Source organism: Gallaecimonas xiamenensis 3-C-1 (genome assembly GCF_000299915.1).
GTDB classification, from domain to species: Bacteria; Pseudomonadota; Gammaproteobacteria; order Enterobacterales; family Gallaecimonadaceae; genus Gallaecimonas; species Gallaecimonas xiamenensis.
On record NZ_AMRI01000034.1, the window covers coordinates 1 to 40,418 of the forward strand.

A 40,418-nucleotide genomic window follows, 5' to 3' on the forward strand; every position below is an offset into this window, starting at 1 on the left:
GAAACCATCACATGCTCCAGGCGACAAAAGCGGTCCATATCCAGTGGCTGCCGCAGCTGGGGGTGGTCTTGGCGCCCGGCCAGCACATAGTGTTCGGTAAAAAGGGTGCTGCTCTTCAAGCCTGGAGGAGCGCCATCGGCGGTATGAAAGGCCAGTTCCAGCTCGCCACTCTCCATGCTGGCCGCCAGAGTACTGGGTTTGACCTGGCTAACGGCGATGCGGCACTGAGGCGCCTGGCGCAAAATGGAGGGTAGGGCCCGGCGCAAAATGGTGGCTTCGCCGTAGTCGGCGGCGGCGAGGCGCCAAGTGCCTTTGGCGTTGGCCGGGTCAAATTCCCTGGCCGGCTGTACAGCTTGCTGCAAGGCAGTTAACGCATCGGCCAAGGGCAGCTGAAGCTGTTCGGCCAGTACCGTCGGCGTCATCCCTCTTGGGCCCGGCAGCAGCAAAGGGTCACCGAACATCTCCCGCAGTTTTTTCAGCTGCACGCTGACAGACGGCTGCGAGAGATGCAGGCGCTGGGCGGCGCGGGTAACGCTGCGCTCTTTAAGCAGCACATCCAGCGTCATCAGCAGGTTAAGGTCTAGACCCTGGAAATTAATCATGGCTATGGCTTGTATAGTGGCAATTCATTTTCACTATACCCGAGCCTTGCTCATCATGGCGGTTGTTACGTTGAGGAGTTCGCCATGAAGGTCTTAGTGATTTATGCCCACCCTGAAGCGTCGTCCCTGAACGGGGCGCTGCGTGACCATGCATTGCAGCACCTGCGTAAGGCAGGGCATGAGGTGCAGCTTTCCGATCTGTATGCCATGAACTGGAAGGCGACGCTGGACGCCGCCGATTTCCCGGAGCGGGACCCAAGCCAGCCTTTCCACGCCTCCCTGGACTCCAAGCTGGCTTACGCCAATGGCAGTCAAAGTGCCGATATCGCGGCCGAGCAGGCCAAGCTGGAATGGGCGGATACGGTGATCTTCCAGTTTCCGCTGTGGTGGTTCTCGGTGCCGGCGATCTTGAAGGGTTGGTTCGACAGGGTCTACGCCTACGGCTTTGCCTATGGGGTAGGCGAGCATTCCGACCATCATTGGGGTGACCGTTATGGTGAAGGTAAGTTTGCCGGTAAAAGGGCCATGCTGCTGGTCACAACGGGTGGCTGGGCCAGCCACTATAGCGCTCGGGGCATCAATGGGCCCATCGACGATATTCTGTTCCCCATCCAGCACGGTTTGCTGTTCTACCCGGGGTTTTCGGTATTGGAACCAATGGTTGTCTATCGCACCAGCAAGGTGGATGAGGCGCGCTACGGTGAGCTATGCAATGAACTGGAGGTGCGTCTCGATACCCTGCAAAGCGCGCCGGTCATACCCTACCGGCGCCAAAACCACGGCGACTATGCCATTCCGGCCTTGGAGCTCAAAGACCATATCAAAGGCGGTGAAGGCGGCTTTGCCATCCACCTGGCCGACTAGGTTTCACGTGAAACAAAAAAGGCGCCTTGCGGCGCCTTTTCTTTTTAGGCTTTCGCCTTATTGCAGCACGGAGATGTCCGCCACCTGCAGGAACAGGCCACGCAGGCGACCCAGCAGGGCCAGGCGGTTCTGCTTCAGGGCGGCATCCTCGGCCATCACCATCACGCCGTCGAAGAAGGCGTCCACCGGCTCACGCAGGGCGGCCAGGGCGGTCAGGGCAGGGGTGTAGTCACCGGCCGCAAAGAGCGGCGCCAATTCTTCTTCCAGGCGGCTTACCTCGGCGAACAGAGCCACTTCGGCGGCTTCCACCAGGCGCTCTTTGACAACCGCTGTAGGCAGCTCGCCGTCCACCTTGGACAGGATATTACCCACCCGCTTGTTGGCGGCGGCCAGGGCCTCGGCGGCGTCCAGGGCACGGAAGGCGGACACCGCTTTCACGCGCTGGTCAAAGTCCACCGGCTTGGTGGGGCGGCGGGCCAGTACGGCGTTGATCACGTCGCCGCCAAAGCCTTCGTCCTGGTACCAGGCCTTGAAGCGGCCCAGCAGGAATTCCAGCACGTCTTCTTCCACCTTGGCGTTGCTGACTTTGCTACCCAGCAGGGCCTTGGCTTCGCGGATAAGGTCAGTGAGATCCAGCTTGAGGCCGTTTTCCTTGATGATGCGCAGGGCACCCAGGGCGGCGCGGCGCAGGGCGAAGGGGTCCTTGTCGCCTTTGGGGGCTTGGCCAATGCCAAAAATGCCCACCAGGGTGTCCAGCTTGTCGGCCAGAGCCACGGCGCAGGACACCGGGGCAGAGGGCAGGGCGTCACCGGCAAAGCGGGGCAGGTACTGGTCTTCCAGGGCCTGGGCTACCGCTTCGGGCTCACCGTCCAGGCGCGCATAGTGCATGCCCATGGTGCCCTGGGTGTCGGTGAACTCCATCACCATCTGGGTCATCAGGTCGCACTTGGACAGCAGACCGGCGCGCTGGGCATCGCTTACATTGGCACCCAGTTCGGCAGCGATAAAGCCGGCCAGGGCGCTGATGCGTTCAACCTTGTCGCGAAGGGTGCCGAGCTCCTTTTGGAACAGCACGGTCGCCAGGCTGTCCAGGCGGTCGGAGAGCTTGTGCTTACGGTCGGTCTTGAAGAAGAACTCGGCGTCGGCCAAACGGGGGCGCACCACCTTCTCGTTACCGGCGATGATCTGCTGCGGGTCCTTGGACTCGATGTTGGTCACGAAGATGAACTTGTTGAGCAGCTTGCCGTCGTTGCCGTAGACCGGGAAATACTTCTGGTCACCCTTCATGGTGTAGACCAGGGCCTCCGGGGGCACGGTCAGGAACTTCTCTTCAAAGCTTGCCACCAGCACCACCGGCCATTCCACCAGGGAGGCCACTTCTTCCAGTAGGCTATCTTCCAGATCCGCCTTGCCACCCAGCTCCTGGGCCTTGGCTTCGGCGGCGGCCTTGATCTTGGCCTTGCGGCTTGCAAAGTCGGCCAGCACCTTGCCTTTGCTTTCAAGGTCACTGAGGTAGTGGTCGGCATGGGCCAGCTCGAATTGGCGTTCGCCCATAAAACGGTGGCCACGGACGGTGCGGCCAATAGTGATGTCCAGCACGGCGCCGTTAATCAGCTCATCGCCGTACAGAGCGGTGATGGTGTGTACCGGGCGGATAAACTGGGTGCGCTTGGCGCCCCAACGCATGGGCTTGGGAATGGGCAGCTTTTTCAGGGCGCTTTCCACCATGGCGGGCACCAGGGCTTGCACCGGCTGGCCTTTGACCTGAGCCTTGTGCAGCAGCCATTCGCCCTTGTCGGTGACCATGCGGCCAGCGTCCTTGATGTCGATACCGCAGCCGGCGGCCCAGCCCAGGGCGGCCTTGGTGGCGTTACCTTCGGCGTCGAAGGCGGCCTGCACGGCGGGGCCGCGCTTTTCCACTTCCTTGTCGGGCTGCTGGGCAGCCAGGGCCTTGACGGTCAGGGCCAGGCGGCGAGGGGCGGCGTGCCATTGAATAGCATCAAAGGCCAGCTCGGCTTCGGTCAGCTCGGCGCCCAGGTTGGCGGCAAAGGCTTCGGCCAGGGTACGCAGGGCCTTGGGTGGCAGCTCTTCGGTACCGATTTCTACCAGTAGGTTCTGGGGCATTATTTTGCCTCCTTGCACATGGGGAAGCCCAGCGCCTCACGGGCGGCATAAAAGGCTTCGGCGCAGGCCTTGGACAGGGCGCGGACCCGCAGAATGTAACGCTGACGCTCGGTGACCGAAATGGCGTGGCGGGCGTCCAGCAGGTTGAAGGCGTGGGAGGCTTTCATCACTTGCTCATAGGCCGGCAGCGGCAGGGGCTTTTCCAGGGCCAGCAGGGTTTGGCACTGGCGCTCGCACTCGTCAAACACCTGGAACAGGAAGTCGACATTGGCGTGTTCGAAGTTGTAGGTGGACTGTTCCACTTCATTCTGGTGGAAGACGTCACCGTAGGTGATCTTGCCCAGAGGGCCGTCGGTCCACACCAGGTCGTAGACCGAATCCACGCCTTGGATATACATGGCCAGACGCTCAAGGCCATAGGTGATCTCGCCGGTAACCGGGCTGCATTCTAGGCCGCCCACCTGCTGGAAGTAGGTGAACTGGGTCACTTCCATGCCGTTGAGCCACACTTCCCAGCCCAGGCCCCAGGCACCCAGGGTGGGGGACTCCCAGTTGTCTTCCACGAAGCGAATATCGTGCACCAGGGTGTCGATACCCAGAGCTTCCAGTGAGCCCAGGTACAGCTCTTGGATGTTGTCCGGAGACGGCTTGAGCATCACCTGGAACTGGTAATAGTGCTGCAGGCGGTTGGGGTTTTCACCGTAGCGGCCGTCGGTAGGACGGCGGGACGGCTGCACATAGGCGCTGGAGATAGGCTCCGGGCCAACGGCGCGCAGGAAGGTCATAGGGTGGAAGGTGCCGGCACCCACTTCCATGTCTAAAGGCTGGATCACGGCGCAGCCTTGGCGGGCCCAGTAATCCTGCAAGGCGAGGATCAGCCCTTGAAAGGTCTTGAGATCGTAATTTTGCATGTTCTTGGCGTCTTCGCTGATTTCGCGGCAGAAAGAGCGCCAGTATACCGCGATCTGCGTACAAATTTGGAGCACAAAGCCCGCCGTATTTCAGCTCTCGGTCGACCTTGCCGTTTAACAAGGTAAGAGGCCCCGCTTTGATGTTATCCTTCGGCCTCGCGGCGCCATGACGGTGCCCACCCGGCACACCTTGCGGGCTTAATCAAAGCTCGGACGATAGGTGTGAGTACTCACTTCCCTGCGAATATTTGTACTGCTGTATCGCATGAAGCGACAAAGGACGTTGCCCAAGAAAGGCCCCGCTTTCCCCTCGCCTTTGACCCGGCCCAGCCCCTTGGCTGGCAGGCCGGCGCGTCCCCTTTTCCCCAGCCCTTGCTTGGCGTGCAGCCCTCGGCTTGCTGCCTACTGCTGCTCTCTAACAACCTAAACATATGAATAAACTCGATAAATACCGCCTGATCCCCTTGAGCCCCGAGGACCCGGCCAGCCTGGCAAGTGCCCTGGCCCAATACCGCCAGCTGCTGGACGACAATCTGGCCTTTCGCCAGGAACTGATGCCGCTGTTCGACGTGGAGTTTGTGGCCGAGGGGCCCGGCCGGCAGCGTCGCCTGCAGCCCAGTGATGCCGGTGCCAAGCAATCATTGCTGGACCATGCCCTGATGGTGGTGAGGGGCATCGCCCCGGCCCAGGTAGCAGAAGGGGACGCGCCCTACATCAGCGAAGCCATCGTCTTTGCCGCCGCCCTTGGCCACCCAAGCTTGCAAGAGGCCCTGGTGGAGACGGCCAAGGCCATGGTGGCCCATGCCAGGCGCCGCAATGATTCGGCGGACCTGTACCTGGACGACGAGCACTTGTTCGGCCTGGAAGCGCTGTTTATGTTGGCCTTGGTGTATCCCGAGACGGCCTGGCTGCTGGCCAGCTTTTACGTCACCCATTGGGACACCGAACATGAAGCCAGCCACCGCACCTTGCTACCGCTGCTGTTACAAGGCAATGGCTGGACCCCGGCCATGCAGCGGGCCTATCTCTACTGCGACAACCCCCAGACCCGCCGTGCCTTCCAACAGCTTGACTCGGTGCCGGACTTGGCCGACCACCTGCTGGCCCACCCGGAGCAATACCCCGGCTTTTGCGACGAGCTCATGGCAAGGCTGCAGGCCCAGCCGCTGCTGAGTGACCCCAGTGCAGGCAGCTACAGCGACCTGGCCCCGGTGCTGGGCTTTTTCCATACCCTGAGGGACACCTGGCCGGTCCAGGCCGACCCATATGACCAGGAGGCCTGGCGCGACCAAGTCAACCAGCTGCCCTTTATGGGCCAGAGTCTGGAAGAGGGGGCCTTTGGCCTTTACCAGCGACTCAAGGCCCGCAGTAACAGGCCCTTGGTGGTCGATGCCCCGGCCTACGACGAGCAAAACGAGGATGCCCCAGGCCAGGCCCACTTCACCCCGGCCCTGCACTTTTTCAGCGGTCTTGAACAGGGCCAACAACTCAGGGCCTATATCCTGGGGCAGCTGCACGGCCAAGGGGCTGAGCAGCTGTTGGCCAAGCTGGCGCCGGTGCCAGTGGCCGAGGCCGCCCACAGCGACCTGTTCCTGATGGCCCTCTATCACTGGCTGGAGCCGCCTTTTGGCAACGACCAGCTGGTGGCAGTCTTTCCCCACTACTTTTGGGACCTGCTGGAGGATTGCCCCGGCGGCCATGACCAGGCGCTACGGCTGCTGGATCTGTTCTGGCGTTTGCTGGGGCGGCCGCAGTTTCCCTATGCCTTGGCAGACGGCCTGGCCAACCAGCTGGAGCTGCTGAGCCTGGCGGATTTTTACCAGCGTTACGAACAGGCACCGGCCGAGGCCGACCAGCAGCTGGAGGCCTTCTGCGAGGATTTTGAAGAGCTGGGGGAGGGAGACTGGGAACGGATCTCCGCTTTGGACCAGCAAAGCCGGGCCACCCAGGCCCTGCTGGCAGCTGAGCAATGGCCTCAGGAAAAGGGCGCCTATGTCTACGGCGCCTGGTGCGCCGCCCGGCTGGATATCGCCGAAGGCAGCGCGGAACGCATCAGTGCCTGGCTGGACCATCACCTGATGGCGCACCTTTGCGAGGGCCTGGCCGACCAGGGCCTGGAGGCCGTGGTGCAGTACCTGACCGAGGCCAACCCCGGGGACTTTGACCCGGCCCGCCACGGCGCCATGGTGTCGCACCTTCAAAGCCTGGGGCCCTTGTCCCAGCAGGCGTTTGCCCAGCTTTGCCTAGGCTGGCCGGCGGACCTGGGTATCAAGCAACTGTTCTGGCTGCAAAGGGCCCACTGGATGATGCGGGTGCCCAAACGCCTGGCGCTGCTGGTGCACCGGCTCTGGGCGCTGCTGGTGGAGCTGGCGCCCCAGGTACTGATAGGGGCGGTGGCCAAGGACTGCTGCGGCGAAGACGAGACGGCGCCGGGGCAGGAGCAAAACCTGTACCGGATGCTGGGCAAACTGGGGCTGGGTGAGCTGGAACTGCAAGCGTTCGCCCTGTGCCACGACCGGAAAATGGCCTGTGAGCAGGTTGCCGACCCCCTCTATTGGCGCCGTTACCTGGCGGGGTTGGCGCAGCTGGGACAGGGCCTGGCTGGGGGCGGCCCAGCATTGCTGGCCGACGAAACAGGCCTGGCCCTGGTCGCCGCCCTGCGCCGCCGCCAGGACGGCAGCCACCTGCAATTACTGGCCGATCTGCGGTGCTGTTACCCACAGCGGCCGCTACCGGATTGGCATACCGCAGAATTTCGCCAGGCGCTGGGTAGCTACCTGGCTCGCCATTGCCTGCCGCAGCAAGTCCCGAACCTTGGGCAAATCGAATCCCAAGTGCTGGCCTATTTGGACGGCCAGCAGCCCTTGGCGCCGGTGCAGCAGCTACTGGCAGAGGCCCTTAAGGCCAAGCTGGAGGCCGGCTTCGACCCCTTCCTCTTTATCCTGCTGGAGGATGCCAAGAGCGAACGTCTGCTGACCCTGCTGCTTAACCACGATAGTGGGTCGGCCAAGCATTTTCTCCATCGCGCTCGCTTGGAGCGCTGTTATGTCCACCAGCTGCTGCTATCGGGCGCCGTGGCCATGGCCGAACGCTGGCAGCACCCGGCCATAGGCCATGCTCGCCACGGTGACCCGGCTCTGGGCTGGGCCCTGCTGGAAAAGTCAGCCCTGTGGGCCTTAGCCATGCTGCAACGGCTGTCAGTGCCGGCGGGCTTGGCCATCGCCCTGGCCCTCGATTACCCCTTGACGGATCACCTGCGCGGCCAGGCCCAAAAGGGCCCGCTGCCCAACCTGGTGCCCTTCCTTGGCACCGAACAGCGCCTGGCCCTGGTGCAGCTGCTGGGCAACTGCCCCGGCATCCGCAGCCTGGCCGACGACCCCTCCATCGAAGTACGCAGCCGGGTGCAACGGCTGCTGGAAAAGGACCCTTCATGAACGCAAACAACCTGATCCTGCACAGGCCCAAGTACCAGGACAGCCCCCATCTGCAACTGCTCAGGCCCCTGGCCGATGGCCGCCAGGAGCTGCTTTGGCACCGGGACATGCCCGCCGGCGGCCGGGAGCTGGTGCTGGCCGCCTTTTATGACGACAGCCACTTTGTGGCCGCCGAAGAATCTGGCCGTATCTACCAGGGCAACCTGGCCGGGGAACTGACCCTGGTGGCCGAGCTGCCGGTCAAGGGTATTTGGGGTGGCGCCTGGCTGGACCTGGCGCGCCAGCGTTTCTGGTATGCCGCCGAACTGGACCTGGACGGCAGCGACAGTTGTTGCCTGCGGGGTTGGTCCTTGGCGGATTGGCAGGTCATTGCCGATATCACCCTGCCCGATTACACCCCCACCCAAACCCTGACCGGCCGCAGTGACGGTGCCTTGTTGTTCTATCGCCACCGCGCCAACAAGGAGCATGGCTTTTACTGCGTCGACCCGGTTAGCGGCCAATGCCGGTATCAGCCCCTGGCCAGCAAGGCCATGCCGGACCTGATGTACCCCATGAACAAGATTGACCTCTGTCCGGTCCGTGACCTGGCGCTGCTGCCGGCGGTGGACCAGCTGCCCATAGAGGGCCGCTGGTCCAGGGTTAGCCTTGGTTTTCAGGTGCAACTGGTGGACCTCAATAGCTTCGAGGTGCGCTGGCATCAGACCCTGCGCCAGTTCCCCCTGGCCGAGCTGGACGACGGCGATGACCTGTTGGCCTTGGCCAAAGGCAAGGACCGGGACGCCGAAGACGCCCTGGAATACTTTGTGGAGAAACTCAATGGCCTCCGCTTTTGCCCGGGGGAAGACGCCTTCTGGGTGCACTGGGCGGACGGGCGGCTGCAAAAGGCCAGCCTGGACCCGGCCCTGGGGACCCTGGCCCGTTATCGCCTGGTGGAGCAGGCCGAGGCCCTGGCTGGCCGCCCCCATCCGCTGGCTGCATTCGGCTTCAAGAACTACGACTACCCCCTGCTGGAAATGAACGGCTGCCTGCCCTTTATCGACTTCAAGGGTGTTGGTGTAGCGGTGCTGGACAGCCCCCTGGCAGAGCCACAGGACGGCTGGTTGCCTATTCCCCGCAGCCCCTGCGCCGCCCCCGAGCAGCTGGCCAGCAAAGCCGGGCTGGCAAGCCTGGCACAGAGCGCCAAGGTGATTATCGACCTGGACTACCTGGTGCTGGCCGAATGCCGCCTGGCGGCAGCCGAGCAGCTGCGGGACCTGGCTCGGGACCTGGGCAGCCATATCAAGGGCCGGCGGCTGGAACTGCGCTTTTGCGACAAGGACGACCGCCAGCGCAATGAGGCCGAGTTCGTGCAAATGGCCATTGCCGACCCCGGCGTCGCCGAAGTACTGGCCGAAGCGGTGGACCTGTTCAGCGGCCACCCCGAGGCGCCCTTTGTGCGCAGTGGCGACAGCAAGGCGGCCCTGTCCGACACAGTGCTGGCCCTGGCTGGCCTGGGTAGCCGATACCTGCCGGTGATCGCCCGCTACCTCAACGCCATCGATGCCGAGCACTGCGCGCAGTTTCACGTGGAACATACCTTGGTGTTGCTGCACCAGCAGCACCAAGAGGGTGCCTTGCCTGGCGCCGCCTACCACGACTTTATCCGGGCCTTACCCTGGCCCTTCAATGGAGAAGAATGATGCCCGGTAACTGGATACTCAAGAACATCAAGCTCGACTACCTGGGCCAACATCAGGTGCAGGTGATTGACCCGGCGGGCCCGACCTTGCTGTGGCAATGCGAGCTGCCGGATACCGGCGACGGCGAGCTGGCCCTGCTGGCCCCCTTGGACGGGCAGCGCTTTGTGGCCCTGCACAGCTCGGGCCGGGTCTTTACCGGCCAGGTGGCACAGCGGCAGCTGGCCGAGTTGGCCAACCTGGGGGTCTCCGGGGATCTGGGGGCCTGGCTGGACCAGGCCAAAGGCCTGTTGTGGGTGGCGGCCCGCCATCGCCTGCAAGGGGCCAGGCACAAACAACTGCTGGCCCTGAACCTGGACTCCGGTGAGCTGGCCATGGCCTTTGACCTGCCGGCATTCGACCTGGATCTCAATACCCTGCAACCCTTGAGTGCCGGCCGCTTCGGCTTTTACGGCCGCAACGACAAGGGCGGCTATAAATTTCGCCAGCATTGGCTGGGCACCTTGGATAGCCGCAGCGGCCAATGGCAACAGCAACTGCTGGACAGTAAACCCACCCCGGAAGAGGTCAGCATCCGCCGCCAGCGTTTTATCGACCAGGGCAGGGCGCTGATGGTGTTGCCGGGGGCCGACGGCATTCAGGCCCAAGGCGAGGGTTTTGAATATCCTTTGTCCCTGTTGAACCTGGATCAGCCCGAGGGCAGCTGGACCCGGCCGGTACGGCTACTGAGCGCCGCTGCCATGGACAACGACATGGGCGATATCGAGGCATTGGCCCGCATTGCCGGCGGCCAGATCAGTTCCAGCGACAACGGCGACTGGATGACCTTCCTGGTGTGCCTGACAGCGGTGGGTTTCTGCCCCGACCAAGACGCAGCCTGGTTGGGGTGGCAGGACGGTGCCTTGCAGAAGGTGTCCCTGGCCGGTGAGCGCCTCTCGCCGCTCTTTTACCTGCAAGAAGACGGCGATAGGCGCCAGCCCGAACGTATGTGCACCAAGGCCATCTCCCATATCCAGGTGCTGGCCGGTGAGGGCCTGGTGCTGGGTGTGGGTGAGCACGACGATTTCAGCTACTGGCAGGCCCAACCGCAAGACAGTGCGGCTCCCGCCACCCTGGCCGAGGCCGAGCAAAATCGCCAGCCCCTGGCCTGCAGTGCGTACCAGCCCCCGGCCTTGGCCGTACCGCCAGCCTTGGCGGCCCTGCCCAGCGCCAGCGGCTGCGTCACCATCAGTACCAGTGACCTGGAATCCGACGCCGGCTGCCTGGGCGCCCTTCGTCAGCTCAAGGAGCTGATGGGGCCTTTGCAGCAACAGCTGCAACAGGCACCGGCCAAGGCAGGGATGCTTGGCAAGCTGCTGGGCAAGAAGGCGCCCGCCACAGCGGTACGGCCACTGTACCTTGCCTTTTGTGACAGCCTGGGCCGTTGCCAGAGCGACTATCAATTCCTGGCCACCGCCCTGCACACCGAGGGTGGCCCGGCGCTGATGGCCGAGATCTTGGCGGCCTTTAGCCGCTGGCCCTTTGCCAGCCAGCTCTGCGGTGGCAAAGGCGAGCCGCCCTTTGCCGAACTGGCCTTCTATTTAAGCGAGCACCATGTCCAGCATCTGCCGGTTTTGGCCGCATATTTTAATGGCATAGGGGGTGGTGAAGGGGTTCATCCTTACCACATCAACCGCACCCTGGCGGTGTTAAACGACGCCTATGCCGGCACCCCCGAGCTGGCCGCCTTTCTGGCCGCCGTCCCCTGGCCCTACAACGACCCGAGCTTCACCCTGGCGGAGCGGGACGAATATGACGAATGGGATGACGACGAAGACGATGATGACTGGGACGACGCTCGATAACTCGTTGCCAAGCCAGCAAAATAAGGAGAGATAAAGATGGATCTATTCCCAGGCCCAGCGGACAAGGGCGCAGACTGGCTGGTAGCCGCCGACTACGAAAAAGGCACCCCGATTTTGCACCTGCTGCGCCCGCGCAGCGAGGTGGAGGGCGGCGGCAGCGAACTGCTCTGGTACTGCGAGCTAGAACGCTGCCAAGGCTCCGTCAGCCTCTGTGGCTGGGCGGGGCAGGCCGCCGTCTTTGCCGACCAGTACGGTTGCTTTTACCTGGTGGATTTTGAAAGCCGCCAGGTGCGCTTGCTCAAGCAATTCCAGTTGGGCTTCATGGACGCCAAAGGGGTAGTGAGCAGCGACGGCAAGGCCTTGCTGGTGCTCTTTGAGAAGGGCCGGTGCCATTACCTGCAGCGTATTGGCCTGGACGGTGAGCTAACGCCGGCCGTGGAACTGGATCTTTATGATGATGACGCCTTCGGTGGCGGCTTCGACTACCGGGATGAAGACGAACCCTACTTCAGTATCTCCCTGCAGCATCGCCTTTATCCCGGCCCAGGCAACAGCCTGATCCTGCACGGACTCGACGACGACTACGACGACGAAACCGAACAGGACTTTTGGTTCCAGTACCTGCTGCGCCTGGACCTGGTAGAGGGTCAGCCGCGCTTTCGGGTCTTTCCCCTGGCCACGCCCCCTGCCGACTGGGACCCGGAACCCGGCGTTATTGCCGTCAGCCCGGCCCGCAGCCTGGCGGCGGTACCGGTATTGGGGGAGGCGGCCTTGGGTATCGAATGGGTGTCGCTGGATGATGGCCAGCGTTCGGCCCCGGTCTGGGTGCGCCCCCTGGATGAAAACGGCCTGGAAAGCCTCAGCACCAGCCTGTTCAGCACCGAGGAAGAGGCCCTGTGGTTAGGCTGGGGATACGATGGTGTCAGGCGCCTGGCCTTCGATGGCCGCCTGACCTCGCCGCTCCTGCAGGCCAAAGGTCAGTTGATTGGCGCCGGGGCGCAGCTGACCTTCGACTGCGCTTATGCCTTTGCCCGTACCAAGCTGCCGGCCTGCACCGCTTCGGCCTTGGATGAGGTCCAGCCCTTGGCCCTCGAACCCCAGGACTGGCGCCATAACTGGCAGCTGACCCAGGCCCAGCGAATGGCCCTGTCTGGCCTTGGCCAGAATCTTATCCGGGTTGAAAGCCTGGCAGAACCGGCCCAGCAACGAGCGGCATTGCAGCAGTTGGTTGCTTTGACCGCCGACTGCCGGGCCGTCAGCCGGGGCAAGACGTTGCTTTTCCTCTTTGCAGATCAAGACCAGCAATGGGGCGAGGAAGCGTTTTTCAAAGCAGCGGCCAAGCAACCCGGCGCCTTGGCGCTGATGGCCCAGGTGCTGGAACACTTCATTGCCACCCCAGGCAGCGATGGCTTGGAAGGGCTGTACGGCCAGCCGCCCCTGGCCGACTGCGCCTTGCAACTGGGCCTGCAGGATGCCGCCTACCTGCCCCTTGTCTGCCGCTACCTCGAAGCCTTGGACAACGACCATGACGGCTTCTTTGTCGGCCAGGGGGACGGGCTCTACCAGTTGCAGGTGCGCCACCAGGGGCACCCGGCCTGGGCTGTCTTTGACGCGTCCCACCCTTACAACGAGGCGGACGATGAATAAGGGGCGGCGTTACCTGACCTTTGGCGCCCTGATGGTAGCAGCCGCCCAGTTGGCCGGTTGCTACGCCTACCACGGCCCCAACTACCGGCCCCCGGCCGGTGACCGCAAGGACTGGGTCTATGTGGAAAAAGTGGCAACGCTGCGCACCCAGGCCGAACTCAACCAATACCAGCTGCAGCTGACCCGCAAGCATTGGCTGGGGGATCCGGACCGGCCCTCGGCCCAGCCTTCCACCCTGGGCCTGTTTCGCCAGGGCCAGGCCGGCGGCCAGACCTTCTCCGATCGCGACTGGTACGGCTATTGGCGCTTTGACCCAGTCGGTTGTGTGCTGCGCCTTTATGACGACAAGGGTCGTCTGGTCAGCACCCTGGCCGGCCAGGCCAAAGGGGAGGGCACCTTGGCCTACGTGGTTACCGACAGCAAGCAAAGCGGCCTGGCCCGGCAAACCTTTTTCACCCAGGACCAGGGGCTGCGCTGCCTCCCTAGTCCCGCATCCAAGGAACACCCATGAATTTTTTTGCAACGCCAGACCCGGACCGGCTGGTTTACATAGACCCTGAAGAGGGCGCTCCCCGGGTGCACCATCTGGGCATTCGCCCCCAGGACCAGGGGGGCGATACCGAACTGTTATGGGCCACCGCCCTCAACGAGGCTCAAGGCATCACCCAGGTGGTGGGCTTTTTCAATGGCGTGGACCACAAGGGCCGCTGCGCCACCCTGCTCTGCAATGACGGTGGCCTCTATCTGCTGGACTTCGACAACCAGGCCCAGGAGTTGGTGCACCATTACCGGCTCGATTACTGCCGGGCCCAGATCCTGGCCGACGGCGCCACCCTGGCGGTGCTCTGGGAAGACCAGAACGCCCATTGCCACAAGGTGGACCGCTGGCAATGGGGCGACGACCAGCAGCTCTACCGGACAGGGCGCTTCCAGGTCGAAACCCCCGAGGGCTACAGCATTCGTTTTCACGATCCGCTGCTGGCCGGCCCCGGTACCAGCCTGGTGCTGCATTGTTCTCGGGAAAACCGTAACAGCGGCCGCACCTGCCAGTCCCTGCTGCGCTTCGCCTTGCCTCAAGACCGTGACGGCGGTGTCGTCAAGGCCAAGGGCCTGGCCCAAGGGCCCGATGCCCTGGGATGGCGGGAAGCGCCCCAACGGTTGGCCCTGGACCCGGCCCTTGGGCTGCTGGCCTTGCCATCGGTCAAGGTACCGGTCACAGAGCAGGGGGATTTTCTCTACCAACTGGACATCATCGACCTACATCAGGGCCAGCGGGTGGCCAGGTTACCGGTGCGCCAGTTCAGCCCCCAACAGCTTCATGCCAACCGGTTCCGGGCCGCCGAGCGGGCCGAGGTTCTCCAGCGCCTGGCCGCCGGCACCCTCGAAGAAGAGCAGGATTGGGAGAAAGGCCAGGAATACCTTGGGGAGTTCTTGGCGATCCTGCAAAGCCTACGCTTTTGTCCGGGTGAGGAAGCGCTTTGGCTCTGTTGGGACGGGGGCCTGGTACGCAAGGTGTCCTTGGACGGCCAGTGGCGCTCGCCCCTCTATGTGCCCGAGCAAGCCGAAGACGAAGAAACCCAGCTGCTGAGCCTGGGCCCCGAACTGCTGCTGGACGATTGGCAGAGGTTCACCAACCTGACCCCGGACCCAGCCAGCCACCCCGGCAGTCGTCGCCAAAGCGCCAGTGCCGAGCTGCAGGACATAGTGCCGGTCAGCCTCAATTGGCAGGGGTGGGAGCAAAACTGGCAGTTGGATGAGGCCCAGCAGCGAATGCTGGACCGCCTCGGCAGCACCCTTATCGAGACCAGCGACCTGTCATCACCGGTATCCCTGGGCTTTGCCGTAAAGCGGTTGGCGGTCAAGGCTGAATTTATCGAAGACCTCTGTTTTGGCAACAAGCTGCGCCTGACCTTTACCGACGGTAAGGAAGACTGGGACGAAGCGCGCTTTTTCGAGGCGGTGGTGCAGGTGCCGGGTGCCCAGGCCGATATGGCCGAGATCCTGGAACGCTTCATCGCCTACGACGGCTCCGACAACTGCTTTTGTACCAACTACCGGCCGGCTTTGGCCGATTGTGCCTTGCAGCTTGGGCTGGCCGATGCCAAATGGCTGCCCCTGGTGGGGCGCTATCTCAACGCCATAGACCCGGACCACGAGTGCTTCTTTACTAACGAGGGGCTGGGGCTGTTGGCTGAGCGCCACGGCCATGAGCCGGGCTGGCCGGCCTTTTATGCCAGTGTGCCGTACCCCATAGCCGGTGACGATGGCTACGAGGATGAGGAATACGAAGAGGATTACTAAAAAAAAGGCTTGGCACTGTGCCAAGCCTTTTTGTTTTTGCTGTGGTCAGGCCCTCTGGGCGGCCACGGCATCCCGTACCTGGCGCGACTCGTCCGCTGCCAACAGGGCCAGCAGCTGCTGGCCCTGGGGCAACTGCGACAGCAGCGGCACCAAAGCCGTCTTGTGCTTGGCATTAAGGAAGGCCAGGCGCTGCTGGGCCAGGTCTAAAGGCAGCAACAGGGCCAGATGCGCGGCGCAGCCTTCATACTCGGCATGCTTGGCACAGAACAGCAGCTGGTGTTCGGCGACTATGCCAATCTCGTCCAGCCAGGCCAGGAAGCCCGGTAGGGCGTCGTCCAGATGGTCGTCGATGTAGTGATCGCTGCACTGCTCCAGGTAGGTCTCCATATCCATATCGCCACTGGCCACCTGCTCCCCCAGATAACAGTCCGCCAGGCGCCCCTCGAACAACTTGAAGCCCCGGTAGCTGTGGTTGATCAGCAGCTTGGCCAGGCGGGCACGCCGCTCTTGGTCCAGCAACCAGATGTAGTCGCCGGGGCCGGCCAGGAAGTGCCCAGGCCCCGAGATCTCCAGGTGGCGGTGCACCCTGTGTTGATAGTGGCTGGCTATGGCCTGGTAGGGTAAGTCACCGGCCAGGTAAGCCAGGGTGTGCTGGTAGGCTGCGTCTATCCTGGCGTCCTTGTCAAAGAGAGCATTGAGCTTTTGCCAGAGGGCGGCCTGGTCCAGGTCGGCGTCAAACACCAGCACCTGATGGCCCCTGAGACGATCGCCCTTGGGCGGCTCGGACAGGCCAAACACCTCCAGGTGGTCGCCCTTGTCCAGCGCCAGCAGCACCGTTAGCCAGTCGCCGTAGTCCTGGTGCAGCCTGGGTTCTATCTGCAGCTGCTCGGACAGGGTCAGGGCCTTACCTTCCAGGTCGTCGCCGTCCAGCAACCGGCACTGGGGTGCCTGCTCGGCCAGCAAGGCCTGCTCCCAGGACAGTATGCTCAGGGTCAGCATCCGTTTGAGGCTGAGGGCAAAGTCCTGCTCTAGGGCCGGGTCGCCGGCCAGGGTAAAGCGGGGGTGGCACACCTCAAGGTGGCGGTAGAAACGCACCTTGTGGTACTCGCTGATGTAGTCCAGGCCCTGGCGCAGGGCCTTGGCCTTGTTGCGGTCCACCTGGGCAAACATGCCGGTGGCGGTGCTGTCTATTTCGGCGTAGAGCTCCAGGCTATTGAGATAGTCCCGGTATTGGCGGTTGTTGAAGTAAAGCTGGACCTCGAAGGCCAGGCGATAGGCTTGGTCCACCCCGGCTTTCTCGATGCTGTCCAGGCAGTCGATGGCGGCCAGGGGCTCGTCGAACTCGACGCTGTAGGTGTCGGTCGAGTCCATTTGTGCCACCAGGCGCAGGGTGCGTACCGGCGCCAGTTTCACCAGCGCCTGCCAGAAGCGCTTGGCCTGCTGCCCCACCGGCAGGGGCAGTTGCTGCAGCCAGAAGGCGGCCAGCACCAACCACTGGTAATGGTGACGTCCCCGCAAGCTTTGAAGGGCCTCATAGCAAGGCTGGTGCTCGCTGAAGGTGGGGAAATAGAGGCTGCTCTGGCGGATGGTTTCCTTCCTTTGCAACCCTTGGCGCAATAACGCCAGGGCCTGGTCGAAGGTCAGCGCCGGGGCGGCTTCACAGAAAAACTGCTGCAACTGCCGATGCTGCTCCAGGGTAAAGCCACGGCCTTTGAGGTCGTCACTGACCTGGGTGCCTTGCATCAGGAGGGCAAAGAGATGTTGCCCCAGGGCCGGTTCGCTCAGCTGGCCGATCAGAGCCTGGGTGACCTGGTCCCCCCGCTGTTGCTGCCAGTCGTCAAACAGCAGGAAGGCCATCAGGCAGTAATGGCCAGGCCCGAACGCATCCAGGGCCCATTGGCGCGGATCCGCCAGGGCCCGGTGGCGGCCAAAAAAATCCTTGAGGCTGTCCAACAGGGGCTTGTTGAACATGTCGTTAGTGTGTTGGTCGTCTACCTGGCTGAGCTGCACGGCCAGGGCCTGACGGGCCAGGGCGTCGGCGTCCAAGTCCAGGCGACTATAACGGCCGACAAAGTCTTCGAGGCTGATAAGGGCCCTGTCCAGGACCAGCTTTTCCCGTTGGTAGTCGGTCAGGCTCTCCACCCCCAGCAGGCGGTAGAGGATATCGAGGATCCGCAGCAGCTGCTGGCCGCGCTCCTGGGTACTGCCTGGGGGCAGCAGCTCCCCTTCATAGCCGTCTTCCAGCAGCGCCATTTCCAGGTCCCCCAGCATAAAGGGCAGCTCGTTGTTGATGTCGCTGTTGTTGTCGCCATAGGGCAGATAGTCGGTCAGGGCGCGGTAGAAGGCGGGGGCCTTGCCCTTGCTGTGGGCAAACAGGTCCAGGGCTTCAAGCTCGGTCAGCTGCTGGGGTTGGCTGCCGTCCACCACGTATTGCCACAGGGCTTGGCCGGTGGCCAGGGAGGCAATCAATTGGTGGACCAGCACCAGGTCATGGCCGGGATCGTCGCGGGCCTCTTCATCGGCCAGGCGCTGCCCGTCCCTGTGGCTGTAACAGACCAGGGGGCCCTGGGCCTGGGCGGCGATGGCCTGGTGGAGATCCATGGCTTCGTCTTCGAGGCGGTCCTCCATAAAGGGCTGGCCGAGGAAGGCGTCACGGTCGAAATCGTCGTCCCACAGGTAGTCGCCACAGGGCTGCAAGGTAATGAAGAAATCCAGCACCGGGTTGCAGTCTTCGAGGTCCTGGTGGTGGCTTTCCAGCATCTTGGGCTGGCTGAGCAGGCGCCGGGCCAGGGCGTCCTTGAACCAGTGGTAATCCTCGGGGTGGCTTTGCAGGTGCTCGGCCAGGCTGGTATGGCGCCAGCCCTGCTGCCATTCCCCCTCATACATGCGCAGGCGCTGCAGGTCGCTGTCGCACCAGAGGTAGGCCTGGATAATGTCCCGCTGCCAGCCATGGCGGGCCACCAGGTCGGCCAGGAAGGCGCTGTAGGCGTCGGCGTGGTCATGGTCCCAGTTGGGAATAAAGTACTGGGCCAGCAGGGTGGCGTACTGGCTGTCGGTGCGGGCCAGCATATAGAGGGCTTCCACCCCGAACACCCCGGTGTCGTCCAGCCACAGCGCCCAGGTGTCGTTATGGCGCCTGGCGTAGGCCACTATGGCCCTGGCGGTGGCCAGGACGTCGGCCAATAGCGGCGGGTATTGCAGGGCCAGGGCAAAGAGAAGGGGTTCGGACAGGCCATAGGCCAGGTTGTCGGCCGCCGGGTCCTCGGGAATATGCTCTTCGCCGTCGGGGTGCAGAATGAGGGCGTCGCGCAGCAAGGCTTGCTGGGGGGCGCCGGCCAGGTCACTGAGGCGAAGGGGCCTTTGGCCTTCGGGGGTTTGCGCCACAAACTCGAGCAGGTACTGGCCATTGCGGGAGACACTGTCGTTGTCCAGGTGCAGCCGGTATTGGGCCAGGGCTTGGGCAATACTTTGGGGGTTTTGCGGGTCGAGGGAGAGGGTGTTCCGATTGTCGGACTGCAACATGCCACATCCTATGTTTTGCAGTGAAAGGTCAGAGGCCCAGGGGCCTGACCATGATACAGGATAAGCCCAGCCATTTCGGGCCCTTACCCTCTTCTAAGGCGACACTGACCGCGATTTCTGAATGGTTTGTGCTGCCAGCAGCAGGCCCATGGTCAGGGCGCTACCCACCAGGATCGGGCCCAGGTCTTGCAGCCAGGCGGCCACCACCAACCCCGTTCCCAGCAGCAGGTAATAGGCCATACCCAGTAGAGCCCCGGCGGTACCCAGGCAATGGCCGTAGTCGGTCAGGGCTCCGGCCAGGACATTGGGTATGCCAAGGCCAAAGGCCAATACCACCAGCACCATGGGCAAGACCAGCAGCCAGTGGTCAGCCAGGGCCGCCACCCCCAACGCGCCCAGGCCGAACAGCATGACAGCCAGCCTCACCAAGGCAGCCGGTGCCCAACCTCGCCCCAGCAGCAGGCGGTTGCAAAGGGCGCCGCCGACGGCACCCAAGGCCAGGACCAGGCCACTGTAGCCGAAGGCCTGGGGCGGCAGTCCGGCCGCGTCGAACACGAAGGGGGCCAATTGGTAATAGCTGAACAAACCCAGATTAAAGAGCGCCACCAGCAGCGCCGTGCGCCAGATGCCGCCGTCGCCCGCCATGGCGCTTAACAGCGGCCAAAGGGCTGGGGGCGGTGGCCTGTCCGGGGCCGTTTCAGCCAAGGCTTGGGCACTCCAACCCAGCAGCAACAAGGCCAGGGCCAGCAGGAAGGCGAACAGGGCCAGGTAGCCCCCCCAATCCACCAAGGTGGCCCCCAGCATCATGCCGAGGGCCGGGCTCAAAGCCAGGGCGATACCGGCCAAGGCGAAGACCCGGGCCAGGGCCCGGCCTTCAAAGCAGTCCCGCAGCATGGTCTGGGTCACTATGGAACCGGCTGCGGCGCCGAAGGCCGCCAAGGCCCGGGCGCTCAGCAACAGCGCAAAATCTTGGCTGACCAGGGCGGCAAGGGAGGCCAGTCCATAACAAGCCAGCCCTGCCAACATGGCCGGGCGGCGGCCCAAGGTGTCGGCCAGACGGCCCCAGAACACCACCCCAAAGGCAAAGGCGATGAAGTACAGGGACAGGCTATGGCCGGCCAACTGGGCACTGACCTTGAAGGCGTCGGCAATGGCGGGTAGGGCCGGGCTGTAGAGGGTTTCCACCACTTGGGGAAACATCAGCAGGGCTGTCAGCAATAACAGCCGGGGTTGGTTGGCCATGGGCATCTCTTGTCTAAAACCAAGAGGGCAGTCTAGCGAGGCTGCTTTTGTCTTATTACAATCAAAGAGACACTTTATATAGGAAATAGGACAACGTGGCTTGGCTCCAACCCCAAGACGCTTTTGACCCAGATCAGCACCCCCAAAGGGTGCTGGGCATCGCCGCCCAGTTGGGCCGACATGACTCCGGCATGCACCGCCATGGCCGGGCCCAGCTGTTGTTTGCCCGCAGGGGCTGTATCCATATCACCTTGGCTGACCAGTTGTGCCTGTTGCCGCCGACCAGGGCCGCCTGGATACCCGCTGGTGTGACGCACAGGGCGCAGATGCAGGGCATTGTCGATTACCGCTCCTTGTATTTCGACCCGGACCAATGCCAAGGGCTGCTTCAGCAGGTGCAGGTCTTGGAAGTGGGGGAATTGCTGGCTGCCTTGTTGGAGCGGATTGCCCAGGCCGACTTGGCGACCGACTGGTCCAAGGGCAGCGGGCCTCACCTGGTGGCCCTTTGCCTTGACGAGATAGCCCGGGCCCGGCGGGAGCCTACCTTGCTGCCCTTGCCCAAAGACAGGCGCCTGGCCGGGTTGGACATGGCCCTGCTGCCCCCGGCCCTTGGGGTGCTTGCCAGCCAGGTTGGTGCCAGCCCCAAGACCTTGGGGCGTATCTTCCAGCGGGAGACCGGCATGGGCTACCAGCAGTGGCGCCAGCAATGGCGACTGCTCAAGGCCATAGAGCGATTGGCCGCCGGCGACAGGCACAGTGCCATTGCCGATGCCCTGGGCTTTGCCAGCGACAGTGCCTTTGTGGCGTTCTTCAAGCAGATGACGGGGCTGAGTCCCCTGGCTTACCTGGGAGCCTAGAGGCCTTTTTTGATCAGGTAACGGTAGGGAGCTGCCTGGGTTTCGCTGGCCACCAGGGTGTGGTCCATAAACCGGCAAAAAGAGGGGATGTCGCGGGTGGTGGCCGGGTCGTCCGCCAGCACCAGCAGGGTTTCACCGTCGCTGAGCTTACGGATCTTGCCACGGACCAGCATCACCGGCTCGGGGCAGCGCAGGCCCAGTACGTCCAGTTGGTGGTCGGGGTTGGCAAAATGGCTCATGACAGGCTCCGGTGAAAAAGTGGGCGAATTCTACCCGAAAAACAAAAAGCCGGCCACCAGGGCCGGCTTTTCACGTCCAGGAGCCTTAGACCCGTTCGAAAACGGTGGCGATACCTTGGCCCAGACCGATACACATGGTGGCCACGCCCAGGGTGGCGTCCTTGGCTTCCATGAGGTTGATCAGGGTGGTGGAGATACGGGCACCGGAGCAACCCAGGGGGTGGCCAAGGGCAATGGCACCGCCGTTGAGGTTGACCTTGTCCTCTACCTGGTCAGCCAGGCCCAGGTCTTTGACGCAGGGCAGGGACTGGGCGGCGAAGGCTTCGTTCAGCTCGAACAAGTCGATGTCGCTGACGCTAAGGCCTGCGCGCTTAAGGGCCTTCTGGGTGGCGGGCACAGGGCCGTAACCCATGATGGACGGATCGCAACCGGCCACCGCCATGGAGCGAATTTTGGCGCGGGGCTTGAGGCCCAGTTCCTTGGCCTTGTCGGCGGACATGACCAGCATGGCGCTGGCGCCGTCAGACAGGGCAGAGGAGGTGCCGGCAGTGACGGTACCGTTGACCGGGTCGAACACCGGGCGCAGGGCGCCGAGGGACTCGATTGTGGTCTCGGGGCGGATCACTTCGTCGAAGTCGATCAGCTCCAGGATACCGTCGGCATTGTGGCCCAGTATCGGCAGAATTTCGTTCTTAAAGCGGCCTTCCTGGGTGGCAGCCCAGGCGCGCTGGTGGGAACGTACCCCGAAGGCGTCCTGCTGTTCACGGGTAATACCGTGCAGGCGGCCCAGCATTTCGGCGGTCAGGCCCATCATGCCAGCGGCCTTGGCCACGTTCTTGGACAGGCCGGGGTGGAAGTCCACACCGTGGTTCATGGGCACGTGGCCCATGTGCTCAACGCCGCCGATGATGAACACGTCACCTTGGCCAACCATGATGGCGCGGGCCGCGTGGTGCAGGGCGTCCATGGAGGAGCCGCACAGGCGGTTGACGGTGGTAGCCGCCACGTTCTTGGGCAGACCGGCCAGTAGGGAAGCGTTACGGGCGATGTTGAAGCCCTGCTCCAGGGTCTGCTGCACGCAGCCCCAGATCACGTCTTCGATGTCGGCCGGGTTCAGGGCGCTGTTGCGCTCCAACAGGCCCTTCATCAGGTGAGCGGACAGCTCTTCGGCGCGAACGTTACGGAACACGCCGCCCTTGGAACGGCCCATGGGGGTGCGGATGCAGTCGACGATGACAGCTTCTTTGATCATGTTCGTTCTCCGTCCTTATTGGCCGTAGTAGGTTTTGCCGTTGGCCGCCATGGTACGCATGGTGTCGGTGACCTGGTAGAGCTCACCCAGGTGAGCGTACTGGTCGGCCAGGGCGACGATCTTGTCGAGACCGACGGTGTCGATGTAACGGAACACACCACCACGGAAGGGAGGGAAGCCCAGGCCATAGACCAGGCCCATGTCGGCTTCGGCCGGGCTGGCAATGATGCCTTCTTCCAGGCAGCGCACGGTTTCGATGATCATCGGCAGCATGGTGCGGTTGATGATTTCGTCCGGGCTGAACTCGCCTTGGGCCTTGACCACGGCCTTGAGCAGCTCGTAGCTCTCGGCGGTGGCTTCTTTCTTGGGCTTGCCGCGCTTGTCTTCGGTGTAGACGTAGAAGCCTTTACCGTTTTTCTGACCGAAACGCTGGTTCTCGAACATCACGTCGATGGCGTCTTTCTCGGTCTTGCTCATGCGGGTCGGGAAGCCTTCGGCCATCACCGCCTGGGCATGGTGACCGGTGTCGATACCCACTACGTCCAAGAGATAAGCCGGGCCCATGGGCCAACCGAACTGCTTCTCCATGACCTTGTCCACGGCCTGGAAGTCGGCGCCGTCACGTACCAGCAGGCTAAAGCCGGCGAAGTAGGGGAACAGCACGCGGTTGACGAAGAAGCCGGGGCAGTCGTTGACCACGATGGGGGATTTACCCATCTTGGCGGCGTAAGCCACTACGGTAGCCACGGTCTCTTCGGAGGTGTTCTCGCCACGGATGACTTCCACCAACGGCATGCGGTGCACCGGGTTGAAGAAGTGCATACCGCAGAAGCGCTCAGGCTTCTTCAGGCTCTTGGCCAGCTGGTTGATGGAAATGGTGGAGGTGTTGGAGGTGATGATGGCGTCTTCGCTCACCACGCCTTCCACCTCGGCCAGCACGCTGGCTTTGACCTTGGGGTTTTCCACAACGGCTTCAACGACGATGTTCACGTCCTTGACGCTGTCGTAGCTCAAGCTGGGGACGATGCTGTTGAGCACGCCGGCCATCTTGGCGCCGTTGATACGGCCGCGCTCGAGCTGCTTGTTCAAAAGCTTGGACGCCTCGGACAGGCCCAGGTGCAGGGCTTTGTCGTTGATGTCCTTCATGATGATGGGGGTACCGGTGGAGGCGGACTGGTAAGCGATACCGCCACCCATGATACCGGCGCCCAGTACGGCGGCCTTGTTCACGGCGTGGGCGGCTTTACCGGCCTTCTTGGCCTTGCCCTTGATGAATTGGTCGTTCAAGAAGATACCGATAAGGGCGGTAGCCACTTCGGTCTTGGCCAGTTTCACAAAGCCTTGGTTCTCGATGGCCAGGGCCTCGTCGCGGCCCATGCGGGCAGCGGCTTCGATACCTTTGACGGCGGTCATGGGGGCTGGGTAGTGCTTGCCAGCCTGGGCTGCCACCATGCCGGTAGCGGTGGAGAAGCTCATGCCCGCTTCCAGCTTGTCCAGCTTCAGGGCAGAGGTCTTGGCGGCGCGGCGGCCTTGCCAGTCCAGTTTGCCGGCAATGGCGCTCTTGGCCATGGCAATGGCGGCGTCGAACAGTTTTTCCGGGGCAACCACGGCGTCTACCAGGCCCAGCTTCAGGGCGGCGTCGGCACGGTTGTCTTTACCGGTGGTGATCAGTTCCATGGCGTTATCGGCACCGATAACGCGGGGCAGGCGCACAGTGCCGCCGAAACCGGGAATAAGGCCCAGCTTCACTTCCGGCAGGCCAATCTTGGCGGTGCTGTCCGCCACGCGCAGGTCGGTGGCCAGGATGCACTCGCAGCCGCCGCCCAGGGCAAAGCCCTTGATGGCAGAAACGCTGGGGAAGGGCAGGTCTTCAAGCTTGCTGAAGATGGCATTGGCCTTCTGTACCCAGGCCAGCAGTTCGGGCTCGGGAAGCTTGAAGGTTTCCAGGAATTCGGTGATGTCGGCGCCGACGATGAAAGTGTCTTTGCCGGAGGCCAGCACCAGGGCTTTAACCCCATTGCTGCCTTGAATGGCGTCCAGGGCCGCGTCCAGCTCGGACAGGGTCTGGCGATCGAATTTGTTTACGGAACCGGGGGCGTCGAAAGTCAGGACGGCGATACCGTCGGACTCCAGCGCCACCTTGAGGTTGTCACCTTGGTAAAGCATTTGGCGTTCTCCCTTTGTGCCTCTAGGCATAGGTGGTCAAACCAGTCAAGGCATGATGGTAGTAATTTGCGCGGAATGCAATAGCCTTTTCAAACATCCGTTTAATGTGGCTGTTTAAGTTGGCGTACGGTCAGCGCCCGGGCCGGGTCGATGGGCTGCCTTGGGTCCCTCCTGCTGGCAATGATAGGATGGCGCTTTATCATTCAGAAATGACGGTGAACAGTATGGAACATCTGGCACGCCTTTACCCCGACCACATTGCCGAGCTGCAAAAGCGCACCAAGGCGGCCCTGGCACGCAGCGGCTACCAGGCCCTGGCCATTCACGCCGGCCAGCAGCTGGGGGTCTTTTTGGATGACAACCATTACCCCTTCAAGCCCAACCCCCACTTCAAGCATTGGCTGCCGGTCATCGACAACCCCCACTGCTGGGTGATCGTCAACGGTGAAGACAAGCCCAAGTTGCTGTTCTTCCGCCCGGTGGATTTCTGGCACAAGGTGGCCGATGCCCCCAGCGAATACTGGAGCGAGCAGTTCGATATCGTGCTGATTGACTCCCCGGCCGCCGCCGCCAAGGCCCTGCCCCAGGACAAGAGCCGGGTAGCCTATATCGGCGAGCACCAGGCCTATGCCGAAAGCCTGGGCTTTAAGGATTTGAACCCCGAGCCGGTACTGAACTACCTCCATTACTACCGGGCCTACAAGACCGAGTGGGAACTGGCTTGCATGCGCAAAGCCAACGCCATCGCCGTCAAGGGCCACCTGGCCGCCAAGGAAGCCTTCTTTGCCGGCAAGAGCGAGTTCGGTATCAACCAGGCCTACCTGAGCGCCACCGAACAGGGCGACAACGACATGCCCTATGGCAATATCGTCGCCCTCAACCGCAACGCCGCCATCCTGCACTACATGCATTTTGACCGTCGGGTGCCGGACCAGAGCCGTAGCTTCCTGATTGACGCCGGTGCCAGCTTCAACGGCTATGCCGCCGACATCACCCGTACCTATGCCCGGGAAGACAACGCCTTTGCCGAGCTGATTGCGGCCATGGACCAACTGGAACGGGACCTGGTGGCCGGTCTCAAACCCGGCCTCAAGTACGCCGAGCTGCACCATCAGTGCCACCTGGGGGTAGCCAAGATCCTCAAGGACTTCGGCATCATCCGCTGTGATGGCGAAACCGCCCTGACCACCGGCATCAACCGTGCCTTCTTCCCCCATGGCCTCGGTCACCATTTGGGCCTGCAGGTCCACGACATGGGCGGCTTTATGGCCAACGACCATGGGGACAAGGAATCGGCCCCGGCCCAGCACCCCTTCCTGCGCACCACCCGAGTAGTGGAAGCGGGCAACGTGCTGACCATCGAGCCCGGTCTCTACTTCATCGACAGCTTGCTCGAAGAAGTGCAGGCCGGCGAGCACGCCGAGCTGGTCAACTGGGACAAAGTAGAGGCCTTCAAGCCCTTCGGCGGCATCCGTATCGAAGACGACGTCATAGTGCACGGCGACGGCATCGAAAACATGACCCGTAAGCTGGGCCTGGCCTGATAGACTGCGGGGTTTGTGCCGAAACCCCGCTCCCTTCATGTCCTATCTCGTTCCCGCCCAAGACTTGGCGGTTGAAGAAACCCTCAAGAAGAGCCGCTTTATCACCCTGCTGGCCCATACCCAGGGCCTGGCGGCGGCCCGCGCCTTCTGGCAAGACTGCAAGGACAAGCACCCCGGCGCTCGCCACTGGTGCTTTGCGGCCGTGGCCGGCCACCCCACAGACGGCCAGCAATATGCCATGAGCGACGACGGCGAGCCGGCCGGTACGGCGGGGAAGCCGATGCTGGCGCAGTTGCTGGGGTCCGGCCTTGGGGAAGTGAGTGCCGTTGTGGTGCGCTACTATGGGGGCGTCAAGCTGGGCACCGGCGGCCTGGTGCGGGCCTACGGCGGTGGCGTGGCCAGCGCCTTAAAGGCACTGCCCAGCCGGCTATGCGTGCACTATCGCACCCTGGAACTGACCCTGCCCTATGGCCAACTGCCCGACCTGCAGTACTGGCTGCAAAAGACCGGCAGCCAGGTGCTTGAAGAAAGCTTTGCCGACAAGGTACAACTGCGCATTGCCGTACCAGACGGTGAGCAAGAAGGACTGCTGGCCTGGCTGGCATTACAGCCGGCTATCCAATGCAGGGCGTTGAACGAGGACACACCATGACCACCCAAACCATACTGCTGGCCTACTCCTCAGTGGACGGCCAGACCCGCGCCATCATGCAGGCCATCTCTGAGGTGCTGCACGAGGCCGGACACCAGGTGCGTTTTTGCGACATCGAGCGCAACGGCGAGCCGGAATGGGAAGGGATAGATCTGGTGGTGGTGGGGGGCGCCGTGCGTTACGGGGACCACAGGCCTTGTCTCTATGAGTTCGTCAAAGCCCAGGCGGTGGAACTGACCGCCAGGCCTAACGCCTTTTTCTCGGTCAACCTCACCGCCCGCAAAACCGGTAAGGACAGCCCGGCCGGTTCCCGCTATATGCAGAAGTTCCTGGAAAAAAGCCCCTGGCACCCCCAGCGCCTGGCGGTGTTTGCCGGGGCGCTGAAATGGGACAAGTACCGCTTTTTTGACAAGCTGATGATCCGCTTCATCATGTGGCTGACCGACGGCCCCACCAATACCCGCACCAATGTGGACTTCACCGATTGGGCCGAGGTCAGGGCCTTTGCCCGCCGCCTTATTGGCGCCAGAAAGCCGGTGTAAGTACCGCCACCACCGTCAGGATTTCCAGGCGGCCCAGCAACATCCCTAAGGAAAGCAGCCATTTGGCGCCATCGGGCAGGTTGGCAAAGTTGCCGGCCGGCCCGATCAGATCGCCAAGGCCCGGGCCCACGTTGGTTACCGAGGTGATGGCGGCGGTGAAGGACGTTACCAGGTCCAACCCCATCAGCCCCAGCACCAATGTGATAAAGGCCACCGTCAGGAAGAAGGCGAAGCTGAACGCCACCAGGGAGCGGATGATGTCGTCACTGACCGGGCGGCGGTTGTAGTTCTGTACGAACACCGCGTTGGGGTGGATAAGCTGCTTGAGCTGCAGGTGCAACATGCCGGCGGCCAACTGGAAGCGGAAGATCTTGATGCCCCCCGAGGTTGACCCCGAACAGCCCCCCACGAACATCAGCAGCAGGAAGGCGGTCACCGCAAAGGGCCCCCACATGCTGTAGTCGGTGAGGGCATAGCCGGTGGTGGTCACCACCGACACTACGTTGAAGGAGGTCATCCTGAGGGCGTCCAGGAAGGGCTCGCCCTTGTGCCACCACAGCCAGGTGGCCAGCACCAGGGACACCGACGCCAGGAACAGCACATAACCCCTGAATTGTTCGTCCCGCCAGATATTCCACTGGTTCTTACGCACCGCGTTTACCAACAGCAAAAAGGGCATGCCGCCGGCCATCATAAAGAGGGTACCTACCCAGTGGCTGGCCGGCCCGAAATGGGCCATGGACGCGTCCGAGGTAGAGTAGCCGCCGGTGGAAATGGTGGTCATGGCGTGGTTGAAGGCGTCGAACCAGCCCATCCCCGACAGCCAGTAGCACAGCAGACACAGGCCGGTCAGGGTCAGGTAGACCCAGAGGATGTCCCGGGCCAGGGTGGCGGTGCGCGGCGCGCTCTTGTCGGTCCATTCAGAGGACTCGGTGCGGAACAGCCGCATGCCCCCTACCCCCAGGAAGGGCAGTACCGCTACCCCCATGACGATAAAGCCGACCCCACCCAGCCATTGCAGCAAGGAGCGCCACAAGAGGATGGAGCGGGGCAGGGTGTCCAGCCCCGACAACACAGTGGAGCCGGTGGTGGTGATGCCGGACATGGTCTCGAAGTAGGCGTCGGTGTAGCTGATGTGCTCAACGAACACCAGGGGCAGGGCGGCAAAACCCGAGGTAAAGACCCAGGTCATGGAGGTGAGCAGGAACATGTCCCGCACCTTGAAGCGGCCCAGATCCCTGTTGCCCTTGGTCATGCAGAAGAGGGCGGCGGCATAGGTGATGATGGCCGACTCGAAGAACTGCATGGTGCCGTTCTCCCCGTCCCAGAAGGCCAGGGCCGTGGGCAGCAACATCATCAATGCCAGTACGTTGAGGAAGACGCCGATGATGTAGAGAACGGGCTTGTAGTTGAACATGAGTAGCCTAGAAGAACAGAGCGCTGGGTTGGAAGAGTTTTTCGACGGCGGCGATATGCTGCTTGTTCACCAGGAACAGCACCACGTGGTCACCGCTTTCGATGACGGTCCTGTCGTGGGCGATCAGCACTTCATCACCTCGCACTATGGCGCCGATGCTGGCCCCTGGGGGCAGCTTGATATCGGCCACCGCCCGGCCCACAACGTGGGAGGTGCCCGGATCGCCGTGGGCTACTGCCTCTATGGCTTCGGCCGCGCCCCGGCGCAGGCTGTAGACGTTGACGATGTCGGCACGGCGGATATGGGTCAGCAGCGCCGAGATGGTGGCGGTCTGGGGGGAAATGGCGATGTCGATGGTGCCGCCCTGCACCAGGTCCACATAGGCGCCGCGCTGAATGAGCACCATCACCTTGTGGGCCCCCAGCTGCTTGGCCAGCATGGCGGACATGATGTTCACCTCGTCGTCGTTGGTGACGGCGATAAAGACATCGGTCTGGTCTATGTGTTCTTCCTTGAGCAGCTCCTGGTCGGAGGCATCGCCGGTAAAGACGATGGTGTTGCTCAGGCGTTCGGACAGGTAGGCGGCCCGGGCGGCGCTACGCTCAATCAGCTTGACGGCGTACTTCTTCTCCAGCTGCTTGGCAAGGCCAGCGCCGATGTTACCGCCACCGGCGATCATCACCTTGCGATAGGGTTGTTCCAGGCGCTGCAACTCGCTCATTACCGCCCGGATATGGCCGGCGGCGGCAATAAAGAACACTTCGTCGTCCGCCTCGATAACGGTGGTGCCCTGGGGCTTGATGGCCCGGCCCTGGCGGAAGATGGCGGCCACCCGGGTGTCCACGTTGGGCATGTGTTCGCGCAGAGTGGACAGGGCGTTGCCCACCAAAGGCCCGCCGTAATAGGCCTTGACCGCCACCAGCCCCACCTTGCCGTCGGCAAAGTCCAGCACCTGCAGGGCACCGGGGTAGTCCACCAGACGGCGGATGTAATTGGTGACCAGGGACTCGGGGGAAATGATGTGGTCCACCGGTATGGCGTTGTCCCCGAACAGGCTGTCCCGGTACTTGAGGTACTGGTCGGCGCGGATACGGGCGATCTTGGTGGGGGTATGGAACAGGGTATAGGCGACCTGGCAGGCCACCATGTTGGTTTCGTCGCTGTTGGATACGGCGATCAGCATGTCGGCGTCTTCGGCGCCGGCACGTTTAAGGGTGTCCGGGTGGGCGGCGTTGCCGTGGATCACCTGGATATCGAAACGGTCTTGCAGTTCGCGCAGGCGGTCCAGGCTCTGGTCCACCAAGGTGATGTCGTTCTGCTCACCCACCAGGTTTTCAACCAGGGTGCCACCGACTTGGCCGGCACCCAGAATGATAATTTTCATGCCCAAGTTCCCGTATCAGAAGGGCTTTTGATTCGGACTACGGCTTTTTTAGCACCCTTGCATAGAAGAAGCCATCCATCTCTTTGTCCCCGGGCAGCAGCTGCCAGCCCGGTTGTGCCGCGCTTTCGCCGTCCCGTACCGGTGCCAGGGTGGCGTCCGGAGTGCGGGACAGGAAGGCCTGGATCTGCGCGCCGTTTTCCTCCGGCAACACGGAACAGGTGGCATAAAGCAGGGTGCCGCCTGGCTTGAGCATGGCCCAGCAGTTGTCGAGGATGGCGGCTTGCAGCTTGGCCAGTTCGCGGATGTCCTGGTCGCGGCGCAGCCAGCGGATATCCGGGTGGCGGCGAATAACGCCGGTGGCGGAGCAGGGGGCGTCCAGCAGGATGCGGTCAAAGGCTACCCCGTCCCACCAATCGCGCTGGCTGGCGTCGGCGGCCACCACCTTGGCCTTGAAGCCGAGGCGGGCGAGGTTTTCGCTGACCCGCTCCAGGCGCTGCTCGCTGACGTCCAACGCCGTTACCTTGGCGTCGGCCAGCTCCAGGATATGGGCGGTCTTGCCACCGGGAGCGGCGCAGGCGTCGAGGATGCGCTCCCCGTCTTTGGGGGCCAGCAGCTCGGCGGCAAATTGGGCGGCGCCGTCCTGCACGCTCAGGGCGCCGTCGCTAAAGCCGGGCAGGGTGGTCACGTCTTGGGCTTCGACCAATTTGAAACCGGACGTAAGTGATTGCTCACTTTCTGCGCTAATCCCTGCCTTCTCCAGCAAGGCCAGGTAGGCGCTCCTGTCCTGCACCCTTTGGTTGGCGCGCAGCCAGAGCGGTGCCTGGGTATTGTTGGCGTCGATAATGGCCTGCCATTGTTCGGGGTAGGCCTTGCGCAGCCGGCCCAGCAGCCAGTCGGGGTGCAGGCTGGCCACCGCCTTGTTGCGGGCGGCACCGTCCAGCAGTGCCTGACCCTGGCGCTCGGCGTTACGTAGCACGCCGTTCACCAGGCCCTTGAGTTTGCCCTGGCCCAGTAGCGGCGCGGCGGCCACGGTTTCGCCAACGGCGGCATGGGCGGGAATACGGCTGAAGAAAAGCTGGTAGAGGCCCAGCACCAGCAACTGGTGCAGGATGCGGGTCTTGCCCTTCAGCGGCTTGTCCATCAGCTGACCAAGGGCGGTATCCAGCAGCCGGTACTGGCGCAGGGCGCCAAAACACAGGGCTTGCAGCAGGGCCTTGTCCTTGGGGTTGGCCAGGGCGCCTTGGGCGGCGGGCAGGGCCTCGTTCAGGGACCGGCCTTCGTCCAGTACCGCTGCCAGTACCCTTGCGCCCTGGGCGCGCAGTTTGGCACTCATGACAGCAAGGTCCCCGGGCTAAACCAGTCCTGGCGGGCGTTCAGCACATCGGCCACTGTCATGGCTTTCTTGTTGGGCAGCTGCAGTTGGGTAATGCGAAGGATGCCCTGAGCCGTGGCTACATCCAGCCCCTGCTTGCCTGCGGCCAGCACGGTGCCGGGGGGCTGGTTGTTGGGGCCGGCCACAACTTCGGCCTGCCAGACCTTGATGCTTTGGTCCTGGTAAGTGAAATGACTCACCGGCCAGGGGTTGAAGGCCCTTACGCAGCGCTCGATAAAGGCGGCGTCTTGCTGCCAGTCGATTTGCGCTTCTTCTTTGCTGAGCTTTTCGGCGTAGTTGGCCTGGCTGTCATCCTGGACCTCGGCGCTGAGGGATTCCAACTGGTCCAGGGTGTCCAGCAGGGCTTTGGGGCCCAGCTCGGCAAGCTTTTCATAGAGGCTGGCAGAGGTGTCGTCCTGGCCTATGGCCAGGCTGGCCTTGCTGAGCATGGCGCCGGCATCCAGGCCCTTGTCCATCTGCATTATGGTCACGCCGGTGTCCTTGTCGCCGGCCCAGATCGCCCTTTGAATGGGGGCGGCGCCGCGCCAGCGGGGCAGCAGGGAGCCGTGCACGTTAAGGCAGCCAAGGCGCGGCAGGTCCAGTACCGCCTGGGGCAGAATGAGGCCGTAGGCCACCACCACCATCACATCGGCCTGGTACTGGGCCAGTTCGGCCTGGGCTTCCGGCTTTTTAAGGCTCTGGGGTTGGTGGACGGGGACCTGATGCTGCTCGGCCAGCACCTTTACCGGGCTTGGGGTCAGTTTCTTGCCACGGCCAGCGGGGCGGTCTGGCTGGGTGAACACCGCCACCACTTCATGCTTGCTGGAAAGCAAAGACGCCAAATGGCGGGCCGCGAAATCCGGCGTGCCCGCGAAGACAATACGCAATTTACTCAAGGGGATCCTCGTCAGATGGTAGCGGTTTGACGGGCGTTCTGGCGGGCTTCCTTCTCCAGCTTCTTGCGGATGCGCTCACGCTTGAGGGGGGAGAGGTAGTCGATAAAGAGTTTGCCTTTGAGGTGGTCCAGTTCGTGCTGGACACAAACGGCCAGCAGGCCTTCGGCCTCCAGGATGAATTCCTGGCCTTGCTCGTCCAGGGCTTTGACCTTGATGTGTTCGGCCCTTTCCACTTCGGCGTAGGAGCCGGGCACGGACAGGCAGCCTTCGTCGCCCATGGCCTTGCCGTCTTTCTCGATGATCTCGGGATTGATGAAGACACGGCGCTCGTTTCGCTCTTCGGAGATGTCCATCACCACCACCTGCAGGTGGACATCTACCTGGGTGGCGGCCAGGCCGATCCCGTTTTCGTCATACATGGTGTCGAACATGTCGCTGACCAGTTGGCGGATGGCGTCGTTGACCTCTGCGACCGGTTTGGCCACAGTGCGAAGGCGCTCATCTGGGTAGTGCAAAACGTTTAGAACTGCCATAAGTTTCTGATTACTGCGCTAATATGTGTATGAAGCCAGATTGATATGCTGTAATTTTAGCCATTTGAACCTGGCAATGACAGCCATAATAATCAACCAAGGTTCTCAGCTGCCAGCGAGGGGCTGGCAAAAGGACGAAAAAAATGAAAAAAATCCTGCTTGCACTGGCTGCGGCGGCCGTCACCTGGCTCGCTCTGGCCGACGATCTAAAACTCAAAAACGACTTCCCCGAGACCTACGTGGTCAAGAAGGGAGACACCCTCTGGGACATCTCCGCCAAGTTCCTGCAAAACCCCTGGCTCTGGCCCAAGCTCTGGCAGTCCAACGAACAAGTCGATAACCCTCACCTTATCTACCCCGGCGACAAACTCAGCCTGGTGATCATCGACGGCGTGCCGCAGCTGGTGCGCAAACCCCTGGTCAAGTTGTCGCCCACTGTGCGGGTGGTGGACAAAGGCGATGCCATTCCCACCCTGCCCACCAACCATATTCGTGCCTTCCTGACCCACCAGCAGATCGTGGACGACGAGCTGCTTAAAGGCGCACCCCGTATCACCGGCGGTTCCGACCTTACCAAGCGCATGACCCAGCATATGGACATCTATGCCAGGGGCGACAAGATAGAAGATGGGCGCCTGTACGGGGTCTACCGTAAGGGCAACCGCTATCTGGATCCCAAGTCAGGGGAAGAGCTGGGCATAGAAGCCGTGCTGGTATCCGTGGTTAAGGCCATGGACGTGCAACAGGCCCAGATCGGCCAAGGGGAAGACGCCAAGAGCCTGGATCTGGCGTCACTGAAAGTGGTGCAGACCGAGCGTGAAATCACCCAGGGGGACTACCTGTTGCCCCTGGACGACCACAATCTGCCGGTGTTCTTCCAACCCCACGCCCCAGGCGCCTTGGTGGAAGCTCGTATCATCGATTCTTACCGCAAGACCCGGGCCCTGGGTAAATACGACGTGGTGATCCTCGACAAGGGTGCCCGCGACGGCTTGGAGCCAGGCCTGGTGCTGGAGGCCCGCCGTGAGGGGGCCACCGTTATCCTCAAGGATGATGCCCAGTACAAAGAGGACGCTTCTGTCTTCGACCGCTGGTTCTCCTCCGAGGAAGCCACAGTGGTGCAGCCCTCCGAGGGCATAGGTCAGATGATGGTGTTCCGCACCTTCGACAAGCTCAGCCTGGCCCTGATCCTCAAGGCCGAGAAGCCTATCCGCGAAATGGATATGGCTACCAATCCGGAGTAACCATGGACCGGGTCCGGCAGCAGTTGGCCTTGTCCCTGCTGCCCGGCATCCGGGCTGCAAGCTGGCGCCGGTTGGCCTTATGGTCGCCGGCGTTTTTGCTTTCTGAGTCCCCCCAACAATTGCGGGACGCCGGGGTGCCCCAGGGCTTTATCAAGGCCAGAGCGCAGCTGGATTGGGACAGGGTCGACCAGATCCTGGCCTGGATGGCGGCCGACGGCGCCGGCCTTTGCTTCCTGGGGGATCCGGATTACCCCTGGCTGCTGGCCGAAAGCCCCTGGCCACCGGTGCGGCTTTTCTACAAGGGCGACAAGGCCCTGTGGGACAGGCCCCAGTTGGCAGTGGTGGGGACCCGCAAGCCCACCCCGGCCGGGCGTAATGCCCTGGCCTTGCTAGAGCCGCTGCTGGCAGCGGGTCTGGCCCTGACCTCAGGCTTGGCCTTGGGCATAGATGGCCTGGCCCACCAGCAGGCGCTGCAACAAGGCGCCCCTACCTTGGCGGTGCTGGCCAGCGGCCTGGAACGCTGTTACCCGCGCCGCCACCAGACCCTGTTCGAACAGATCGCCCAGCAGGGGCTGCTGCTGAGCGAAATGCCCCCCGGCACCGCCACCCTGCCGGCGCTCTTTCCCCAGCGCAACCGCATCATCGCCGGGTTGTCCCTGGCCACCCTGGTGGTGGAAGCCAGCCTGGCTTCCGGGTCCCTGATCACGGCGCGGTTGGCGGCCGAGGCGGGCAGGGAGGTGCTGGCCGTGCCCGGCAGCCCCTTCAACCCCCAAGCCCAGGGCTGCCATCAGCTGTTAAAAGAGGGGGCCGGCCTGGCAACGACCCCCGACGATTTGCTGTTTGCCCTCAAGGGCTGGTCCTCCCCGGGCCCCGTCACCAAGGACATGCAGCAAGGATTGCCAGAACACCCGGTTCTGGATACTGTAGGAGACGACACAACACCGCTGGACCTGATCCTAGAAAGGTCGAACCTGGCGGTGGATGTCGTCCTCTCATATTTGCTCGAGCTGGAGATACAAGGCTATGTGTGCCGTGTCCCGGGCGGGTATGTCAGACAGAGGAGGCAGTCGCATGTTTGATGTCCTCATGTATTTGTTCGAAAACTATGTCCATTCTGAAGTGGAAGTGATGATGGACCACGAGCAACTCACCGACGAACTGACCCGTGCCGGGTTCCGCCATGAGGAGATCTTCAAGGCGTTGGCTTGGCTGGAGCGGTTGGCGGCGTTGCAGGAAAATGGCGAACAGCCCTTCCTGGTCAATGTGCCCCAGCAAAGCATCCGTATCTTCACCCCCGAAGAGATGCTGCGCCTGGACACCCAGTGCCGTGGCTTCCTGCTGTTCCTGGAGCAAATCCAGGTGCTGAGCGGCGAAACCCGGGAAATGACCATTGACCGGCTGATGGACCTGGAGCAGCAAAGCATCTCACTGGAAGATCTCAAGTGGGTGGTGCTGATGGTGCTGTTTAATGTCCCCGGCCAGGAAAACGCCTACGCCAAGATGGAAAACCTGCTCTTTGAGGAACCCGGCGAGCACCTGCACTAAGCCGGGACAGGGCTGCGACCAAGTGCCTGGCACCGGGTCGACGCCGACTGCCAATCCCTGACAAAGGGAACCCGCTTCGCTGGCACCGCGCTGCCGGCAACCCCTTTTACCCCTTGTGCCCGCAGCTGGTACTATAGGGCGCCGCGATGGTCGCCTGTGCAAAGTAGGAGGGGAAAGGCCATGTCCAAGATTGACCACAGCCTGTTTGATGCCGACACCCACGCCCTGGCGCAGATTGACGACCCTTGCCCCGACTGCGGCGGCAAATTGCAGCTGCGCCACGTGGGTAAGCACAGTTTTATCGGTTGCGCCTCATACCCTGCCTGCCACTACAGCCGGCCGGTAAAGGGCCACGAAAGCGCCGTTCTAAAGGTGCTCGACAGCGCGCCTTGCCCCCAGTGTGGCGCGCCCCTGGCGGTCAAGCAGGGCCGCTACGGCATGTTCATCGGCTGCACCGCCTTCCCGGCCTGTCATTACATTGCCGATGACCAGGATGAAAAGGACACCGGCACCCCCTGCCCGGCCTGCCGCCATGGGGAGCTGTTGGAGCGGGTCAACCGTTTCGGCAAGACCTTCTACGCCTGCAACCAATATCCCCAATGCAAGTACGTGCTGAACGATCCGCCCGTGGCCCAGGCCTGCCCCGACTGCGGCTGGGCGCTGATGGTGCGCCGCACCCTCAAGGGCAAGGCGGTACTGCAATGCCCGGTCAAGGGCTGCGCCAAGGTGCTGGCCCAGTAGGGCCTTTGCAAAATCAGCCGTTCAACCCCGGGGCGCACGGCGCTAGAATGAGGGCATCACGTTCAAGCCGATGCCCATCATGTACGACGCTGTTATCGAACACCTGCAAAATGGCGGCCTCATCGCCTATCCCACCGAAGCCGTTTTCGGCCTGGGCTGTGACCCGGACAACGAAGAGGCGGTGCGCGCCCTGCTGGCCCTCAAGGAAAGGGACCCGGCCAAGGGCCTGATCATAGTGGCGGCCAGTTATTCCCAGGCCATCAAGTACATCCGTGACAAAGACATCCCCCAGGACCGCCGCTTTGCGGTGCTCTCCCGCTGGCCGGGGCCCGTTACCTGGGTGATGCCCGCCAAGGCGGACGTGCCGGACTGGCTCAAGGGCCAACACGACAGCCTGGCGGTCAGGGTCAGTGACCATCCCCTGGTGCGCAACCTCTGTTTCGAATATGGCAAGCCGCTGGTGTCCACCAGCTGCAACAAGGCCGGCGAGCCGCCGCTGATGACCGCCGACGCGGTGCGCCAGCACTTTGGTGACGCCGTGCTGGTGGTAGAGGGTGAGGTCGGTGGCCTGGACAAGCCCACGCCAATTTTCGACGCCATCACCGGCGCGCAATTCAGGGAGTGACCATGAGCCATCCGAAGCTGGAAGAAGTAAAAGGCTTTCTGCTGGCCCTGCAGGACCAGATCTGCGCCCAGCTGGAGGCAGCCGACGGCCAGGGCCGGTTTGTGGAAGACGCCTGGCAGCGCCCCGGCGGCGGTGGCGGCCGCACCCGGGTATTGACCGGCGGCGCCGTTATCGAGCAAGGCGGGGTCAACTTCTCCCATGTCTTCGGTGACAACATGCCGGCATCTGCCACCGCCCACAGGCCCGAACTGTCCGGGCGCAGCTTCCATGCGGTGGGGGTTAGCCTGGTTATCCACCCCCGTAACCCCCATGTGCCTACCAGCCATGCCAATGTCCGTTTCTTTATCGCCGAAAAGGAAGGGGAAGATCCCATCTGGTGGTTTGGCGGTGGCTTCGACCTGACTCCTTTCTACCCGGTGCTGGACGACGTCAGGCATTGGCACCAGGTGGCACGTGACCTGTGCCAGCCCTTTGGCGATCACCTCTACGCCGAGCACAAGGCCTGGTGCGATGACTACTTCTATCTCAAGCACAGGGGCGAAACCCGGGGTGTGGGCGGCCTGTTCTTCGATGACCTCAACCAATGGGACTTCCAGCAGTGCTTTGCCTATATGCAGGCGGTGGGGCAGGGCTATTGCCAGGCCTACATTCCGATCATCGAAAAGCGCAAGGACACCCCCTACGGTGAACCCCAGCGCCAGTTCCAGCTGTATCGCCGGGGCCGCTATGTGGAGTTCAACCTGGTGTGGGACAGGGGCACCCTTTTTGGCCTGCAAACCGGCGGCCGTACCGAGAGCATCTTGATGTCCATGCCGCCCCTGGCCCGCTGGGAGTATGACTACCAGCCCGAGCCGGGCAGCCCTGAGGCGCAACTGGCCGACTACCTGCGGCCAAGGGATTGGTTGGCGGAATAAAAGAAGGCGGCAGAGGCCGCCTTCTTTAATGGTTGATCATATGGGTGGCCAGTGGCGCAAAGGCATTATGCAGGGCCTTGCGCAGCTGGGGGTTGGCCACCTCGGCAGCCAGGGCCTTGTCCATGCAGTACATCCATTGGTCCCGCAGTTGCTGATTCACCGGAAAGGGCATGTGGCGCATGCGCAGCCTGGGGTGGCCGTACTTTTCTTCAAATAGGCCAGGGCCTCCCAGCCAGCCTGACAGGAACTCGAAGAACTTCTGGCGTATGGCATCCAGGGGCTGTGGGTGCAGGGCCAGTAGCTCTGCCGCCGCCGGGTCTGTCTCCATGATGTCGTAGAAACGGTCCGCCAGGCGCCGGGCCGCCGCTTCGCCACCCATCAGTTCATAAGGGGTGCGCTGGGGCGAGGGGTGTTCTGATATGCTCATCTTACGTTTCAACCACTTCCACATAAGCTTTCTATGGACCACTACACTGTGATTGGCCATCCGGTGGAACACAGCCGTTCTCCCGCCATGCACCGCCGTTTTGCCGAACTGGCTGGGCAGCATATCAAGTATGACCGCACCCTGGCACCGTTGGACGCCTTTGTGGCTACCCTGGAGGCGCACATCGCCGCCGGCCTTAAAGGCGCCAATGTCACTGTGCCTTTCAAGGAAGCCGCCTTCGCCTGGGCCCACCGTTTGACCGACCGGGCCCGCCAGGCTGGCGCCGTCAATACCCTGGCCTTGCAGCCGGACGGCAGCTGGTTGGGGGACAACACCGATGGGGTGGGCCTGGTGACGGATCTCAAACGCCTTGGGGCACCCCTCGGCGGAGCCCGTATTCTTGTGATCGGGGCCGGCGGCGCCACCCGGGGCATTTTGGGGCCCTTGCTGGCCGAAGGGCCCAGTGCCCTGGTGCTGTGCAACCGTACCCTGGCCAAGGCCCAAACCCTGGCCGAGCTGTTCGGTATCGAAGCCCAGGCCATGGACGCCCTGGCTGGTCAGCACTTTGACCTTATCCTCAATGCCAGCGCCGCATCCCTGACCGGCGAGTTGCCGGCTGTGCCTGCCGGTCTCTTTGCCGGGGCCAGCCTGGCCTATGATCTGGTGTACAAGCCCGGCGGCACCGCCTTTGAGCGCTGGGCCCTGGACAACGGCTGCAAGGCCAGCAGTGACGGCCTGGGTATGCTGGTAGCCCAGGGGGCAGAGAGCTTTCGTCTATGGCGGGGGGTCTTGCCGAACTGGCAACAGGTACTGGCGGAAATGAAGGAGGGGCTATGAACCAGTCATTGCAGTTTCTCGACGCGGCTGTCTTTGACGAGGCCAGCGGCAGCATCCGCCTGGATGCCACCTTTAATGGCTGGCGTATCCCCTGTTACTTCCATGCCAGTTGGTTTGATGAAAGCCAGCTGCTGGCTGCCCAGGCTGACGACCTTATCAACCGTGAACAGCTGCGCATGGAAGACGTAATAGAAGAAGCCCTGGCGGCAGAGGCCCTGGACGTCCAGGGCGAACTGCATTTCGATTAAGCCAGGTATTCGTCCTTGAGCCGCACGTAGTTGTCGGCAGACACCGCCAGGAAGGCTCGCTCACCTTCATTTAATGGGCGGGCCTGTTTCACCGGCGACCCTATATATAAGTAACCGGACACCAAGCGCTTGCCGGGGGGCACCAGGCTGCCGGCACCGATGATCACATCGTCCTCTACTATTACCCCGTCCATGACAATGGCGCCCATGCCCACCAGGATACGGTTACCCAGCTGGCAACCGTGCAGCATGCACTTATGTCCTACTGTAACGTCGTCGCCGATGATAAGGGGATAACCGTCCGGCACTTCCTTATGTTTGCGGGTCACATGCAGCACTGTACCGTCCTGCACATTGGAGCGCGCACCGATGCGGATATGGTTTACATCACCCCGGCCGGCCACCAAGGGCCAAATCGAGCTGTCTTTTCCTATCTGAACATCCCCCACCAGCACGGCACTGGGGTGGACATAGACGCCTTCAGATAAGTCGGGCGCAATGCCCTTGTAGGTTTCCAGGCTCATAAAGCCCCCTTTCTGATGATATTTACAGCGAATTTGCGCGCTTTCGTTCAATTAAACAGCGGTTGAAAGAAAACTTTAAAATAGCCCTTGCAGCGCCGCGCGCGCTCCCTATAATGCCACTCCATCGACGGGATGCAGCGAAGAAAAGCGCAGACCGAAAAAGAAAAACTTAAGAGATAACAGATTGTTAACTTAAGATTTTCGGGTTCAAGGGGTTGACTTTGAATCTCAAGGATGTAAGATACGCATCCTCGCTCAGCAGAGCGACGCTCTTTAACAATTGAATCCA

35 protein-coding genes are annotated in these 40,418 nt (G+C 62.6%); 19 read left to right on the forward strand and 16 right to left on the reverse strand.

Features of this window, described 5'->3' with window-relative positions:
* Nucleotides 1-602: LysR family transcriptional regulator (locus B3C1_RS17545; RefSeq protein WP_008486470.1), on the reverse strand; the 602-nt coding region annotated here is incomplete at its 3' end.
* An 84-nt stretch (nt 603-686) separates the two neighbouring features.
* On the opposite strand from B3C1_RS17545, the gene B3C1_RS17550 reads away from it, so the two are divergent.
* A complete protein-coding gene (locus B3C1_RS17550) occupies nt 687-1,466 on the forward strand; it encodes an NAD(P)H-dependent oxidoreductase (RefSeq protein WP_008486471.1) in 780 nt (259 codons plus the stop codon).
* Nucleotides 1,467-1,523: 57 nt separating this feature from the next.
* Here B3C1_RS17550 and glyS read toward each other — a convergent pair whose 3' ends face one another.
* Both glyS and glyQ read right to left on the reverse strand, forming a co-directional pair.
* A complete protein-coding gene (gene glyS / locus B3C1_RS17555; RefSeq protein ID WP_156804622.1) occupies nt 1,524-3,593 on the reverse strand; it encodes a glycine--tRNA ligase subunit beta in 2,070 nt (689 codons plus the stop codon).
* The gene (gene glyQ, locus B3C1_RS17560) at nt 3,590-4,501 is read right to left on the reverse strand and encodes a glycine--tRNA ligase subunit alpha (RefSeq protein WP_008486473.1); all 912 of its coding nucleotides are present in this window, start codon (nt 4,499-4,501) and stop codon (nt 3,590-3,592) included. Before glyQ ends, glyS begins: the two co-directional genes overlap by 4 nt.
* 431 nt (nt 4,502-4,932) lie before the next feature.
* Here glyQ and B3C1_RS17565 point away from each other — a divergent pair, with 431 nt between their 5' ends.
* Genes B3C1_RS17565 through B3C1_RS17590 form a run of 6 tightly spaced genes read left to right on the forward strand, consistent with a single transcriptional unit; the run spans nt 4,933 to nt 15,406 of the window.
* A complete protein-coding gene (locus B3C1_RS17565) occupies nt 4,933-7,935 on the forward strand; it encodes a hypothetical protein (protein ID WP_008486475.1) in 3,003 nt (1,000 codons plus the stop codon).
* Nucleotides 7,932-9,617 carry a hypothetical protein gene (locus tag B3C1_RS17570; protein ID WP_008486476.1) on the forward strand — a complete coding sequence of 562 codons (1,686 nt, stop codon included), beginning with the start codon at nt 7,932-7,934 and terminating at the stop codon, nt 9,615-9,617. The genes B3C1_RS17565 and B3C1_RS17570 overlap by 4 nt, the downstream gene beginning before the upstream one ends.
* Nucleotides 9,614-11,458, forward strand: coding sequence for a hypothetical protein (locus B3C1_RS17575; protein WP_156804621.1), 1,845 nt, complete (start codon nt 9,614-9,616; stop codon nt 11,456-11,458). The genes B3C1_RS17570 and B3C1_RS17575 overlap by 4 nt, the downstream gene beginning before the upstream one ends.
* A gap of 36 nt (nt 11,459-11,494) precedes the next feature.
* Complete coding sequence (locus B3C1_RS17580) at nt 11,495-13,105, forward strand: hypothetical protein (RefSeq protein WP_008486478.1); 1,611 nt, start codon at nt 11,495-11,497, stop codon at nt 13,103-13,105.
* Nucleotides 13,098-13,616, forward strand: coding sequence for a hypothetical protein (locus B3C1_RS17585; RefSeq protein WP_008486479.1), 519 nt, complete (start codon nt 13,098-13,100; stop codon nt 13,614-13,616). The genes B3C1_RS17580 and B3C1_RS17585 overlap by 8 nt, the downstream gene beginning before the upstream one ends.
* Nucleotides 13,613-15,406, forward strand: a complete 1,794-nt coding sequence (locus B3C1_RS17590) for a hypothetical protein (protein WP_008486480.1) — start codon at nt 13,613-13,615, stop codon at nt 15,404-15,406. The genes B3C1_RS17585 and B3C1_RS17590 overlap by 4 nt, the downstream gene beginning before the upstream one ends.
* 45 nt (nt 15,407-15,451) lie before the next feature.
* Here the strand turns inward: B3C1_RS17590 and B3C1_RS17595 are convergent, their stop codons facing one another.
* On the reverse strand, nt 15,452-18,928 hold the full coding sequence (locus B3C1_RS17595; protein ID WP_008486481.1) for an SH3 domain-containing protein: 3,477 nt from the start codon (nt 18,926-18,928) through the stop codon (nt 15,452-15,454).
* A gap of 93 nt (nt 18,929-19,021) precedes the next feature.
* Complete coding sequence (locus tag B3C1_RS17600; protein ID WP_008486483.1) at nt 19,022-20,170, reverse strand: MFS transporter; 1,149 nt, start codon at nt 20,168-20,170, stop codon at nt 19,022-19,024.
* Between the two features lie 95 nt (nt 20,171-20,265).
* Between B3C1_RS17600 and B3C1_RS17605 the strand changes: the two genes are divergently transcribed.
* Complete coding sequence (locus B3C1_RS17605) at nt 20,266-21,027, forward strand: AraC family transcriptional regulator (RefSeq protein WP_008486485.1); 762 nt, start codon at nt 20,266-20,268, stop codon at nt 21,025-21,027.
* Here the strand turns inward: B3C1_RS17605 and tusA are convergent.
* The 3 genes from tusA to fadB all read right to left on the reverse strand — a co-directional run bounded on the left by tusA (nt 21,024) and on the right by fadB (nt 24,684).
* A complete protein-coding gene (tusA, locus tag B3C1_RS17610) occupies nt 21,024-21,266 on the reverse strand; it encodes a sulfurtransferase TusA (protein ID WP_008486487.1) in 243 nt (80 codons plus the stop codon). The two genes, B3C1_RS17605 and tusA, sit on opposite strands and share 4 nt — an antisense overlap.
* A gap of 85 nt (nt 21,267-21,351) precedes the next feature.
* Nucleotides 21,352-22,515: an acetyl-CoA C-acyltransferase FadA gene (gene fadA, locus B3C1_RS17615; protein ID WP_035482694.1), complete on the reverse strand. Its 1,164-nt coding sequence runs from the start codon at nt 22,513-22,515 to the stop codon at nt 21,352-21,354.
* A gap of 18 nt (nt 22,516-22,533) precedes the next feature.
* The gene (gene fadB / locus B3C1_RS17620; protein WP_008486489.1) at nt 22,534-24,684 is read right to left on the reverse strand and encodes a fatty acid oxidation complex subunit alpha FadB; all 2,151 of its coding nucleotides are present in this window, start codon (nt 24,682-24,684) and stop codon (nt 22,534-22,536) included.
* A 224-nt stretch (nt 24,685-24,908) separates the two neighbouring features.
* Here fadB and pepQ point away from each other — a divergent pair, with 224 nt between their 5' ends.
* Genes pepQ through hemG form a run of 3 tightly spaced genes read left to right on the forward strand, consistent with a single transcriptional unit; the run spans nt 24,909 to nt 27,422 of the window.
* Nucleotides 24,909-26,228, forward strand: coding sequence for a Xaa-Pro dipeptidase (gene pepQ / locus B3C1_RS17625; protein WP_035482696.1), 1,320 nt, complete (start codon nt 24,909-24,911; stop codon nt 26,226-26,228).
* A gap of 37 nt (nt 26,229-26,265) precedes the next feature.
* Nucleotides 26,266-26,880, forward strand: a complete 615-nt coding sequence (locus B3C1_RS17630) for a YigZ family protein (RefSeq protein ID WP_008486491.1) — start codon at nt 26,266-26,268, stop codon at nt 26,878-26,880.
* Complete coding sequence (gene hemG, locus B3C1_RS17635) at nt 26,877-27,422, forward strand: menaquinone-dependent protoporphyrinogen IX dehydrogenase (RefSeq protein ID WP_008486492.1); 546 nt, start codon at nt 26,877-26,879, stop codon at nt 27,420-27,422. The genes B3C1_RS17630 and hemG overlap by 4 nt, the downstream gene beginning before the upstream one ends.
* On the opposite strand, the gene B3C1_RS17640 is transcribed toward hemG, so the two are convergent.
* Genes B3C1_RS17640 through def form a run of 5 tightly spaced genes read right to left on the reverse strand, consistent with a single transcriptional unit; the run spans nt 27,397 to nt 33,024 of the window.
* Nucleotides 27,397-28,839, reverse strand: a complete 1,443-nt coding sequence (locus tag B3C1_RS17640) for a TrkH family potassium uptake protein (protein WP_008486494.1) — start codon at nt 28,837-28,839, stop codon at nt 27,397-27,399. The two genes, hemG and B3C1_RS17640, sit on opposite strands and share 26 nt — an antisense overlap.
* Nucleotides 28,840-28,846: 7 nt before the next feature.
* Nucleotides 28,847-30,223 carry a Trk system potassium transporter TrkA gene (gene trkA, locus B3C1_RS17645; RefSeq protein WP_008486495.1) on the reverse strand — a complete coding sequence of 459 codons (1,377 nt, stop codon included), beginning with the start codon at nt 30,221-30,223 and terminating at the stop codon, nt 28,847-28,849.
* A 37-nt stretch (nt 30,224-30,260) separates the two neighbouring features.
* Nucleotides 30,261-31,556 (reverse strand): 16S rRNA (cytosine(967)-C(5))-methyltransferase RsmB, encoded by a 1,296-nt coding sequence (rsmB, locus tag B3C1_RS17650; protein ID WP_008486496.1) that lies wholly within the window; start codon nt 31,554-31,556, stop codon nt 30,261-30,263.
* A complete protein-coding gene (gene fmt, locus B3C1_RS17655; RefSeq protein ID WP_008486497.1) occupies nt 31,553-32,491 on the reverse strand; it encodes a methionyl-tRNA formyltransferase in 939 nt (312 codons plus the stop codon). The genes rsmB and fmt overlap by 4 nt, the downstream gene beginning before the upstream one ends.
* 11 nt (nt 32,492-32,502) lie before the next feature.
* Nucleotides 32,503-33,024, reverse strand: a complete 522-nt coding sequence (gene def, locus B3C1_RS17660) for a peptide deformylase (RefSeq protein ID WP_008486498.1) — start codon at nt 33,022-33,024, stop codon at nt 32,503-32,505.
* Between the two features lie 143 nt (nt 33,025-33,167).
* Here def and B3C1_RS17665 point away from each other — a divergent pair, with 143 nt between their 5' ends.
* The 6 genes from B3C1_RS17665 (at nt 33,168) to hemF (ending at nt 38,093) form a co-directional block, all read left to right on the forward strand.
* Nucleotides 33,168-34,268, forward strand: a complete 1,101-nt coding sequence (locus B3C1_RS17665; protein WP_008486500.1) for a LysM peptidoglycan-binding domain-containing protein — start codon at nt 33,168-33,170, stop codon at nt 34,266-34,268.
* 2 nt (nt 34,269-34,270) lie between these two features.
* Nucleotides 34,271-35,347 carry a DNA-processing protein DprA gene (gene dprA / locus B3C1_RS17670; protein ID WP_008486501.1) on the forward strand — a complete coding sequence of 359 codons (1,077 nt, stop codon included), beginning with the start codon at nt 34,271-34,273 and terminating at the stop codon, nt 35,345-35,347.
* The gene (locus B3C1_RS17675) at nt 35,340-35,813 is read left to right on the forward strand and encodes a DUF494 family protein (protein WP_008486502.1); all 474 of its coding nucleotides are present in this window, start codon (nt 35,340-35,342) and stop codon (nt 35,811-35,813) included. Before dprA ends, B3C1_RS17675 begins: the two co-directional genes overlap by 8 nt.
* Nucleotides 35,814-35,993: 180 nt before the next feature.
* Complete coding sequence (locus B3C1_RS17680) at nt 35,994-36,554, forward strand: topoisomerase DNA-binding C4 zinc finger domain-containing protein (RefSeq protein WP_008486503.1); 561 nt, start codon at nt 35,994-35,996, stop codon at nt 36,552-36,554.
* Nucleotides 36,555-36,624: 70 nt separating this feature from the next.
* Nucleotides 36,625-37,179: an L-threonylcarbamoyladenylate synthase type 1 TsaC gene (gene tsaC / locus B3C1_RS17685; RefSeq protein ID WP_008486504.1), complete on the forward strand. Its 555-nt coding sequence runs from the start codon at nt 36,625-36,627 to the stop codon at nt 37,177-37,179.
* A gap of 2 nt (nt 37,180-37,181) precedes the next feature.
* On the forward strand, nt 37,182-38,093 hold the full coding sequence (hemF, locus tag B3C1_RS17690; RefSeq protein ID WP_008486505.1) for an oxygen-dependent coproporphyrinogen oxidase: 912 nt from the start codon (nt 37,182-37,184) through the stop codon (nt 38,091-38,093).
* Nucleotides 38,094-38,118: 25 nt separating this feature from the next.
* On the opposite strand, the gene B3C1_RS17695 is transcribed toward hemF, so the two are convergent.
* Nucleotides 38,119-38,520 (reverse strand): group II truncated hemoglobin, encoded by a 402-nt coding sequence (locus B3C1_RS17695; RefSeq protein WP_008486506.1) that lies wholly within the window; start codon nt 38,518-38,520, stop codon nt 38,119-38,121.
* A 33-nt stretch (nt 38,521-38,553) separates the two neighbouring features.
* On the opposite strand from B3C1_RS17695, the gene aroE reads away from it, so the two are divergent.
* The gene (aroE, locus tag B3C1_RS17700) at nt 38,554-39,357 is read left to right on the forward strand and encodes a shikimate dehydrogenase (protein ID WP_008486507.1); all 804 of its coding nucleotides are present in this window, start codon (nt 38,554-38,556) and stop codon (nt 39,355-39,357) included.
* Nucleotides 39,354-39,605 (forward strand): DUF1488 family protein, encoded by a 252-nt coding sequence (locus B3C1_RS17705; protein WP_008486509.1) that lies wholly within the window; start codon nt 39,354-39,356, stop codon nt 39,603-39,605. Before aroE ends, B3C1_RS17705 begins: the two co-directional genes overlap by 4 nt.
* Here the strand turns inward: B3C1_RS17705 and B3C1_RS17710 are convergent.
* Nucleotides 39,602-40,129 (reverse strand): gamma carbonic anhydrase family protein, encoded by a 528-nt coding sequence (locus tag B3C1_RS17710; RefSeq protein ID WP_008486510.1) that lies wholly within the window; start codon nt 40,127-40,129, stop codon nt 39,602-39,604. The genes B3C1_RS17705 and B3C1_RS17710 overlap by 4 nt on opposite strands.
* Before the next feature lie 47 nt (nt 40,130-40,176).
* Nucleotides 40,177-40,418, reverse strand: a 242-nt coding sequence (locus B3C1_RS20680; protein WP_237751017.1) for a hypothetical protein, incomplete at its 5' end; no start/stop codon positions are given.

Bases quoted from the DNA above. Each gene is read 5' to 3' on its own strand.
- B3C1_RS17710 (WP_008486510.1), bottom strand. From the start codon at position 40,129: ATGAGCCTGGAAACCTACAAGGGCATTGCGCCCGACTTATCTGAAGGC.
- B3C1_RS17570 (WP_008486476.1), top strand. From the start codon at position 7,932: ATGAACGCAAACAACCTGATCCTGCACAGGCCCAAGTACCAGGACAGC.
- B3C1_RS17580 (WP_008486478.1), top strand. From the start codon at position 11,495: ATGGATCTATTCCCAGGCCCAGCGGACAAGGGCGCAGACTGGCTGGTA.
- B3C1_RS17590 (WP_008486480.1), top strand. From the start codon at position 13,613: ATGAATTTTTTTGCAACGCCAGACCCGGACCGGCTGGTTTACATAGAC.
- hemG (WP_008486492.1), top strand. From the start codon at position 26,877: ATGACCACCCAAACCATACTGCTGGCCTACTCCTCAGTGGACGGCCAG.
- B3C1_RS17585 (WP_008486479.1), top strand. From the start codon at position 13,098: ATGAATAAGGGGCGGCGTTACCTGACCTTTGGCGCCCTGATGGTAGCA.
- B3C1_RS17705 (WP_008486509.1), top strand. From the start codon at position 39,354: ATGAACCAGTCATTGCAGTTTCTCGACGCGGCTGTCTTTGACGAGGCC.
- rsmB (WP_008486496.1), bottom strand. From the start codon at position 31,556: ATGAGTGCCAAACTGCGCGCCCAGGGCGCAAGGGTACTGGCAGCGGTA.
- B3C1_RS17565 (WP_008486475.1), top strand. From the start codon at position 4,933: ATGAATAAACTCGATAAATACCGCCTGATCCCCTTGAGCCCCGAGGAC.
- tusA (WP_008486487.1), bottom strand. From the start codon at position 21,266: ATGAGCCATTTTGCCAACCCCGACCACCAACTGGACGTACTGGGCCTG.
- B3C1_RS17695 (WP_008486506.1), bottom strand. From the start codon at position 38,520: ATGAGCATATCAGAACACCCCTCGCCCCAGCGCACCCCTTATGAACTG.
- B3C1_RS17600 (WP_008486483.1), bottom strand. From the start codon at position 20,170: ATGGCCAACCAACCCCGGCTGTTATTGCTGACAGCCCTGCTGATGTTT.
- dprA (WP_008486501.1), top strand. From the start codon at position 34,271: ATGGACCGGGTCCGGCAGCAGTTGGCCTTGTCCCTGCTGCCCGGCATC.
- B3C1_RS17640 (WP_008486494.1), bottom strand. From the start codon at position 28,839: ATGTTCAACTACAAGCCCGTTCTCTACATCATCGGCGTCTTCCTCAAC.
- B3C1_RS17550 (WP_008486471.1), top strand. From the start codon at position 687: ATGAAGGTCTTAGTGATTTATGCCCACCCTGAAGCGTCGTCCCTGAAC.
- B3C1_RS17575 (WP_156804621.1), top strand. From the start codon at position 9,614: ATGATGCCCGGTAACTGGATACTCAAGAACATCAAGCTCGACTACCTG.
- hemF (WP_008486505.1), top strand. From the start codon at position 37,182: ATGAGCCATCCGAAGCTGGAAGAAGTAAAAGGCTTTCTGCTGGCCCTG.
- B3C1_RS17675 (WP_008486502.1), top strand. From the start codon at position 35,340: ATGTTTGATGTCCTCATGTATTTGTTCGAAAACTATGTCCATTCTGAA.
- aroE (WP_008486507.1), top strand. From the start codon at position 38,554: ATGGACCACTACACTGTGATTGGCCATCCGGTGGAACACAGCCGTTCT.
- trkA (WP_008486495.1), bottom strand. From the start codon at position 30,223: ATGAAAATTATCATTCTGGGTGCCGGCCAAGTCGGTGGCACCCTGGTT.
- B3C1_RS17630 (WP_008486491.1), top strand. From the start codon at position 26,266: ATGTCCTATCTCGTTCCCGCCCAAGACTTGGCGGTTGAAGAAACCCTC.
- fadB (WP_008486489.1), bottom strand. From the start codon at position 24,684: ATGCTTTACCAAGGTGACAACCTCAAGGTGGCGCTGGAGTCCGACGGT.
- pepQ (WP_035482696.1), top strand. From the start codon at position 24,909: ATGGAACATCTGGCACGCCTTTACCCCGACCACATTGCCGAGCTGCAA.
- tsaC (WP_008486504.1), top strand. From the start codon at position 36,625: ATGCCCATCATGTACGACGCTGTTATCGAACACCTGCAAAATGGCGGC.
- def (WP_008486498.1), bottom strand. From the start codon at position 33,024: ATGGCAGTTCTAAACGTTTTGCACTACCCAGATGAGCGCCTTCGCACT.
- glyQ (WP_008486473.1), bottom strand. From the start codon at position 4,501: ATGCAAAATTACGATCTCAAGACCTTTCAAGGGCTGATCCTCGCCTTG.
- B3C1_RS17680 (WP_008486503.1), top strand. From the start codon at position 35,994: ATGTCCAAGATTGACCACAGCCTGTTTGATGCCGACACCCACGCCCTG.
- B3C1_RS17595 (WP_008486481.1), bottom strand. From the start codon at position 18,928: ATGTTGCAGTCCGACAATCGGAACACCCTCTCCCTCGACCCGCAAAAC.
- B3C1_RS17665 (WP_008486500.1), top strand. From the start codon at position 33,168: ATGAAAAAAATCCTGCTTGCACTGGCTGCGGCGGCCGTCACCTGGCTC.